74 protein-coding genes and 1 tRNA gene (1 of these 75 cut by a window edge) are annotated in these 52,516 nt (G+C 70.5%); 63 read left to right on the top strand and 12 right to left on the bottom strand.

Annotation, left to right across the window (positions count from 1 at the left end):
* The 3 genes in view from repSA to ACLVWQ_RS17770 are tightly spaced (each overlapping or abutting the next) and all read left to right on the top strand, a layout consistent with a single transcriptional unit that may run on beyond the window.
* A protein-coding gene (gene repSA / locus ACLVWQ_RS17780) for a replication initiator protein RepSA (protein ID WP_414109790.1) crosses the window boundary here: on the top strand, positions 1-1,312 show its 3' portion. 68 nt of this gene lie to the left of the window's left edge; only the last 1,312 of its 1,380 coding nucleotides appear in the window; its start codon lies beyond the left edge, outside the window; the stop codon is at positions 1,310-1,312.
* On the top strand, positions 1,309-1,521 hold the full coding sequence (locus tag ACLVWQ_RS17775; RefSeq protein WP_189779705.1) for a helix-turn-helix domain-containing protein: 213 nt from the start codon (positions 1,309-1,311) through the stop codon (positions 1,519-1,521). Before repSA ends, ACLVWQ_RS17775 begins: the two co-directional genes overlap by 4 nt.
* A complete protein-coding gene (locus ACLVWQ_RS17770; protein ID WP_414109788.1) occupies positions 1,521-2,654 on the top strand; it encodes a tyrosine-type recombinase/integrase in 1,134 nt (377 codons plus the stop codon). Before ACLVWQ_RS17775 ends, ACLVWQ_RS17770 begins: the two co-directional genes overlap by 1 nt.
* Positions 2,655-2,863: 209 nt before the next feature.
* Here ACLVWQ_RS17770 and ACLVWQ_RS17765 read toward each other — a convergent pair whose 3' ends face one another.
* The 3 genes from ACLVWQ_RS17765 to ACLVWQ_RS17755 all read right to left on the bottom strand — a co-directional run bounded on the left by ACLVWQ_RS17765 (position 2,864) and on the right by ACLVWQ_RS17755 (position 5,149).
* The gene (locus tag ACLVWQ_RS17765) at positions 2,864-4,117 is read right to left on the bottom strand and encodes a hypothetical protein (protein ID WP_414109787.1); all 1,254 of its coding nucleotides are present in this window, start codon (positions 4,115-4,117) and stop codon (positions 2,864-2,866) included.
* 25 nt (positions 4,118-4,142) lie between these two features.
* Positions 4,143-4,559, bottom strand: a complete 417-nt coding sequence (locus ACLVWQ_RS17760; protein ID WP_414109786.1) for a hypothetical protein — start codon at positions 4,557-4,559, stop codon at positions 4,143-4,145.
* Between the two features lie 98 nt (positions 4,560-4,657).
* Entirely contained in the window at positions 4,658-5,149 is a 492-nt protein-coding gene (locus tag ACLVWQ_RS17755) for a helix-turn-helix transcriptional regulator (protein ID WP_414109785.1), read from the bottom strand.
* Positions 5,150-5,356: 207 nt separating this feature from the next.
* On the opposite strand from ACLVWQ_RS17755, the gene ACLVWQ_RS17750 reads away from it, so the two are divergent.
* The 53 genes from ACLVWQ_RS17750 (at position 5,357) to ACLVWQ_RS17490 (ending at position 38,763) form a co-directional block, all read left to right on the top strand.
* Positions 5,357-5,572: a helix-turn-helix domain-containing protein gene (locus ACLVWQ_RS17750; RefSeq protein ID WP_414109784.1), complete on the top strand. Its 216-nt coding sequence runs from the start codon at positions 5,357-5,359 to the stop codon at positions 5,570-5,572.
* Complete coding sequence (locus ACLVWQ_RS17745) at positions 5,569-5,847, top strand: hypothetical protein (protein WP_414109783.1); 279 nt, start codon at positions 5,569-5,571, stop codon at positions 5,845-5,847. The genes ACLVWQ_RS17750 and ACLVWQ_RS17745 overlap by 4 nt, the downstream gene beginning before the upstream one ends.
* A gap of 95 nt (positions 5,848-5,942) precedes the next feature.
* A complete protein-coding gene (locus ACLVWQ_RS17740) occupies positions 5,943-6,689 on the top strand; it encodes a DUF2786 domain-containing protein (RefSeq protein ID WP_414109782.1) in 747 nt (248 codons plus the stop codon).
* The gene (locus ACLVWQ_RS17735; protein ID WP_414109781.1) at positions 6,686-7,267 is read left to right on the top strand and encodes a hypothetical protein; all 582 of its coding nucleotides are present in this window, start codon (positions 6,686-6,688) and stop codon (positions 7,265-7,267) included. The genes ACLVWQ_RS17740 and ACLVWQ_RS17735 overlap by 4 nt, the downstream gene beginning before the upstream one ends.
* The gene (locus tag ACLVWQ_RS17730) at positions 7,264-7,470 is read left to right on the top strand and encodes a hypothetical protein (RefSeq protein ID WP_414109780.1); all 207 of its coding nucleotides are present in this window, start codon (positions 7,264-7,266) and stop codon (positions 7,468-7,470) included. Before ACLVWQ_RS17735 ends, ACLVWQ_RS17730 begins: the two co-directional genes overlap by 4 nt.
* Positions 7,467-8,057, top strand: a complete 591-nt coding sequence (locus tag ACLVWQ_RS17725; protein ID WP_414109779.1) for a hypothetical protein — start codon at positions 7,467-7,469, stop codon at positions 8,055-8,057. The genes ACLVWQ_RS17730 and ACLVWQ_RS17725 overlap by 4 nt, the downstream gene beginning before the upstream one ends.
* On the top strand, positions 8,054-8,422 hold the full coding sequence (locus ACLVWQ_RS17720) for a hypothetical protein (protein WP_414109778.1): 369 nt from the start codon (positions 8,054-8,056) through the stop codon (positions 8,420-8,422). The genes ACLVWQ_RS17725 and ACLVWQ_RS17720 overlap by 4 nt, the downstream gene beginning before the upstream one ends.
* Positions 8,419-8,739, top strand: a complete 321-nt coding sequence (locus ACLVWQ_RS17715; RefSeq protein ID WP_414109776.1) for a hypothetical protein — start codon at positions 8,419-8,421, stop codon at positions 8,737-8,739. Before ACLVWQ_RS17720 ends, ACLVWQ_RS17715 begins: the two co-directional genes overlap by 4 nt.
* 17 nt (positions 8,740-8,756) lie before the next feature.
* A complete protein-coding gene (locus ACLVWQ_RS17710; RefSeq protein WP_414109793.1) occupies positions 8,757-8,987 on the top strand; it encodes a WhiB family transcriptional regulator in 231 nt (76 codons plus the stop codon).
* Positions 8,984-10,033 carry a DNA cytosine methyltransferase gene (locus ACLVWQ_RS17705; protein WP_414109775.1) on the top strand — a complete coding sequence of 350 codons (1,050 nt, stop codon included), beginning with the start codon at positions 8,984-8,986 and terminating at the stop codon, positions 10,031-10,033. The genes ACLVWQ_RS17710 and ACLVWQ_RS17705 overlap by 4 nt, the downstream gene beginning before the upstream one ends.
* Positions 10,034-10,066: 33 nt before the next feature.
* Positions 10,067-11,086 carry a hypothetical protein gene (locus ACLVWQ_RS17700; RefSeq protein ID WP_414109774.1) on the top strand — a complete coding sequence of 340 codons (1,020 nt, stop codon included), beginning with the start codon at positions 10,067-10,069 and terminating at the stop codon, positions 11,084-11,086.
* Positions 11,083-11,736, top strand: coding sequence for a hypothetical protein (locus ACLVWQ_RS17695; protein ID WP_414109773.1), 654 nt, complete (start codon positions 11,083-11,085; stop codon positions 11,734-11,736). The genes ACLVWQ_RS17700 and ACLVWQ_RS17695 overlap by 4 nt, the downstream gene beginning before the upstream one ends.
* The gene (locus ACLVWQ_RS17690; RefSeq protein WP_414109772.1) at positions 11,733-11,894 is read left to right on the top strand and encodes a hypothetical protein; all 162 of its coding nucleotides are present in this window, start codon (positions 11,733-11,735) and stop codon (positions 11,892-11,894) included. The genes ACLVWQ_RS17695 and ACLVWQ_RS17690 overlap by 4 nt, the downstream gene beginning before the upstream one ends.
* Before the next feature lie 48 nt (positions 11,895-11,942).
* Positions 11,943-12,392 carry a hypothetical protein gene (locus ACLVWQ_RS17685; RefSeq protein ID WP_414109771.1) on the top strand — a complete coding sequence of 150 codons (450 nt, stop codon included), beginning with the start codon at positions 11,943-11,945 and terminating at the stop codon, positions 12,390-12,392.
* An 86-nt stretch (positions 12,393-12,478) separates the two neighbouring features.
* Positions 12,479-12,790, top strand: a complete 312-nt coding sequence (locus ACLVWQ_RS17680; RefSeq protein ID WP_414109770.1) for a hypothetical protein — start codon at positions 12,479-12,481, stop codon at positions 12,788-12,790.
* A complete protein-coding gene (locus tag ACLVWQ_RS17675) occupies positions 12,787-12,972 on the top strand; it encodes a hypothetical protein (protein WP_414109768.1) in 186 nt (61 codons plus the stop codon). Before ACLVWQ_RS17680 ends, ACLVWQ_RS17675 begins: the two co-directional genes overlap by 4 nt.
* Positions 12,969-13,595 carry a hypothetical protein gene (locus ACLVWQ_RS17670; protein ID WP_414109767.1) on the top strand — a complete coding sequence of 209 codons (627 nt, stop codon included), beginning with the start codon at positions 12,969-12,971 and terminating at the stop codon, positions 13,593-13,595. The genes ACLVWQ_RS17675 and ACLVWQ_RS17670 overlap by 4 nt, the downstream gene beginning before the upstream one ends.
* 80 nt (positions 13,596-13,675) lie before the next feature.
* Complete coding sequence (locus ACLVWQ_RS17665; protein WP_414109765.1) at positions 13,676-13,891, top strand: hypothetical protein; 216 nt, start codon at positions 13,676-13,678, stop codon at positions 13,889-13,891.
* A gap of 99 nt (positions 13,892-13,990) precedes the next feature.
* Complete coding sequence (locus ACLVWQ_RS17660) at positions 13,991-14,263, top strand: hypothetical protein (RefSeq protein ID WP_414109764.1); 273 nt, start codon at positions 13,991-13,993, stop codon at positions 14,261-14,263.
* Complete coding sequence (locus tag ACLVWQ_RS17655; RefSeq protein WP_414109763.1) at positions 14,260-14,478, top strand: hypothetical protein; 219 nt, start codon at positions 14,260-14,262, stop codon at positions 14,476-14,478. The genes ACLVWQ_RS17660 and ACLVWQ_RS17655 overlap by 4 nt, the downstream gene beginning before the upstream one ends.
* On the top strand, positions 14,475-14,609 hold the full coding sequence (locus ACLVWQ_RS17650) for a hypothetical protein (protein WP_414109762.1): 135 nt from the start codon (positions 14,475-14,477) through the stop codon (positions 14,607-14,609). Before ACLVWQ_RS17655 ends, ACLVWQ_RS17650 begins: the two co-directional genes overlap by 4 nt.
* Positions 14,606-15,811, top strand: a complete 1,206-nt coding sequence (locus ACLVWQ_RS17645) for a hypothetical protein (protein WP_414109760.1) — start codon at positions 14,606-14,608, stop codon at positions 15,809-15,811. Before ACLVWQ_RS17650 ends, ACLVWQ_RS17645 begins: the two co-directional genes overlap by 4 nt.
* Positions 15,808-15,984 (top strand): hypothetical protein, encoded by a 177-nt coding sequence (locus ACLVWQ_RS17640; RefSeq protein ID WP_414109759.1) that lies wholly within the window; start codon positions 15,808-15,810, stop codon positions 15,982-15,984. The genes ACLVWQ_RS17645 and ACLVWQ_RS17640 overlap by 4 nt, the downstream gene beginning before the upstream one ends.
* Entirely contained in the window at positions 15,981-16,322 is a 342-nt protein-coding gene (locus ACLVWQ_RS17635) for a hypothetical protein (RefSeq protein WP_414109758.1), read from the top strand. The genes ACLVWQ_RS17640 and ACLVWQ_RS17635 overlap by 4 nt, the downstream gene beginning before the upstream one ends.
* Positions 16,323-16,324: 2 nt before the next feature.
* A complete protein-coding gene (locus tag ACLVWQ_RS17630; RefSeq protein ID WP_414109756.1) occupies positions 16,325-16,534 on the top strand; it encodes a hypothetical protein in 210 nt (69 codons plus the stop codon).
* An 83-nt stretch (positions 16,535-16,617) separates the two neighbouring features.
* Positions 16,618-16,794 (top strand): hypothetical protein, encoded by a 177-nt coding sequence (locus tag ACLVWQ_RS17625; RefSeq protein WP_414109755.1) that lies wholly within the window; start codon positions 16,618-16,620, stop codon positions 16,792-16,794.
* 44 nt (positions 16,795-16,838) lie between these two features.
* On the top strand, positions 16,839-17,261 hold the full coding sequence (locus ACLVWQ_RS17620; protein ID WP_414109754.1) for a transcriptional regulator: 423 nt from the start codon (positions 16,839-16,841) through the stop codon (positions 17,259-17,261).
* A 14-nt stretch (positions 17,262-17,275) separates the two neighbouring features.
* Positions 17,276-17,509, top strand: a complete 234-nt coding sequence (locus ACLVWQ_RS17615) for a hypothetical protein (protein ID WP_414109753.1) — start codon at positions 17,276-17,278, stop codon at positions 17,507-17,509.
* Positions 17,510-17,512: 3 nt separating this feature from the next.
* On the top strand, positions 17,513-17,677 hold the full coding sequence (locus ACLVWQ_RS17610) for a DUF6257 family protein (protein ID WP_414109752.1): 165 nt from the start codon (positions 17,513-17,515) through the stop codon (positions 17,675-17,677).
* A gap of 86 nt (positions 17,678-17,763) precedes the next feature.
* A complete protein-coding gene (locus ACLVWQ_RS17605) occupies positions 17,764-19,857 on the top strand; it encodes a cell division protein FtsK (RefSeq protein WP_414109751.1) in 2,094 nt (697 codons plus the stop codon).
* Between the two features lie 154 nt (positions 19,858-20,011).
* A complete protein-coding gene (locus tag ACLVWQ_RS17600; RefSeq protein WP_414109749.1) occupies positions 20,012-20,236 on the top strand; it encodes a hypothetical protein in 225 nt (74 codons plus the stop codon).
* 14 nt (positions 20,237-20,250) lie between these two features.
* The gene (locus tag ACLVWQ_RS17595; RefSeq protein ID WP_414109747.1) at positions 20,251-20,451 is read left to right on the top strand and encodes a hypothetical protein; all 201 of its coding nucleotides are present in this window, start codon (positions 20,251-20,253) and stop codon (positions 20,449-20,451) included.
* A gap of 123 nt (positions 20,452-20,574) precedes the next feature.
* Positions 20,575-20,862, top strand: coding sequence for an HNH endonuclease (locus tag ACLVWQ_RS17590; protein ID WP_414109746.1), 288 nt, complete (start codon positions 20,575-20,577; stop codon positions 20,860-20,862).
* Complete coding sequence (locus ACLVWQ_RS17585) at positions 20,862-21,305, top strand: AAA family ATPase (protein WP_414109745.1); 444 nt, start codon at positions 20,862-20,864, stop codon at positions 21,303-21,305. The genes ACLVWQ_RS17590 and ACLVWQ_RS17585 overlap by 1 nt, the downstream gene beginning before the upstream one ends.
* Positions 21,306-21,517: 212 nt before the next feature.
* On the top strand, positions 21,518-21,793 hold the full coding sequence (locus ACLVWQ_RS17580) for a hypothetical protein (protein ID WP_414109744.1): 276 nt from the start codon (positions 21,518-21,520) through the stop codon (positions 21,791-21,793).
* 10 nt (positions 21,794-21,803) lie between these two features.
* The gene (locus ACLVWQ_RS17575; RefSeq protein ID WP_414109743.1) at positions 21,804-23,258 is read left to right on the top strand and encodes a terminase; all 1,455 of its coding nucleotides are present in this window, start codon (positions 21,804-21,806) and stop codon (positions 23,256-23,258) included.
* A 13-nt stretch (positions 23,259-23,271) separates the two neighbouring features.
* Positions 23,272-24,414 carry a phage portal protein gene (locus ACLVWQ_RS17570; protein ID WP_414109742.1) on the top strand — a complete coding sequence of 381 codons (1,143 nt, stop codon included), beginning with the start codon at positions 23,272-23,274 and terminating at the stop codon, positions 24,412-24,414.
* A gap of 1 nt (position 24,415) precedes the next feature.
* Complete coding sequence (locus tag ACLVWQ_RS17565) at positions 24,416-25,090, top strand: HK97 family phage prohead protease (protein ID WP_414109741.1); 675 nt, start codon at positions 24,416-24,418, stop codon at positions 25,088-25,090.
* An 86-nt stretch (positions 25,091-25,176) separates the two neighbouring features.
* Positions 25,177-26,397, top strand: a complete 1,221-nt coding sequence (locus tag ACLVWQ_RS17560; RefSeq protein WP_414109740.1) for a phage major capsid protein — start codon at positions 25,177-25,179, stop codon at positions 26,395-26,397.
* 64 nt (positions 26,398-26,461) lie between these two features.
* Complete coding sequence (locus ACLVWQ_RS17555; RefSeq protein WP_414109739.1) at positions 26,462-26,707, top strand: hypothetical protein; 246 nt, start codon at positions 26,462-26,464, stop codon at positions 26,705-26,707.
* Positions 26,708-26,719: 12 nt separating this feature from the next.
* Positions 26,720-27,274: a head-tail connector protein gene (locus ACLVWQ_RS17550; RefSeq protein ID WP_414109738.1), complete on the top strand. Its 555-nt coding sequence runs from the start codon at positions 26,720-26,722 to the stop codon at positions 27,272-27,274.
* Positions 27,274-27,738, top strand: coding sequence for a hypothetical protein (locus tag ACLVWQ_RS17545; RefSeq protein ID WP_414109737.1), 465 nt, complete (start codon positions 27,274-27,276; stop codon positions 27,736-27,738). Before ACLVWQ_RS17550 ends, ACLVWQ_RS17545 begins: the two co-directional genes overlap by 1 nt.
* Before the next feature lie 27 nt (positions 27,739-27,765).
* Positions 27,766-27,984 carry a hypothetical protein gene (locus ACLVWQ_RS17540; protein WP_414109735.1) on the top strand — a complete coding sequence of 73 codons (219 nt, stop codon included), beginning with the start codon at positions 27,766-27,768 and terminating at the stop codon, positions 27,982-27,984.
* 3 nt (positions 27,985-27,987) lie between these two features.
* Entirely contained in the window at positions 27,988-28,974 is a 987-nt protein-coding gene (locus ACLVWQ_RS17535; RefSeq protein WP_414109734.1) for a phage tail tube protein, read from the top strand.
* A 7-nt stretch (positions 28,975-28,981) separates the two neighbouring features.
* Entirely contained in the window at positions 28,982-29,497 is a 516-nt protein-coding gene (locus ACLVWQ_RS17530; RefSeq protein ID WP_414109733.1) for a hypothetical protein, read from the top strand.
* A gap of 9 nt (positions 29,498-29,506) precedes the next feature.
* Positions 29,507-30,094: a hypothetical protein gene (locus ACLVWQ_RS17525; RefSeq protein WP_414109732.1), complete on the top strand. Its 588-nt coding sequence runs from the start codon at positions 29,507-29,509 to the stop codon at positions 30,092-30,094.
* Positions 30,095-30,164: 70 nt separating this feature from the next.
* Positions 30,165-33,974 (top strand): hypothetical protein, encoded by a 3,810-nt coding sequence (locus ACLVWQ_RS17520; protein WP_414109731.1) that lies wholly within the window; start codon positions 30,165-30,167, stop codon positions 33,972-33,974.
* 4 nt (positions 33,975-33,978) lie between these two features.
* Positions 33,979-36,459 carry a LamG-like jellyroll fold domain-containing protein gene (locus ACLVWQ_RS17515; protein ID WP_414109730.1) on the top strand — a complete coding sequence of 827 codons (2,481 nt, stop codon included), beginning with the start codon at positions 33,979-33,981 and terminating at the stop codon, positions 36,457-36,459.
* A gap of 10 nt (positions 36,460-36,469) precedes the next feature.
* On the top strand, positions 36,470-36,904 hold the full coding sequence (locus tag ACLVWQ_RS17510; RefSeq protein WP_414109728.1) for a hypothetical protein: 435 nt from the start codon (positions 36,470-36,472) through the stop codon (positions 36,902-36,904).
* The gene (locus tag ACLVWQ_RS17505; RefSeq protein ID WP_414109726.1) at positions 36,901-37,416 is read left to right on the top strand and encodes a hypothetical protein; all 516 of its coding nucleotides are present in this window, start codon (positions 36,901-36,903) and stop codon (positions 37,414-37,416) included. The genes ACLVWQ_RS17510 and ACLVWQ_RS17505 overlap by 4 nt, the downstream gene beginning before the upstream one ends.
* Positions 37,417-37,477: 61 nt before the next feature.
* Positions 37,478-38,224 carry an N-acetylmuramoyl-L-alanine amidase gene (locus ACLVWQ_RS17500; protein ID WP_414109725.1) on the top strand — a complete coding sequence of 249 codons (747 nt, stop codon included), beginning with the start codon at positions 37,478-37,480 and terminating at the stop codon, positions 38,222-38,224.
* Positions 38,225-38,233: 9 nt separating this feature from the next.
* Positions 38,234-38,503 (top strand): hypothetical protein, encoded by a 270-nt coding sequence (locus tag ACLVWQ_RS17495; RefSeq protein WP_414109724.1) that lies wholly within the window; start codon positions 38,234-38,236, stop codon positions 38,501-38,503.
* On the top strand, positions 38,503-38,763 hold the full coding sequence (locus ACLVWQ_RS17490) for a hypothetical protein (RefSeq protein ID WP_414109722.1): 261 nt from the start codon (positions 38,503-38,505) through the stop codon (positions 38,761-38,763). Before ACLVWQ_RS17495 ends, ACLVWQ_RS17490 begins: the two co-directional genes overlap by 1 nt.
* A 308-nt stretch (positions 38,764-39,071) precedes the next feature.
* Here the strand turns inward: ACLVWQ_RS17490 and ACLVWQ_RS17485 are convergent, their stop codons facing one another.
* Positions 39,072-39,332 carry a GntR family transcriptional regulator gene (locus tag ACLVWQ_RS17485; protein WP_414109721.1) on the bottom strand — a complete coding sequence of 87 codons (261 nt, stop codon included), beginning with the start codon at positions 39,330-39,332 and terminating at the stop codon, positions 39,072-39,074.
* Positions 39,333-39,476: 144 nt separating this feature from the next.
* Between ACLVWQ_RS17485 and ACLVWQ_RS17480 the strand changes: the two genes are divergently transcribed.
* Both ACLVWQ_RS17480 and ACLVWQ_RS17475 read left to right on the top strand, forming a co-directional pair.
* Positions 39,477-39,683 carry a hypothetical protein gene (locus ACLVWQ_RS17480; RefSeq protein WP_414109719.1) on the top strand — a complete coding sequence of 69 codons (207 nt, stop codon included), beginning with the start codon at positions 39,477-39,479 and terminating at the stop codon, positions 39,681-39,683.
* Positions 39,680-39,886, top strand: coding sequence for a hypothetical protein (locus ACLVWQ_RS17475; RefSeq protein WP_414109717.1), 207 nt, complete (start codon positions 39,680-39,682; stop codon positions 39,884-39,886). Before ACLVWQ_RS17480 ends, ACLVWQ_RS17475 begins: the two co-directional genes overlap by 4 nt.
* 90 nt (positions 39,887-39,976) lie before the next feature.
* Here the strand turns inward: ACLVWQ_RS17475 and ACLVWQ_RS17470 are convergent, their stop codons facing one another.
* Together ACLVWQ_RS17470 and ACLVWQ_RS17465 are read right to left on the bottom strand one after the other, a co-directional pair.
* Entirely contained in the window at positions 39,977-40,210 is a 234-nt protein-coding gene (locus tag ACLVWQ_RS17470; protein WP_414109715.1) for a helix-turn-helix domain-containing protein, read from the bottom strand.
* A gap of 553 nt (positions 40,211-40,763) precedes the next feature.
* Positions 40,764-40,838 (bottom strand) — tRNA-Val (locus tag ACLVWQ_RS17465).
* Positions 40,839-41,096: 258 nt separating this feature from the next.
* On the opposite strand from ACLVWQ_RS17465, the gene ACLVWQ_RS17460 reads away from it, so the two are divergent.
* Complete coding sequence (locus ACLVWQ_RS17460; protein WP_414109714.1) at positions 41,097-41,807, top strand: DUF4097 family beta strand repeat-containing protein; 711 nt, start codon at positions 41,097-41,099, stop codon at positions 41,805-41,807.
* Between the two features lie 83 nt (positions 41,808-41,890).
* Positions 41,891-43,372 carry a hypothetical protein gene (locus tag ACLVWQ_RS17455; protein WP_414109713.1) on the top strand — a complete coding sequence of 494 codons (1,482 nt, stop codon included), beginning with the start codon at positions 41,891-41,893 and terminating at the stop codon, positions 43,370-43,372.
* A gap of 129 nt (positions 43,373-43,501) precedes the next feature.
* Here the strand turns inward: ACLVWQ_RS17455 and ACLVWQ_RS17450 are convergent, their stop codons facing one another.
* Complete coding sequence (locus ACLVWQ_RS17450) at positions 43,502-43,873, bottom strand: hypothetical protein (protein WP_414109712.1); 372 nt, start codon at positions 43,871-43,873, stop codon at positions 43,502-43,504.
* 130 nt (positions 43,874-44,003) lie between these two features.
* Between ACLVWQ_RS17450 and ACLVWQ_RS17445 the strand changes: the two genes are divergently transcribed.
* The gene (locus ACLVWQ_RS17445) at positions 44,004-44,240 is read left to right on the top strand and encodes a DUF2277 domain-containing protein (protein WP_414109711.1); all 237 of its coding nucleotides are present in this window, start codon (positions 44,004-44,006) and stop codon (positions 44,238-44,240) included.
* Between the two features lie 157 nt (positions 44,241-44,397).
* Here the strand turns inward: ACLVWQ_RS17445 and ACLVWQ_RS17440 are convergent, their stop codons facing one another.
* Positions 44,398-45,054, bottom strand: a complete 657-nt coding sequence (locus tag ACLVWQ_RS17440; protein ID WP_414109710.1) for a DedA family protein — start codon at positions 45,052-45,054, stop codon at positions 44,398-44,400.
* Positions 45,055-45,410: 356 nt separating this feature from the next.
* On the opposite strand from ACLVWQ_RS17440, the gene ACLVWQ_RS17435 reads away from it, so the two are divergent.
* Positions 45,411-45,983 carry a superoxide dismutase family protein gene (locus ACLVWQ_RS17435; protein ID WP_414109709.1) on the top strand — a complete coding sequence of 191 codons (573 nt, stop codon included), beginning with the start codon at positions 45,411-45,413 and terminating at the stop codon, positions 45,981-45,983.
* Positions 45,984-46,069: 86 nt separating this feature from the next.
* Here the strand turns inward: ACLVWQ_RS17435 and ACLVWQ_RS17430 are convergent, their stop codons facing one another.
* The 4 genes from ACLVWQ_RS17430 to ACLVWQ_RS17415 all read right to left on the bottom strand — a co-directional run bounded on the left by ACLVWQ_RS17430 (position 46,070) and on the right by ACLVWQ_RS17415 (position 51,482).
* On the bottom strand, positions 46,070-46,528 hold the full coding sequence (locus ACLVWQ_RS17430; RefSeq protein WP_414109708.1) for a DoxX family protein: 459 nt from the start codon (positions 46,526-46,528) through the stop codon (positions 46,070-46,072).
* 81 nt (positions 46,529-46,609) lie between these two features.
* Positions 46,610-48,718 carry an FAD/NAD(P)-binding protein gene (locus tag ACLVWQ_RS17425; RefSeq protein WP_414109706.1) on the bottom strand — a complete coding sequence of 703 codons (2,109 nt, stop codon included), beginning with the start codon at positions 48,716-48,718 and terminating at the stop codon, positions 46,610-46,612.
* Between the two features lie 295 nt (positions 48,719-49,013).
* Positions 49,014-50,714, bottom strand: coding sequence for an alkaline phosphatase D family protein (locus ACLVWQ_RS17420; RefSeq protein WP_414109705.1), 1,701 nt, complete (start codon positions 50,712-50,714; stop codon positions 49,014-49,016).
* Between the two features lie 123 nt (positions 50,715-50,837).
* Positions 50,838-51,482, bottom strand: coding sequence for an HNH endonuclease family protein (locus ACLVWQ_RS17415; protein ID WP_414109703.1), 645 nt, complete (start codon positions 51,480-51,482; stop codon positions 50,838-50,840).
* 496 nt (positions 51,483-51,978) lie between these two features.
* On the opposite strand from ACLVWQ_RS17415, the gene ACLVWQ_RS17410 reads away from it, so the two are divergent.
* Positions 51,979-52,516, top strand: a 538-nt coding sequence (locus tag ACLVWQ_RS17410; protein WP_414109701.1) for an HAD-IA family hydrolase, incomplete at its 3' end; no start/stop codon positions are given.

Here is a 52,516-nt window from a genome sequence, read left to right as displayed (position 1 = left end):
CGACCGCTGGCAGGACCAGATCCGCCGCACCGGCGGCTGCGCCGACCCCATCCACCTCACCGGCTGGACCCTCGCCAAGGACAAGACGACCGGCGAGACCCTGCACCGCTACTCCACCGAGAACGAGCCTGGCGGGCGCCTCCGCGTCGCCTGCGGAAACCGCCGCGCCTCCCGCTGCCCCTCCTGCGCCTGGACGTACGCCGGAGACACCTACCACCTCATCCGCGCGGGCTTGGCCGGAGACGACCGCCGAGACATCCCCGCCACCGTTCGCGACCACCCCCGCGTCTTCGCCACCCTCACCGCTCCGTCTTTCGGACCGGTCCACAACCGTCCCGACCGGGGCACCTGCCGCTGCGGCACCCGCCACGCGTCCGATGCCCCCGCGCTCGGCACGGCACTCGATCCGAAGACGTACGACTACGCGGGTGCCGTCCTGTTCAACAACTACGCCGGACAACTGTGGCAGCGCTTCACCAACCGACTGCGCCGCGAGATCGCTGTCCGTGCCGGCCTCACCCAACGCGAGCTCAAGGAGGTCGCCCGGCTCTCGTACGGAAAGGTCGCCGAGTTCCAAAAGCGCGGCGCCCTGCACTTCCACGCCGTGATCCGCATCGACGGCCCGGACGGACCTGACACCCCGCCCCCGTCCTGGGCCTCGGCGGGCCTGCTCTCGGATGCCATCGAGGCCGCCGCGGCGCACTCCTACACCTCTGTCTCCGTGCCTGCCATCGAGGACGAGCCCGCCCGCACCTTCCGGTGGGGCACTCAGCTCGACGTACGGCCCGTTAAGGCGTTCGGCGACGGCTCCGACATCACCGAACAGGCTGTGGCCTCGTACGTTGCCAAGTACGCCACCAAGGCCGCCGAGAACACCGGCTCCATCGACCGCCGCATCGGCGAACTCTCCGAACTTGACCGCCACGACGTGCCTGACCACACCCGCAGCCTGATCGAAGCGTGCAAGCGACTCGATCCGTTGTATCCGGACCGTCGCCTCTGGGCTTGGGCCCACATGCTCGGCTTCCGCGGCCACTTCTCCTCCAAGTCCCGGAGCTACTCGACCACCCTCGGGGAGCTCCGGCAGGCCCGTGCCGACTTCCGTGCCAAGCAGGAACGCCAAGCACTCGGCCTCGACGACATCGAGCCGGACACCGTCCTCGTCCTGGCCGATTGGCAGTACGCCGGACACGGCCACACCCCCGGCGAATCCGCACTCGCCGCCACCATCGCCCGCGACCTGCAACTCAACCGTGAAACCGCACGCGAAGCCCTACGCGACCAACGCGCCACGGAAGGAGCCGCAATATGAGAGACCGCTACCTCAGCGTCGACCAGGTCGCCGAGCTGCTTGGTACGACGGCCCGCTTCCCTCGACGCCTGATCGCCGAGCGGCGCATCACCTTCGTCAAGGTCGGCCGTCATGTCCGCATCCCCGAAAGTGCTGTGGACGCCTTCGTGGCGGCGCACACCGTGGAGCCGATCACCGGTCGTACCTCGCATCTCAAGGCGGTGGCCTGATGCCCAACGCCAAAGGGCGCCGTCGCCGCTTCGGATCCGTACGCAAGCTGCCCTCGGGGCGCTTCCAGGCCCGCTACCGGGGCCCGGACGGTCTGATGCGCACCGCGGACAAGACGTTCGCCACGCAGACCGACGCGGACCGCTGGCTCGTGAAGCAAGAGGCCGAGATCCTCGACGGCAACTGGCAGAACCCTGACGTCACGGTGATCTTCGGTGACTTCGCGGAGTCCTGGTTCAAAGATCGCGACTACGCCGCCACCACTCGGGAGCGCAACGCGGGCGTGCTCAAGCTGCACATCCTGCCGACCTTCCGCGCGGTTCCGCTGCGGGAGATCACTACGCCGCAGGTACGGCGCTGGCGTACCGATCTCCTCGCTTCCGGGGTCGGCGCGGCCACCGTGTCCAAGTCGTACCAAGTGCTCCGCGCCATCATGAATACGGCGGTGGATGACGGGCTGATCCAGCGCAACCCGTGCCGGATCAAGGGCGCTGGGGCGGTCACGCACACCGAGCGGCCGTTCTTGTCCGTGCCCGAGGTCTACCGACTCGCCGAAGCTGTTCCGCCGCACTGCCGTGTCCTGATCCTCCTGGCCGCGTTCACGGGGCTCCGCTTCGGTGAGCTGGCCGCTCTCCAGCGCCGTGACATCGACCTGGAGGCTCGTACCGTCTCCGTTCGCCGCGCGTACGCCGAGACGCGTACCGACGGCCTCACGGTCAAGGCTCCGAAGAGCGCGGCCGGTGTCCGTACCGTGGCGTTCCCGGCCTCGCTCGTCGAAGAGCTGGCTCACCACCTCGCCGAGCACGCGAGTGCCGGCCGGACCGGGCTCGTCTTCGTCGGGGCCCGTGGCGGTGTCCTGCGCCGGAACAACTTCAGACGGATCTGGCTTCGGGCGCTCGACTCGACCGGCCTTGGTGACGTCCACTTCCACGATCTCCGGCACACAGGGAACACGCTTGCCGCGACCGGTGGGGCGACTACGCGAGAGCTGATGCATCGCATGGGGCACTCGTCGGTGCGGGCTGCCCTGATCTATCAGCACCTCGTCAACGGGCGTGATCATCAGATCGCTGACTACGTCGACGGTCAGATCCGGAAGGTCAAGCGGCCCTCGCAGGATCCTTCTGGCACGTAAGTGGCACGGCGGCGAAAACGCGCTGACAAAGATCAAGGCCCAGGCATCCGGCGTCACACCGGTTGACCTGGGCCTTGATTGCGTCCTGGGACTGGTGGGCGCGGACGGTTTCGAACCGCCGACATCCGCCTTGTAAGAGTGGATGTCGATTGACCGGTGACCTGTCCTGACGGTGCTTCACGTAGATCATTTAGGCGAGATTTGGGAGATCAACTTTCCCAGATGCGTTCCCACCCGAGATGCCCCATGGCCCGCTCGTAGATCTGCTGCAGCCCCTCCAGCCTATCCCTGCGCATCGCCGGTGTGGGGTGCTGGTACACGGCCTTGATGCCCGGCCGCTTGTGCCCGGCCTGCTCGAAGGCCAGCGACGGCTTCACCCCGATCTGCTCCTGGTACGTGTCGTGCGTGTGCCGCAGCGCGCGCATCGTCACCCCCCGCATGATCGGCTCCCACTCGCTGCGGGGCGCGTGCCCCTTCGTGGCCTTGAGAGCCTCCCGCCCGTCGAACACCGGCCGCGTCACCTGCCGGCCGAAGTTGTTCCGGCGCCAGTGCTTCCCGCCCGCCGTACAGAACAGCCACTCGTACCGGTGCCGCTCGGCGTGCGCGGCCAGCAGCTCGGAGAGGAACGGCGGCAGGTCGATGTCCCGCTTCGACTCCCGTGTCTTGACCGGTTCGAGGATCAGGACCTGACCGAGCTTCTTCCCGTCCTTGTCCCGCGGCTGGTACTCGGCTACCTCCTGGACGACGGCCAGCGTCGGGCACACGAACTCGCCGCCGTCCGCAGTCTCCTTGCGCTCCGTCAGCGACCCGGCCCGCAGCGCCAGGCTCTCGCCCCACCGGACCCCCGCGAACGCGGTGACCACCATGTGGAGTCCGTTGACCGGCCCGGCCCGGCGAGCCGCCCGCAGCACCGCCTCGGGCGGCGCCCACAGATCGGCCGTCGACTTCTCGCTCTGCTTCTCCTTAGCGTCCGCCGTCCGGCTACGCCTGCGGTTGGCGAGCGGGTTGACGAGCAGGTGCTGAGCGTCGACCGCGCCGGTGAGGATCATCGACATGATGGTCAGGCACTGCGTCGCCGTGCTGTCGTCGCAGTCCAGGCCGTTCGCCCAGTTCTCGGCGTCGAACCAGGTGATGCCGTTCAGCGCGGTGTGATCCCAGCGCGGCAGGATGATCCGGTCGAGGCGATCCCAGCGCGTCTCACTGGTGCGGCCGCGCGGTGACTTGGCCGCCATCCACTCGCGTGCCCACTTCCCGAACGGCTTCCGCATCAGGTCCGGGTCCATCCACCGGCCGGCCCGGATCGCCGCTTCCTGCTCCTCGCCCCACCGCTCGGCAAGGTTCTTCGTCGGGAACCCCGGCTCGGATCCCCAGGTCCCGTCGGGCTTCTTGTACCTCGCGCGCCAGGTGAACGCCTTGGTCTGGCGCCCGTTCCTGACCTTGTAGACCTTCTCTGCATAGGCCATGCCTGTCCCCCTGTCTCCGGACCGGCTACACGCGGCTCTGCCCGTGGATCACGTAGCAGGCCGCTTGCCTCTCCCACCACGGGGAGCGCTCGCTCTGGTGGCGTGTGAGGTGGCCTGCCGCGCGCTCGCTGATGAGATCGGCGCGCACCGTGTAGGCGATGTACCCGGGATGGTCGTCGACCGCCACGGCGGCGTCGTCATCCATGATGGCCCGTCGCTCCATCGTGATGGGGATACGCGGACCGAGAGGCGCCCCTGTCGGGCGCGGGTGCCAGCGTCGTGCCTGCTGCATGAACAGCTCGGCGAAGACCACGGTGCCTTCGTCGCTGACGTCGTCGTAGTGGAAGTGAAACAGACAGCCGGAGCCGTCCGCGAAGTCTTCGATCCAGGGCGCGAAGTAGCGCTCGCCCTGAGAGTGTCTGACCACCTGAATCGTGAGCATGACTGCCCCCGTTCCGCCGATCGGTGGCCCCCTCTCGGTGACGGTCTGTGCATGCAACCACACCGAACGGCGTAATGCACGTACCTCGGGTGGATCAGTCAGGAGTCTGCAACCTCGTCGCTTTCACCGGCCAGGCCTTGCAGCATTCGGCGGGGCTTGCGGTACCGCGCGGCGATGCGTTCCAGCTCCTCCGGGGTGGCCCCCTTGCGGCCCTGGAGGATGACGATGATGTGGCCGTCGTCCTCGTCCGGACCCAGCGGGATGACCCCGGCCTCAAGCGTCGTGCTCGCGCGCAGTTCGTACTCAACTGCCGGCGGGAGAGGGAGATGCTCTGACTCGGCGCTGTGCCCACCTGCGGCCGCGTGCTCGCCTCTGGCGATCTGGTCTGCCTCGCCGTCCGAGAACCCGAGGTAGGTGGCGTACTTGCGCACGTTCTTGGAGACCTCGGCGAAGTCGCCCGCCTCGATCTTCTGGATGGTCCCTCGGCTCACGCCGATGGCCTTCGCCGCTTCTGGCTGGGTGAGCTTCGGCCGATGTGCCTGCCGTGCTACTTGGAGCAGGCTGCCCAGCTTCTTGGTTCCCTCGTCCATAAATCCTCATCTTGGCACACCACGGTTGCATGCCGACAGCCGAGTTTCGGCGCTTTGACCTGGGCAGTATTCGTCACTTTACGCCCCGGCGGTTGCATGACGTCCCGCGCGCTCCCGGCGCACCACCGCCCGCCGAACGAGTGGCTGCCTATAAAAAGTAGGCAGGATGGTTGCGATGTGTAGGCAGAGTGTGGTGAGAATAGCGGCGTGAAGCCCAACGGATCCATGATCAGAAGCATCCGAGTAGGCAGAAAGCTCACCCTTCCTGGGCTTGAAGCCTTGACCGGCCTGAACCGCGGTTACCTCTCCCGACTGGAGAGGGACCTCATCCAGGACGTCGGCTCTGAGCAGGTCCGCCGGGTCGCCGAGGGGCTCCGAGTTCCGGAGGACCTCCTGATCGCCACAGAGGAGTCGACGCCGTGACCGCTCAGGCCACGAGGACGCGCCGGGCCCCCGCAAAGGGCCCCAAGACGCCCAAGTCCCGCACCCCGCAGGGCAGTTCGGCCGAGGCCGAATTCCGACGGTGGTCGCCGGACGAGGTCGCCGCCCTGAAGTTGCTGCCGTACACGGCGCGGATGATCCGCGAGAAGTGCTACCGGCGAGAGCTGTTCTGCCACCGCGACGGCGGCCGTATCACCTTCACCGCCGAGGACCTCCGCCGCAACGCCGAGCTCGGCGCGCAGGCGCCGGCCGCCTGACCCACCCCTGAACGCGCCGAAGGGCCGCTCTCAGCTTCCCGGCCCGAGCAGCCCCCGACCGGCGCCTCAACCCATCACAGAAAGCAGAGGTCACCGTGTCTACGGAGACTACCGCCCAGCCGAACGAGTCGTTGCTCGCCAAGGTCCGCGCCCTCTTGGCGAAGGCTGAAGACCCCGGCTGCACCGAAGCCGAGGCCGAGGCGTTCACTGCGAAAGCCACCGAGCTGATGGCCAAGTACGGCATCGAGCAGGCCATGCTGGCCAGCACCGGTGCCAAGACCGACGCGCCCGCCGACCGCATCGTGACCATGACCGACCCCTGGGCGCGAGAGAAGCAGTCCCTGGTGTCCGGCATCGTGACGGCGCTGCGCGGCCAGGCAGTCCTGCGCTCCGGACCGATGGGCCACCGCGTCCACATGTTCGGCTACGAGTCCGACCTTGAGCGGGCCGAGATGCTGTACACCTCGCTCCTGCTGCAGATGACCCACCAGCTCGCACACGTAGAGGTCCCGTACTACGAGAACACGCGGGCCTACCGGCGGTCCTGGATCATCGGCTTCCGCAGTGAAGTGGTGCGCCGGATCAAAGAGGCCGAGGCCCGCGCGGTCGCGGAAGCCACCCGGCCCGGACAGGAAGTCTCCGGCCCGAGCACGGCCCTGGTACTGGCCGATCGCACGGCCGTCATCGAGCAGCGCGTGACCGCCGAGTACGGCAAGTTGAAGAAGCGCCGCACCACCTTCCGCGGTGGCGGCTACCAGGACGGACGCGCCGCCGGCCGCACGGCGAACATCGGGCAGACCGGCATCGCGGGCGGACGCCGCGCGCTGGGCGGTGGCAAATGAAGTGCGGCGAGCCGAACCCCAGCAAGACCTTCGCGGACTGCGACCTGGAACTGAAGCACCGCGACGATCACAGCTACCTGGGTCAGCGGTGGCCGCGCGTTCAGCCGAGCGAGCCCGACTGGGACGTGCAGGAACTGCTGGACGATCAGACGCCGCGCAACGCGTGGGGCGTGATGGAGCGCAGCTTCCCGATCATCGTCACGGAGACCGTCACCCGGGTCGTTTTCGTGACGGCGGAGACCGAGGATCAGGCGCTCGCCTACTGGGGTGATGACCCCACCGACCTGTCGCTCGACGGCTCCGAGGTACTGGACGGGTCCCTGGAGTTTGAGCGCCCGGACCGGTGGCAGCGGCAGGACGCTTTCAGGGCCAAGCGCTTTGAGTCGAAGATCGGCCCGCTCGTCGTCTGCCCCGGCTGTGGAGCTGAAGCCTTCCGCCGCGAGTGGATGCACAACCCGATGAGGAAGTGCCACGGCCCCATCGAGTGGCGCGAGAACCCGTCGGCGAAGCCCCGGTACCGGTGGCGCCGCGAGCACCGGTCGACGCCCGCGTTCGACGCCTCGGACGCTGACGAGTGACCGGGATCGAGTGGCTGCTGTGGGCCGCCACCGTGTGGGCCGCCTGGCTGGCCTTCGTCGTCACCGACGTCCCGGCCCTGGTCGCCCGTGCGGCCGACCGTCTCCGGCAGCAGCACACCCCGCACTGGGCCCGCCACGGCCACACCCCGCCCGATGATCACCCCGCCCCGCAGCACCACCGCCACACACGGAGGGCACGGTGACCGTCGCCCTGTTCCCGCCCACGACGAGCAGCCCTGTCAGCCTGGACATTGAGGCGCTGACCGAGGGCCCGCGGTTCGTCCGCACCCGCGAGATGAGCCGCTGGCACCGGCCCCGCTCCGGGAGTCGGTACCCGCAGGACCGTGTCGTCTACGGCGCATGGTGCGGCTACGGCATCGGAGGCAGCGAGAGGGCCGGCGCCTTCCTCGCTGCCGACGAGCCGCCCGCCGGAGAGCCCGTCTGCGGCACCTGCGAGGGACGCGCCGCCGGGGCAGGCCAGGATGCCAGCCCCACCGGGCGGCTCCTGCTCTTCTCCCCGCGCGACATCGACCCACCGAAGAACTGCCCCGCCTCTCGCACCTCTATGTACGAGGCGCTGCCCGGCGGTCGCGTCGGGCAGTGCCGCGCCTGCGGTGACCACCAGCCGCTGCGCGCCATGGGCGGCCCGTACAACCCCCGCTACGCCATCGTCCAGCACCCGACCGGGGCCGCACTCGTACCGCCGTGCCCCTTCCACCGCTGGCGCCAACTCACCACCGCCGAGGACGGACACGTCCTGTGTGCCTGTGGACGGGAGATCAACCAGTGACCCAGCAGCTCCAGTTTCCCGAGCCCGTCCAGGGCGTCATCAGCCCGGCCGCCGGGGAGAACGCGAAGGCCAACGGCATGGCCCTCGCCCAGGCCAACACCACCATCGAGTGGGCGGACGCCTGCGCCGCCGCCATCGCCCTGATGGCGCGCCGCGGCACCGAGTTCCAGGCCGCCGACCTCATCGCCGAGGGCCTGGTCGACGAGCCCGACAGCCCGAACCGGTGGGGGCCCGCCTTCCAGGCCGCCGCCGCGGCGGGCGTCATCGAGGCCCGCAGCTACGCCAAGTCGAAGCGGGCCACCGTGCACTCCTCGATCTGCCGCACCTGGCAGGGCACCGCCGAGTACCGCCGGAGCGCAGCATGAGCGCCGACCGGCTCGTCACCGTCATCTGCGTGGTCGGCGCCACGTTCTGCGCCTGGCGGGTACGCAGTGCTCTCCGTGGGCCGTTGGAGCGCGCCCGGCTCATCGCCGATGCCACGGCCCGTACTGCGGACGACGGACACGACGTCGGCCCCGACGCGCTGCGTCTTCTCGAGGACCTCGACGCACACCTCGACGGCTACTTCGCCCGCGTGTCGCACCTGTTCGAAGAACTCGGGTCGCCGCCCGTCGACCCCGCCGGCCTGGACCGGCTGCGCGCCGCCGTGCGCGACGACCAGCCGAAGGGGGACCGACTGTGAGCCGCGACCTTTCCTGGATGGACGCCGCCCTGTGCGCGCAGACCGACCCGGATCTTTTCCACCCCGAGGGCAAGGGCTGTAGCTACCGCGACGCCCGCAGTGTGTGCGGCCGGTGCCCGGTCCGCCCGCAGTGCGAGGCCCACGCTCGTGCGCTTGAGGGCGACCTGTGCGAGACCTCCCGTCACGGCATGTGGGGCGCTCAGGTCCCCAAGAAGCGTGCCAAGACCACGAAGGAGCAGGCGGCATGACGATCCGCATCGGTTCCCTCTGCTCCGGCTACCGCGGCTTGGACCAGGCCGTGGAAGACGTCTTCGGCGGCACCACTGCATGGGTGTCCGACATCGACCCCGGGGCGAACCGGATCCTCGCCCACCGCTGGCCCACCACCCCGAACATCGGCGACCTGCGCTTTGCCCACTGGGGCCGCGTCCTGCGGCAGTACGGCCCGGTCGACGTGGTGTGCGGCGGCTACCCCTGCCAGCCGTTCTCGACCGCCGGCCAACGAAAAGGAACCGACGATGCCCGCCACATCTGGCCGTTCATTGCCCGTGCCCTTGGGGTTCTTCGACCCCGAGTCGCGATCTTTGAGAACGTCGCGGGGCACCTTCGGCTCGGATTCGACGTCGTCCTCGCTGACCTTGCCCGCCTCGGGTTCGATGTTGAGTGGTGCCTTGTACGCGCGGACGAGGTCGGCGCTCCGCACCAGCGCAAGCGCCTCTTCATCGTCGCCACTGCTGCCGACGCCGCGAACCTCGGACACGAACGGGACGGGAGCGCACGGGGATGGCGGCCTGGACCTACGGACCACGGTCAGTCTCCTGCCGACACCGATCGTGGCGGACTCCCGGGACACAGCGAACTTCCGGCCGGACGGAACCCCCTACGGCAGCGGGAACGGAATGACGCTCACGGACGCCACACGGCTACTGCTGCCCACTCCTCGCGCATCGGACGGAGAGAAGGGCGGCCCGAATCAGCGAGGCAGCAAGGGCGACCTGGCCTTGCCAGCCGTAGCCCACAGGATTGGGGCCAATTCACCCCAGCCATCGCGCGCTGGGAAGAAGCGACGGGCCGCCCCGCCCCCTGGGCAACTGACGATCGGCGACGGCTGAGCCCCGCGTTCGTCGAATGGATGATGGGCCTCCCCGCCGGCCACGTCACCGACGTCCCCGGCCTGACCCGCACCCAGCAGCTCAAAGCGCTCGGCAACGGGGTCGTCCCGCAACAGGCCGCCGCCGCACTCCGGGTTCTTTACGCCCGCGCTGCCCCAGGCACCTTCACGTCCGCCGCCTGACCAGCCCCATCCGAACCACCGAGAGAAGCTCTCATGCCCTGGGTCCGCTTGGACGACCGGTTCCCCTCGAACCGCAAGGTCGACCTGCTGTCCGACCGCGCCTTCCGGCTGTACGTCTCGGCGCTCTGCTGGTCCGCCGAGAACCTCACCGAGGGCATGATCCTCGATCGTGAACTCCCCATCGTCGCCCGCGTCCGCGGCATCAAGGCCGCGGCGCGGGAGCTGGTGGAGGCCCGGCTGTGGGACCGCGTCGACGGCGGCTGGGAGATCCACGACTACCTGGAGTACCAGCGCGACCGCGAGCAAGTGCAGGCGGAGCGTGCCGCGAACGCCGCCCGGCAGAAGGCGTGGCGTGAGCGGAAGCGAGCCAGCAAGGACGGCTCGTCGAAGGGGGCAGCTAACGCCCCTCGTAACACCCCGAGTAACGGCGTTACGCGTGACGCCGAGAACGCCCCGAACGACACGACGACGACAGCAACGCGACACGACGACGACACGACGGCGCGAGAAACAGGCGCCGAAGAAAGCGAAGAGTCGCAGGTCACAGCGATTCGTAACGCCGTTAGTAACGGCACCCCGTCCCGTCCTAACCCTCCTTCTCCTTCAGAGAAGGAGAAGGAGGAAAGACAGCTAGCTACGCGAGCGGGCTCCGACGAGCCTCCCCGCATCGGAGACAGGCCCCGAATTCCCGCCGCGTCCGTGCCTCTCGTCGACGCGCTCACCGCCGCCGGCCTGATCGGTGTCGGCTGGGACCTCCAGCCCGGAGAGTGGGTCCTCATCGAGGTCCTCATTCAGCGCTGCGGACTGCCCGCCCTGGTCGCCTCAGCGACGGCCAGCGCGGAAGGCGCCCGCTCCCGGCCCCGCTCCGGCCGCTACTTCCTCCCCGGCTGGCGCTCCCTCCCGGACGCACCCGCCCCCGGCACCGACGTCCTCACCGCCCAGCAAGGCGGACACGTCGTCGCCCTCGGCAAGTCCCGCCAGCAGCAAGACACCGACGACTGGGCCGACCGCGCCATGGCCCGAGCCCGAGCCCGCATGCAGGAGCCCTCATGACACCCGACGAGACCGTGGTCCTGGCCCGCTACGTGCGAGCCCTGTGCCCGCAGCAGAAGTTCGACGAGTACACCCCCGACGCGTGGCACGACGTCATCGGCGACTACCCGCTCGCCGCCGCCCGTGCTGCTGCGGCTGCGGTCGCCCGCCGTCAGCCGTTCGTCAGCCCCGCCGAGATCATCGACGAGATCACCGCGCAGCGCTCCGACGCCGCCGTCGATATCCACGGTCCCGGCCTGCCCGCCGAGATCCCCGACGCCGACCCCGACGACGTGCCCGCCTACCTCGCCGCGGTGCGGCAGCAGCGGACCAGGGCCGCCGACGGGCAGCACCTGAAGCGTCGGCCCGTCGCAGCGCTGATCGCCTCCGTGAAGGCCGCCCTGCCGTCCGTTGACGGCTCCGTGGCCGCTGTCCGTCGGCCCGGCCCGCTCGGCATCGACTGCCCCCAGTGCAAGGCCGCCATCGGCCGCCCGTGCAAAACCCCCGCCGTCGGCGGGCGGGCGCCCCGCGAACGCGAGCCGCACGTCGCACGCCGGACCGCCGCCACCGGCGGGCCCGTCGCCGACCGGGCCACCACCCGCGCCGACGAGGAGCACCGCCGCGCCCACTACCTCCAGCAGTTGGCGCAGATGCAGGAGCCCGCCACGTGAAACGCCGCGACCGCCCCGGCTGCGACGTCCCCACCCCGCCGCACTCCCTGCGCCGCCCCCGCCTCTACCCGTGCGGCTGGCGCTGCCCCCGACACACACCCGCCGCCACGGCCGGCAGGCCCGAGCCCGGCGATCCGCAGCCCGCCGTGTCCGTCTGAGCGGCGTCAGCACCACACCCAACCCGACCAGCCGAAAGGCCACAAACCATGACCGTGCAGACCGCTCCGCTCCCGCACGACCCGTACATCACCGCTGTCGTCGACGCGCTCACCGCCGCAGGCATGGAGCCCTACACCTATTGGACGTCCGACGCGGAGATCGACCCCTACGCCACCGGCGACGACGCGGGCTGCACCACGATGCTCAACGCCGTCATCGCCTGGGACGACGACACCGACGACGAAACCGGCGGCCTGTTCCTGTTCTGGGACCACCCCGCTGAGCAGTGGCAGTACGCCCGTCCCCGCTCCGAAGGCGGCAACACCGAGCCGGAGTTCCTGCCGAGCCTCGGCCTCTGGTCTCACCCGGAGGTGGTGGCAGCCACCGCCCGCGCGCTCCTCAACGGAACCCCGGCGCCCGAGGGCCACGCCCCGTACTGGCACCCGGCTGACGCGGTGCGCGTCGCGATCAAGGCGTGGGAGTCCGACGAGTCCTGATGCACCCCACCCACCCAGCCGGCCGCCGCTGCCGCTCGAACCGGCAGCGGCGGCCGGTGTCCCGACCCTCTCACCCAGGAGTAGCGATGAGCGTCCGCCCCGGGGCCCCGATGCCCGCCTCCCTGCGCCACGGCCTCCGCGCCCGCGCACACCCCGCCCGCTCCGTGCCCTGCCCACACGAGCCCTGCCACGCCCGCCCTCACCAGTCCTGCATCGTCCGCGTCAACGGCCGCGTCCTCGAAAAGCCCCACGCCTCCCGCGTCACCGCGTGGACCGTCCTCACCGCCTGCTGCCCGACCTGCCAGGTCGAACCCGGCATCCCGTGCCACGACGACGGCCGCGCCCTCACCGACGCCCACCCCCGCCGCATCCAGGAAGCGAAGGAGATCCTCGCGTGACACCCCTTGAGCGACTCCTCCTCGAGGAGATCCCCACCCGACCGTCGCCCGGCGTCCACAGCGTGTGGACGAAGCAAGACCAAGACCGGCACTGGGCAGACCTGGCGGCCTCCGTCGGCGTGCCCAACGCGAAGCGGCCCACCCCGGTGCACATGAGCGACGTCAGCGAGGCAGCAGCGTGACCCTCTGCGGACTCTGCGGCGCCGAGGCGAGCGGCCGCTACCTCTGCCAGCACGACACGATCAGGCTCGCCGAGCGCCTGGCCGACCTCCCCACGCTGCACGACGAACTCGTGCAGTGCCTCGTGCCGCGGGCCCGCGGCTTCGGCGAGATCGTGTCGACGCGTAGCGCGGCCGGCCCCCGCTCGCCGCTGAACGAGTCCGTGCTGGACGAGATGACCAGCGGCAGCATGCTGCTGGTCGTGCACTCGTGGCGGGTCGACGTCCAGTACGTCCGGTGGCCGCAGCACTCCCCGCCGCCCTTCGACACGCTGGCCGCCGACTGCCGCTGGCTCGCGATGGAGCTGGAGTGGATCGCTGAGAACTACCCGGCCGCCGGAGACTTGGCCCGCGAGGTGAGCGACCTCGAGCGCCAGGCTCGCGCCGTCACCGGCGACCCCGTGCCGCGGCGCAAGGTCGTCGGCCAGTGCATCGCCGTCACCGACGACCGCGGCACGGTGTGCGGGGCCGACATCACCCACCGCGCGGGCGAGAGCAATCTCCGCTGCCGGGCCTGCCATTGCGTGTACGCCGGGCAGCAGGACCTCTTGCTGCTGCTGCACTACCAGCCGAAGCAGCCGGCGTGACGTAACCAGGGGTGTTGACATGTGTCGCCACCCCTGGTTACAGTTGCGGAGCACCCACCGCTCCCGGTACTAGGAGGGACGTGACTACGTGGAAAGAGCGCCATGACGCAGCAGTCCGGAACCAGGAAGCCGCACAGAAGGCATACCAAGAGGCCACCGACGAACGGGCACAAGCCCTCCTCGACGGTGAAGCCGAACTCGGTACCCAAGCAGCAGTAGCCCGAGAGCTCGGGGTCACCCGAGCAGGCATCAACCGGGCCATCACCGCCTTCAAGGCCAAGCAGCCGAAGGCGTAGCTCCACCCACAACTGAAGACGGCCCAAGGCCGGCGCGCCAACGCCAGCCAAGGGCCTGACCGAACCGCCTACCTGACTAGACCAGGAGGAGAACCGGCTATGGCCGATCTTTCCATGCCCACCGCCGTGCCCGAAACGGGCCGTCGCCTCATCGCTGCGGGATTCGTCCGCCGCCTGCCCGGCCGCACCCTCACGGTGCGCGCCACGCTGGCTGGCGTCACCGGCACCATCACCCCGACCGCCGGTCTCACCCCCGCCACGGCGCAGAAGATCGACGACGACAGTGACGACGCCTGCCCCGTCTGCGGCTACTGGACGTGCCAGTGCGCCAACCCCCGCAACGCGGTCGCCGAGGCGGTGGCCGCACGATGAGCACCGCCCACGAGCCGCTGCGCGAACCCGGCTACACGCCGCCGGCGCCCTGCTCCCTGGACGTAGAGATCGCCGCCACCCGCCGGATCATCGCCGAGACCGCGCCCCTCAACATCCACAACCACATGGACATGGTGAAGGCCGCCGTCGCCCTCGACTGCCGCGTCCGCGCCCTGCTCGCCGCATACGACGCCGAGCGGGGTGAGGCGAAGTGAACGCCCACGACCCGCGCACCTGCCGCCTCTGCGCCGCCCTCCGGCACCCCGGCACCGCCCGCCAGGCCCGCGAACTCAAAGCCCACCTCGCCAAGCAGCCGCTCCCCACCCAGAAGGGAGCCGGCCGATGAACGCGCTCACCTGGATCGCGGCCCACTCCCTGCACGTCGCGGCCGTCGCCGTGACCATCGCCCTGATGGTCCCCATCGTCACCGTGTGGGTGAAGCGCAGCCGTACCAGCGGCACCCGCACCCCGGCCGCCGTGGTCGTCGCCTCGCTCGCCGCGATGGCCTGCACCGCCTACAGCGCCGACACATCCTGGAACTTCGCCGCCCACCAGCTCGGCATGACATCCGAAGCCGAGCGCGGCGCGATGTTCGCCGCCGCCGAGCTCGCCCTTTTCTCCTGCGCCCTCATGGCCCGGCAGAACCTGCGCACCCAGGACACCCCAGGAGCGCCCGGCGTCATCGTCTGGCTCATCACCGGCGTGCAGGTCATCCCCGCCTACTCCGAGTCCGGGCTCATCGGCGGCACGGTCCGCGCCGTCGTCGGCCCCGTCCTCGCCGCCCTGCTCTGGCACCTGGCCATGGGCATCGAACTGCGGCACGCCAAGCCCGGCACCGGCTCGCAGTCCCTGCCGGCGGTCATCGGACGGGAGCTGCGCGAGCGGCTCCTCTCCCGCCTCGGCCTCGCCACCCGCGACCGTAGCGCCGAGCAGATCACCCGCGACCGGGCGACCGCCCGCGCCGTTGCCCTCGCCTCCCGGCCCGCCCTCGGCCGCTGGGGACGCGCCCGCCTCGCCGCCGCCGTGGCCCGTGCCGGTGTCGGTACGGACCCCGCACAGCGGGACGTGATGATGCAGATGCTCGCCGCCCGCCGCGGCGCCCAGTCGCTGTCCAAGGTGGAACTGCGGTCGCCGTTCGAGGACGCCCAGGACGCCCCCGAGGACGCTCAGGACGCCGACGCGTCCCCCGCCGTCCTGAGCGTCCTGCCGCGTCCGGCCGTCGTCCCGGCCGGGGTCCGGCTCCTGCCGGTCGTCGCCCGCCCGACGCCCACCGTGACCCTCGAACGCGAGGACGCACAGGACGGCGACAAGACGCGCGAGCTTCCGCCCGGGACGGGCCAGGACGACCAGGACGCTGACGACGGCCCGCCGCCCACCCCGCCCCTCATGACGTCCGCCCAAGTCGCCGACCACTACGGCATCAAGCCGTCCACCGTCCGCAACTGGGTCGCCATGGAACGCATCCCCGTCCACTCCAAGGACGCCGCCGGACGCAACCTGTTCCACCCCGACCAGCTGCCCAAGTTCCACGTGGGGGTGCTCGCATGATGCGCCTCGCCTTCGGAGCCGTCCTCGGCCTGCTCGTCGCCTACCCGGCACTCCTCGCGATCGTCTGCGGCATCATCGCCGCCGTCATCACCGAGCCCGTCATGCTCACCGCCGCCGCCGGATACGCCCTCTACCCCGCGTTCGCCCGCCTCGTGAAGGGGTGGACAGCATGAGCGAGCCCGTACAGCGGCAGCAGATCGGCTACGACCTGGCCGGGAACCCCATGTACGCCCCGCCCGTCCCCTACGGACCGGCGCACTACGCAGCCCCGCCCAACGCAGTCGCGGCCCCGACCGTTCCGCTGCAGCCGATCGTCGCCCGCCCGTGGGGCGCGTACCTCGCCGGCGGATGCCTCGGCCTCCTCGCCCTCACCGTGGTCGTCGTCCTGGTCGCGTTCCTCGTGTTCGGCTTCGCGATCCTCGCCGCCGTCCTCGCCCTGTCCGTCGTCGCCCTCACGATCAGCCTGCTCGTCCTGCGCAGCATGGTCCGCGACTTCCAGAGGGGGCGCTGACCATGGCCCTCCGCCGCCGCGAGACCCAGGCCGATGATCAGGCCCGCACCGGGCGCCTCCTCGACGGCCTCGACGCCGCCTACCTCACCCGCACCGGCGACCTCATGGGCGACGCGGACCTCGACGACTTCGAGACCGTCATCGCCGCCGCCGTCCACCCGCACGACGGGGTCACCTACCCGCCTGCCGGACACGGCTACCCCCGCCGCTGACCCTGCCCTTCCGTCCCCCGCGGATCGTCCGTGGGGGTGCGGTGGGGCCGGACAGCCCGGCCTACGACCAGGAGGAACCCGCCATGTGGGACCACAGCCGCAACGAACCCGTCACCACCGCCAACACGCAGGACGAACTGGCCAAGCTGTCCGCCGCCGCCCAGCGCGCCGAGCTCTCCGGCGACACGCAGTACGCCGAAATCCTGCACGCCGGAATGAACCGGGAGCTCGACGTCCTCGACGGGCTCAACCAGGACTGACCGAGCCCTGACCAGCAACGCCAGCCACATCTGAGAGGAACCCTGTGAACCGCAGCACCACCTACCCCGCCGTCTACGCCCTGCTCCGCGTCGCCGCCGACGTCGCAGACCACTGGGTACAGAGCGACCACCAGGCCCAGCACAAGGCCAAGCCCGGCACCGAAGGCCACAAGGCCCTCGCCGGACACGTCGCCACGTACACCGCGACCCAGGCCGCCGCGCTCCTCGTCGGGAACCACGCCCTCCGCCTCGGCCTGCGCCCCCGGAACATGGCCGCCGCGCTCGCCCTGTCCGCGAGCACGCACTACCTGATCGACCGCCGCTGGCCGGTCCGCAAGGCCGCCGAAGCCACCGGCAAGGCCGCGTTCTACAACCTCGGCGGGCCGCTCGGCGGCGCGTACCTCCTCGACCAGGCCACCCACCACGCAGCCGAAGCCGTGGCCGCGTTCCTCGCCGTCCGCAACTGACCAGGGAGCACCGCATGCAGACCGACCGTCAGCAGTACATCGACGAGGCCAAGGCCGCAGCACGCAAGGCCGGACGACTGGCCACCCTCACGGAAAACGCCGCCCGCCAGGCCGGACGCCAGGACCAGGTCGCCCCGCTCGCCGCGGCCGGCGCCCTGTGGGCCGATGCCGCCCGCTGCTACGCCGCCATCGCCGCCGTCCTCCCGGACACCGACGAGACCCCGGCCGACACCACCCCGGAGGCCTGACCCATGGCGAAGGAACCGAAGCTCACCGTCTGGGAGAAGGCCCGCATCGTCGCCATCGAGGCGCAGGGCGTGAAGCGGGCCGCGGCCGGCCTCACCGTCCAGCCCGACATCGACCGCCGCATCAAGCGCATCAAGGACCGCGCCGCGAAGCGCGCCAACCGCACGTAGCTACACCCCGGGGACGGCGTCCCACCGCCAAGCAAGTCGCCGTCCCCGGGCCCCGGACCGCCCAACAGAACGACCGGAAGGCCAGCATGACCGACACCCTGATCAAGACGCCACAGGACGCCCCCGAGGACGCCGTCCCGCAGACCCAGGACGCCCAGGACGCCCCCGCCGCCCCGAGCGTCCCCGTCGACAACCCGAAGCTCCCCGACCCGGGCGTGACGACCGAGAAGCGGCGGCCGATCATCGCCCCGTGGATGCGCTCCAAGCGCGACTTCCTCGCCACCGTGGAACGCGCCGCCGGACACGCCGGATACGCCACGACGTACCACGGCCTCCGGCTCCCCTGGTACAGCGTGCAGCTGACGATGATGTCCCCGCGCGGCACCGCCCGCTTCGTCCACGCGACCTCGCGGTGGATCTGGGACCGGGAGGCCGCGCCCCTGCGCGACTGGGCCGTCCGTACCGAGGACGTCGACGAGTACATGCGCCTGTCCCGCCTGCGCTCCGGGCGCGTCCGCCTGCGCGGCTTCGTCACCGTCGTCGCCGCCGTGTTCGGCCTCGGCTTCGCCCTCTGGCTGTACGTCATGGCTCCCGAGTTCCTCTACGTGTTCGCGGCCGGCGGTGTCCTGTCCCTCGGCTACGCCGGACAGCAGCCCGACGCCCCCGTCATCGGCCCCGCGGTCATGCGCACCGAGCTGCAGAAGATGACGGGCACGATCGTGCTGCGCGCCCTCGACGCGATCGGCAACGCGAAGATCTCCGCCGCCGTCAAGAAGGGCGGCGACATGAACGGCATGCGCTTCACCTCGGAGATCACCCGCGACGGACCCGGCTACCGCGCCGACCTCGATCTGCCCTACGGCGTCGTCCCCGAGGACGTCATGGAGCAGCGCCAGGCCCTCGCCTCCGGGCTGCGCCGCAAGCTCGGCTGCGTGTGGCCCTCCGGCGACCCCGACGAACACGAGGGCCGCCTGATCCTGTGGGTGGGCGACAAGCCGATGAACGAGACGACCAAGCCCGCGTGGCCGCTCCTGAAGGCCGGACAGGTCGACCTCTTCAAGCCGGTCGTGTTCGGCAACGACCAGCGCATGCGCGACATGGCCGTCACCCTGATGTTCGCCTCGATCGTCATCGGCTCCATCCCCCGCATGGGCAAGACCTTCCTCCTGCGCCTGCTGCTGCTCATCGCCGCCCTCGATCCGCGCGCCGAGCTGTACGGCTTCGACTTCAAGGGCACCGGCGACCTGGGCCCGCTGGAGCCCGTCATGCACCGCTACCGGACCGGCGAGGACGACGACGACCTCCTGTACGTCCTGCACGCCATGCGCGAGCTCAAGGAGGAGCTCCGCCGGCGGGCGAAGGTGATCCGCAACCTGCCCAAAGCGCGCTGCCCCGAGTCGAAGGTCACCCCGGCCCTGGCCGACGACAAGAGCCTCGGGCTGCACCCGATCGTCGTCGGCTTCGACGAGTGCCAGATCCCCTTCGAGCACGAGAAGTACGGCGCCGAGCTGGAATCCATCTGCACCGATGTCGCCAAGCGCGGCCCCGCCCTCGGCATCGTCGGCATGTTCGCCACCCAGCGCCCCGACGCCAAGAGCCTCCCGCCCGGCATCTCCGCCAACGCCGTGCTCCGCTTCTGCCTCAAGGTCATGGGCCACACCGCCAACGACATGGTCCTGGGCACCGGCGCCTACAAGTCCGGCATCCGCGCCACCATGTTCTCCCGCTCCGACCGCGGCATCTGCTGGATGTCCGGCGAGGGCGACGACCCGGCCATCGTCGCGTCCGTGTTCGTCGACGGCCCCGCCGCCGAGGCCGTCGTCGCCCGCGCCCGCCAGCTGCGCGACGACTACGGCAACGTCACCGGACACGCCCTCGGACAGGGCCCGTCCGCCTCGCGCGGCATGGACGTCCTCGGCGACGTCCTCAAGGCGTTCGGCGCGGACGAGGACCAGCTGTGGTGCGAGCGGATCGCCGCCCGGCTCAAGGCCACGCTGCCGGACGTCTACGGCGAGTGGACGACCGCGTCCGTCGCCCCCGCGCTGAAGCCGTGGGGCGTCGCCACGGCGGACGTGTGGGCCACCGGAGAGGACGGCAAGGGCACCACGAAGCGCGGCATCAAGCGCGCCGACGTGGCCGCCGCAGCAGCCCGCCGGGCCGCCGACCGAGTGGCCACGTAGCCCTCACAACGGCCGCTAGACCTAGCACCCGCCCCCGCTAGGTCTAGCACCTCCACTAGCACCCGAAACAGCCCCTGAGCAGGCACCTAGCGCCTAGCAGGGGCCCCGCCCAGCCCCCCGAAACCGCCCAGAACAGGGAGAGGACACCCGCCCCATGCTGCTCGCTATGACCGCCCTGCTCGCCGCGCTCCTCGGCTACGCCGCACTCTGCCTGGCCCGACCGTTCGGCCCCTGCCGCAGGTGCAAGGGCACCGGCGAGACCACCCGCTTCAGCAAGCCCCGGACGTGCCCGCGCTGCCACGGCCGGAAGGTCCGGCTACGCGTCGGCCGGCGAGCCCACAACGCCTGGCGACGCACCCACGAGGCCGGGATCCGCTGACGCATCATGGGGTCATGGAGTCACAGATCATCCGCCCCGGCTTCCTGACCGCACACCAGACCGCGGGCACCCTCGGCATCACCCTCGGGGGCGTCCGCAAGCTCGTCCAACGCGGCCAGCTGACCCGCTCCGGCGGCACCCCGCGACAGCCCTGGTACACCGTCCAGGACGTCGGCGCCCTCGCCGCGAAACGCTCTACACGCACAGCCGCTTGACCGCAGGTCAGAGCAGTGTCACGATCTCGGAGAACAACTGTGTCCCGAAACGGGGCACCACAGACGCACACGAAGCCCCGGCGGCCCCGAGCCCCGGGGCTTCGTCGTGCCACGGAGGTGACCGTGGCCGGCATCCGCAACGGCAGGCCCTACCGCCGCCTCGTCGCCGCAGTGAAAGCCCTCGGCGCCCCCTGCTGGATCTGCGGCCACAACATCCCCGCCAACGTCGACGGCCGCACCCACCCCCTCGCCTTCACCCTCGACCACGCCGAGCCCGTGTCGAAGCGCCCCGACCTCCTGCTCGACCCCGCCAACGCCCGCTCAGCGCACCGACGGTGCAACAGCAGCCGCGGCAACCGCACCACCGCGCGGCCCAAGGCCGCGCCGCAGCGAGCCTCACGAAGGTGGTGATGCGCGTGCTGATCGTGGTCACCGGTCCGCCGGCCTCCGGCAAGTCCACCTGGATCGACGCGCACGCCAAGCCCACCGACGTGGTCATCGACCTCGACCGCATCACCCAAGCGCTCACCGGACCCGGCGCCCCCGCCTGGAACCAGAACCCCATCCAGCTCCGCGTCGCACACCGCGCCCGCTACGCAGCCATGGACGAGGCGTTCACCCTGCGCGACAAGACCGACGTGTACCTCATCCACACCATGCCCAGCGCCAAGGCACGCGCCAAGTACAGGCGGCTCGAAGCCCGCATCGTCACCGTCGACCCCGGGCGCGACGTGGTGATGCAGCGCATCGAGGCCATGCGGGACCCGGAGATGAAACGGGTCGCCGCCCGCTGGTACAACGCCCGGCGCGGACAGTCACGGGCTGCGATGCCGCAGGCGTCCCGCGCCTGGTGACCTTGATCGATCCGGGGTGCCGGCCCACTTTTTGAGGGCAGGACCGGGCGACCCAAACGCCCTTCTCGCCCGATTTTTTGCGCGGTCAAAATCGCCTCGCTATTCGCGCGAACTCGGTTCGAGTGTTTTAGCGGCGTCACTTTCTGTGACGTCACGTTGTGTCACCTCGCTAATTCCGCGAACCGGGTTCGAGTGAATTAGTGGAGGTGGCCGTGGACGTCACCGACAAGATCGCCCAGGAGCTTGGCGATCTTCACGCCGATGAGACGTCGCCCGGCATGGCTGCCGTCGCCCTTGACCTGGCCCGGGGCATCGACGGCACGGACGTGCCCGGGGTGAAGGCGAAGGCCGCCCACGAACTGCGCTCGATCATGGCCGATCTGCGGCGTCTGGCCCCCGTCGAATCGAAGGGGGACACGGTCGATGACATTGCTGAGCAGCGAAAGAAGCGCCGGGCAGCTGCCCGCGAGCAGGCCGCCGGAGGCTGACGAGGGCCGCGTGTACGGCTGGCAGACTCCGCCGATCCAGATCGCGCCGCCGTTCGCGTCCACTGCGGGGCAGGAGGCGATCGACCTGGCGGCGCGGGCGGGCCTCAAGCTCGATCCGTGGCAGCAGCACATCCTTCGTGTCGGCATGGGCGAGAAGCCGGACGGGTCGTGGGCGTCGTTCGAGGTCGCGGTGAACGTGCCGAGGCAGAACGGCAAGGGCGGTGTGATCGAGGCCCGCGAGCTGTGGGGCCTGTTCATCGGCGGCGAGGAGCTGATCCTCCACTCGGCGCACGAGTTCAAGACGGCGAAGGCCGCGTTCAAACGGATCGAGCGTCTGATCCGTAGCACTCCTGACCTGCACAAACGAGTGAAGACGTACCGGCAGACGGTCGGTGAGGAAGGCATCGAGCTGTACTCCGGGCAGCTGCTGCGGTTCATCGCCAGGAGCAAGGGCTCCGGGCGAGGGTTCACCGGGCACTGCAACGTCATGGACGAGGACATGATCCTTGGCGATCCGGAGATGGACGCGCTGCTGCCGACGATGGCCGCGGTCGAGGATCCGCAGATCTGGTACCTGGGCAGCGCCGGTATCGGTGGCCCGTCCGTGCAGCTGGGCCGTCTGCGCCGGCGGGCTCTGGCCGCGCTGGAGGCCGGGGTGCCGGACCTGTCGCTGTCGTACATGGAGTGGTCGGTGGATCCGCACGTGGACGAGTGCCCGGCGGACTGCACGGCGCACGACGATGTCGGCTCGGACGAGGCGGTGCTGAAGTCGAACCCGGGGGTCGGGTACCGGCTCACGCTGGAGAAGGTCGCCAACGAGCGGGCCACGCTCAGTGCGGCCGGGTATGCGCGTGAGCGGCTCGGGGTGGGCGAGTATCCGGCGGACGGTACGGACACGTGGCAGGTCATCGGTGAGGACGTGTGGCGGGCGCTGGCGGACGCGTCGTCGGCGCCTGAGGGTTCGGTGGTCTTCGCGATCGACATGACGCCGGAGCGCTCGCACGCCGCGATCGGTGTGGCGGGGCGGTGGCGGGGCGGCACGCATGTCGAGGTGGTTGAGCACCGGCCGGGTACCGGCTGGATCCTGGACCGCGCGGCGGAGCTCCACACGAAGTGGGCGCCGCGCTGCTGGGTGGTGGATGCGGGAGGGCCGGCCGGGTCGCTGATCGCGGACCTGGTTGAGCGGCTCGGTGTGGAGGTCGTCTCTCCGAAGGCGCGGGAGGTGGCCGCGGCGTGCGGCCAGTTCTACGACGCGGTGACCGAGCAGGCGCTGTCCCACCTTGATGAGCCGCCGTTGGCGTCGGCTCTGGCGGGCGCGCAGCAGCGTCCGCTGGGGGATGCGTGGGCGTGGGCCCGCCGTGGCGTGGGCGTGGACATCAGTCCGCTGGTCGCGGTGACCCTCGCGAAGTGGGGGCTCGGCGCCGAGGTGGAAGAGCCCAAGGACATTCTGGCGAGCGTGTGGTGAGAAGGGTGATGACATGAGGTGGTGGCCCTTCCGCCGCACGGCGTTGAAGCGTGCGATCACGTATCAGGACGTGTGGGGTTCGGGCTCGGACCCGGCGGTCCTGCGGGGCGGGAGCCAGGAGCGGGCCCTGCGCCTGGGGCCCGTGTACGCGGCCACGCGGCTGCTCGCGGACTCGGTGGCGTCCCTGCCGCTGAAGAGCTTTCGGACGGATGGGGAGGACCGGCTGCGGGCTCCGGTGCCGCCGCTGTTCCGCCGGCCTGCCGCGGTCGGTACCCGGTACGACTGGCTGCACCGGTGCATGACGTCGCTGACCCTGCGTGGCAACGCCTACGGGCTGATCGTGGCGTGGGGGCCGGACGGCTGGCCGTCCCAGATCGAGTGGCTGCACCCGGACGACGTGCACGTCCAGGACAACCTTGCGCCCGTGCCGGTCTGGTACTACAAGGGCCGCCGCCTGGAGGACGGGCAGCTGTTCCATATCCCGGCGTACACGGTGCCGGGGCAGATCCTGGGGCTGTCGCCGATCGCGTACTTCGCGACGACGACGGAGGCCGGCCTGCTGGCCAACCAGTTCGGGCGGGACTGGTTCGCCAACGGCTCCACTCCGTCGGCTGTCCTGGAGACGGACATGGTCGTCGACCGGGACGCGGCGACGATCCTGAAGGCGCGGTTCAAGGAGGCCGCGTCGGGGCGGGATGTGGTGGCGCTGGGCAACGGCGTGAAGTACCGGGCCATCTCCGTACCGGCGAACGAGTCGCAGTTCCTGGAGACCATCAAGGCGACCGCGAACCAGATCGCCGCGATCTACGGGGTGCCGCCGGAGAAGGTGGGCGGCGAGACCGGCGGCTCGCTGACCTACGCCACGGTCGAGCAGAACAGCATCGACCTGCTCACGTGGACGCTGCGGCCGTGGCTGGCACGCCTGGAGGACGCGTTCTCCTGGCTGCGCCCGCCGACCGAGGAGGCGAAGTTCAACGTGGACGCGATGCTGCGTACCGACACGCTGACCCGCTACCGCACGCACCGCATCGCCCGCGCGATCGGCCTGAACAACATCGACGAGCTGCGCAGGCTGGAAGACGAACCACCGCTGCCCGGCGGCCAGGGCAAGGACTACGCGCCGCTGGCGCTGTCGTCGGACGACAAGGAGGGATGACGTGAACAGCGACACTGAGCGTCGGTTCACGCGCGGCCTCGTGGAGGTCCGGGCGGCCGGAGACAGCAGGACGATCGGCGGGTACGCGGCGAAGTTCAACACGCTGTCCCGCAACCTCGGCGGGTTCGTCGAGCGCATCGACCCCGGGTTCTTCGCGAAGAGCGAGGGCGACGGCTGGCCGCGCGTGATGGCCCGCTACAACCACGACAACAACATGCTGCTGGGCACGACCCGCGGGAAGACGCTGCGGCTGCAGACGGACGGCACGGGCCTGGACTACAGCGTCGATGTGCCGGCCGCGCGCGGGGACGTGTACGAGCTGGTTCAGCGCGGCGACGTCTCCGAGTCGAGCTTCGCGTTCTTCACGTTCGAGGACGACTGGGCGATGACCGACGACGGGTTCCCGGTGCGGACGCTGCTGTCCGGGCAGCTGGTCGACGTGGCCCCGGTCAACGACCCGGCTTACCTGGACACGTCCACGGGCCTGCGCTCGCTGGCGGCCAAGGTCGGCGCGGACCTGGCCGAGGTGCGGGCGGCGGCCGAGGCCGACGAGCTGAAGCGGTTCCTCGGGGCTCCGGACCCCACGATCATTCCGCCGGCCGGGCAGGGCGACACCCACCCGGTCATGGCGGTACGGCAGCGGCGCGCCGAGCTCAACCGGCGCCGCACCTTCTGAGGCAGGGCGAACCCCACCTCGACACCCCATCCACCTGACGTCCCGGCCAACGCCGTGGGCGTCGTCGTCATGCCCAGGAGGGCGAGATGAGTGCGTTCATCAAGGCGCTGCAGGCCAAGCGCGCCAACGTGTGGGAGCAGACCAAGGAGCTGCTCGACACGGCGGAGAAGGAGAAGCGGGACCTCACGGCGGAGGAGGAGTCGAAGTACCAGGCGTTCAACGCGGACCTCGACAAGATCGACGTCCGGGTGAAGGACCTGACCGAGGCGGCTCAGCGGACCAAGGATGCCGAGGCGGCGTTCTCCGACCTGCTCGTCAAGCCGCAGGAGCCGGGCGCCCGCAAGACGGACGACAAGGACTCGGAGCTGCGCCGTTGGGCGCGCGGTGAGCAGCGCAGCTTCGACGTGGCGAAGCCGGAGGGGGTCGCGTTCCGTGACCTCGTCAAGGGCACCGCGACGGCGGGCGGCAACACCGTGCCCACCACGTTCTACGGCCAGCTCATGGCGCACCTCATCGAGGTGTCCGGGATCATGATGGCCGGGCCGACCGTGCTGTCCACGTCGTCCGGCGAGTCCATCGAGATCCCGGTGACGACGGCGCACTCCAGCGCCGCGCTCACCGCCGAGGCCGCAGGGATCACGGAGTCGGACCCGGCGTTCGCCAAGCGCGCCCTGGGTGCGTACAAGTACGCCGTGCTGCTGCAGGCGTCCACCGAGCTCCTCAACGACACCGGCGTGGACCTTGAGGGCTACCTGGCCATGCAGGCCGGCCGGGCGCTGGGCAACGCGTTCGGCGTCCACGCCATCACCGGTGACGGCTCGTCCAAGCCGTCGGGTGTCATCACCCTGGCGTCGGCGGGCGTGACCGGCGGCACGGGCGTGGTGGGTGCGTTCACCGCGGACAACCTGATCGACCTGTACTACTCGGTCATCGCCCCGTACAGGAACAGCACGTCGGCGGGCTGGCTGATGCGGGACTCCACGCTGGGGGCCGCGCGCAAGCTGAAGGACGGCCAGGGCCAGTACCTGTGGCAGCCGTCCCTGCAGCTCGGCGCCCCGGACACCCTGCTCAGCAAGCCGGTGCACACCGACCCGAACGTGGCGGCCCCCGCGCTGTCGGCGAAGTCTGTGGCGTTCGGGGACTTCTCGCAGTACTTCGTCCGCATGGCGGGCGGGGTGCGGTTCGAGCGCTCGGACGACTACGCGTTCAACTCCGACCTGGTGACCTTCCGCGGGATCATCCGCGCGGACGGCCTCCTCGTCGACCAGACCGGCGCGGTGAAGGTGTTCGCCGGCGGGGCGTCCTGATCCATCCGCACCCCAGGGCGGCCGCCGTCCGGTGGCCGCCCGTCGCACCCCTGAGAGGAACGACATGCGTGTCCGTATGAAGGTGACCATCTCCGGCACCCGCAACGGCGAGCCGTGGCCCGAGCGCGGCGAGATCAAGGACCTGCCCGACGGTGAGGCCAAGTACATGATCGGCGTCGGTCTGGCGGAAGAGCTTGCCGACGAGGACGGCGGCGAGGCGGCTGAGGAGAACGCGGCAGACCCGGGCGAGCCGGAGAAGGCCGCCGGCCGCCGCAAGCCGATGACGAAGTCCTCGCTCGACGGAAAGTAGCCGGAGGTCCTGGTGGCGCTGCTCACCCTCGAAGAGGCGAAGGCCCAGCTCGACATCGACGGCACCGGCGACGACACCGAGCTGGCGGTGTACGTCGAAGCTCTCACTGCCGCGATCGAGCGGCACGTGGGCCCGGTCGAGACGCGGGAGTTCACCGAGACGATCGAGGGCCGCGGCGCCTCCCTGTGTCTCTCCCACGTTCCGGCGGTGGCCCTGGTGTCGGTGACTCCGGCCGTGGAGGTGGGCGACGCCCTGGACCTGGCCGCGCTCGTCCTGGACGGCGGGCCCGGCATCGTCCGCTACCGGGGCGGCTCGTTCGCCGGAACCTTGTGGCGCGTCGTCTACACGGCCGGCCGCGGCAGCGTGCCGCCCACCATCAACCTGGCCGCGCGGATCCTGCTGCAGCATCTGTGGCGTACCCAGTACGGGGCGTCGCGCGGCCTGTCCAGTGTCGGGGGCGGTGACGACTTCTCCGTGACGGAGGCCGTGCCCGGCTGGGGCTACGCGATCCCGAACCGGGTCCTGCAGCTGCTGGAGCCGTACAAGGTTCCGCCGGGGGTGGCGTGATGCAGACCTCCCGGGTGCCGGCCGCCGTCGACGCGCTGCTGGTCATCCTGCGGGCGCGGCCTGCGCTCGCCGAGGTGGCGGTCGTGGACGGGCCGACCGCGGTGAACCTCACCCAGCGGCGCCGGATCCACATCGGCTGGTCGCCGTCCGCAGATTCCGCGGTCGGCCTCGAGCAGGCGTTCAACGCGGCCGGGGCCCGTACCCGCGACGAGTCGTTCACGATCGCCTGCTACGCCGAATCGCGGGGCGGCGACAAGGACATGGCGCTGCGGCGCGGTGACGTCTTCACGCTGGTCGGTGAGGTCGAGCAGGCGCTGCGCGGCTCGGATGCCGCACCGGAGGCGCCGACCCTGAACGGGACCGTCCTGTGGTCGGAGCTCACCGCCGGGGACCTGACGCAGTCGCACAACGAGGGCGCCATCTGCGGTCTCGCGTTCACGGTCGCCTGCCGCGCCCGTATCTGATCCACCCCTCATCCAAGGAGTACAGCCATGGCGCGAGTGCGCTACCTGGGACACGAGCAGGTGACCGTGCCCGAGCTCGGCAGGACGGTCGAGCCGGACGAAGTTGTCGAGGTCCCCGCCGACCGGTTCGAGGGCTACGTGTGCCAGCCCGGTACGTGGGAGTCCGTGGAGGAACCGAAGGACGCGGCGCCCCCGGCGCCGCTGAAGAAGATGACCGCGGCCAAGCCGCAGAAGACGGAGGGCTGATCCATGGCGATCGGATCCGGTCTCGGCGCCCAGCTGGGCATCGCACCCGAGGTGACCTACGGCACCTACGTGGCGCCGACGAAGTTCATCGAGTTCACCAAGGAATCGCTGGCGCTGAAGAAGACCACCGCGCAGTCGGCGGGCATCGCGGCGGGGCGTCTGCTGCCGCTGTCCTCGCGGCGGGTCCTCACCCGCAAGGAGGGCCAGGGCTCCATCGAGCTGGAGGTCACCAACAAGGGCATGGGGCTGCTCCTCCAGTCCCTGATGGGGACGTCGGTCACGCCTGTTCAGCAGGCGGCGACGGCGGCCTACCTGCAGACCCACACTCTGGCGTCCGTGGCGGGGAAGTCGCTCACGGTGCAGAAGGGCGTGCCGCTGACGACCGGCACGGTGACGAAGAAGAACTTCCTGGGCTGCAAGGTCATCTCGGCCGAGTTCTCGTGCGAGGTCGGCGGCATGCTGGACGCCGCGTTCGAGATCGACGCCCGGGATGTCGAAGAGTCGTCGTCGCTGGCCGCCGCGTCGTACAGCGCCATGAGCCCGTACCACTTCGGGCAGATGGCGGTGAAGACCGGCACGTACAGCTCGGAGACCGCGCTCGACGGAATCCGCAAGATGAGCTGCAAGATCGAGCGGCCGCAGGATGTCGAGCGGTTCTACGCCGGGCAGGCCGGGCTGAAGAAGGAACCGGTCGAGAACGACCAGATCAAGATCTCCGGGACGTTCGAGACGGACTACACCCACACGACCCTGGACGACCTGCACACCTCGGACGGCGCGACGAGCCTGGTGTGGGAGTTCGTCGGTCCCGTGATCGAGGACACGCACTTCGAGACGTTCCGGGTGATCCTGCCCGCGATCCGGCTGGACGAGGGCCCGCCGGTCGTCGACGGGTTCGGTGTCGTCAAGCCCAGCTTCAACTACGTGGGCCTGTTCGACGGAACCAACCAGCCGAAGATCGAGTACATGTCGACCGACATCACCCTGTGAGATCGGGGTGGTCGGGCAGATCCGTGTAACCGGTACCGGCCAGCTCCTCGAGCTGGCGGCGAAGCTGCGCCGGGCCGGTCACGAGAACATCCGCCAGTCGTACATCCGCCGTATCCGCCGTGCAGCGGAGCCGCTGCGCAGTGATCTGCAGGACGCTGTCCGGCGCCAGTCGCTGCAGTCCGCGGGCCGGGGCGCGGGGAAGCGGGGCGGGCCCTCGCCCACCACGCGCCCGTTCCGAGAGAGCATCGCGCAGGCCATCCGGATCAGCGTGCGGACCACGGGGAATCCCGGCGCGAAGGTCTGGCTCGACAAGAGCCTCCTGCCCTCGGACATCCCGGTCGGCGCGGTGAACCAGATGAACGACCTGGGCCGCCTCAGGCATCCGGTGTTCGGCAACAAGAAGCGCTGGTCCCAGCAGAGCGCCACACAGGGCTTCTGGGACAAGACCATCCGCGCGCATCAGCCGCGCATCACCCGTGAAGTCGAGCGCGTCGCCGACGACGTGCGCCGTCGCCTCGAATAGGAGCAACCCGTGATCGTCGTCTACACGCCCGGTGGTGGCGAACCCCAGCACTACGACGCCAGCAGCCTGAAGGTCTCCGAGGCGGCCATCGTGCAGCGCACCGTCGACATGAAATGGCAGGAGATCCTCGGCGGTCTCCAGGAGGACGACCTCGAGGCGATGCGCGGCATCGTCTGGGTGATCCGCAAGCGCAGCGAACCCTCCCTGCGGTGGGGCGACTTCGACCCCGGTGTCCTGGAGCTGACGTCCCGCATGGACAACGGGGAGATCGAGCGGTGGATCGCCACGGCCCTGGCGGCCGCCGATGAGGAAGTGCCCTGGGACACCGTCGAAGAGATCATCGGCAGTCGGCTGGACGAGGTGGCCGTCGATCCGGAACGGGCGCGTGCCTTCCTGGCCGCGCAGGCGCCGGGCCCAAAAGAGCCGACCCCCGAGGCGGACGGCCGGCCGGTACCGGAGGAGACGCCGGGCGAGGAGACGAGCCCGAGCCCGACATCGAACGCGCCCGAGCCGCCTACCTCGCACTCTTCGGACACCTCCTCTCCACGCCGCCGAAAGACGTCGACAACCTCACGGTCGTCGACTTCTACAACCTGATCGCCTGGCTCGACCGGCACCAGGCCGCCCAGCAGACACAAGCGGGGGAGGGCAGTACCTGATGCCGTCGATGAACTTCATCCTGACCGGCCGTGACCACCTGTCGCGGGTCCTGGACGGGGCAGGCAACGCGAGCGACCGGCTCGGCCGGCGCCTGCTCACGATGTCCATCAACGGCGACGCGGCCGTGCGGCGCTTCACCACCAACACGACCCGCAACATGGCCGGGCTGCAGCGTGACACCGACGCCGGCGGCAAAGCCCTGGGGGAGCTGAAGAAGGCGGCGATGCTGCTGGCGCCGGCGGCGATCCCGGCCGCGGCAGCGCTGGCGCCGATCGCGGCCGGAGCGGGCACGGTCGCGGTCGCCACGCTGGCGATGACCGCGGCCCTCGTGCCGCAGATCGGCGCTCTCTCCGAGGCGGCCGATGCGGAGAAGAAGTACGAGGACGCGGTCGACAAGAGCGGCGCCCGTTCGAAGGAAGCCGTCGCCGCCCACAGCGCGTATGTCGAGTCGGTGTCCAAGCTCCCGCCCGAGACGAGGGAAGCGGCGGCGGCCCTCGGCATCCTGAAGGACACCTACAAGGAGTGGTCCGACTCGCTGGCCGGGGACACCATGGCCCCGGTCACCAAGGGCATCGCCATCCTCGACGGCCTGCTGCCCAAGACCACCGGCCTGGTCAAGGCGACGTCGGCTGAGACCGACCGGTTCATGACGATCGTCGGCGGGGGCATGGAGTCCCCGGGCCTCGACCGCCTCAACTCGAAGTTCACGACGTTCGCGCAGAAGACCCTGCGGACGGTGAACGACCAGCTCGTGCACCTGCTGCGCGTGGGCGACAGTGGCGAGGTCGGCGGCAAGGCGGCCCAGTTCATGGCGTGGGCGCGGGCCCAGGGGCCGACGGTGGCCAGCGTCCTCAACTCGGTCGCCGAATCGCTCATCCACGTCCTGGACGGGGCGAGCGGGGTCGGGGTGAGCCTGCTGCAGATCATCGACGTGGCGGCGGGCCTGGTGTCCGCTGTGCCCGCCGGGGCGATCGCGATGTTCCTGCAGCTGGCTCTCGCACTGAAGGTCACCAAGGCCGCCGCGCTCGGGTTCGCTGCCGCCCGTACCGGGCTGGCGATGTTCGCCGCGCAGCTGCTCGCGATGAACTCGGCGGCGGCGGCGACGCCCGGCCGGATGGCCGCGGCCCGTGCCTCGATCGCCGCGCTGTCCCGCACGACGAAGCTGGCCGTGGCGGGTACGGGTATCGGTCTCCTGGTCATCGCGCTGGGTGAGCTGTCGCAGCGGGGCAAGGCGGCGCCGCCGGACGTGGACCGCCTCACGTCGTCCCTGCGTGAACTGGGGTCGACCGGCCGGGTGACCGGTGAGGCGTCGAAGCACTTCGGTGCCGATCTCGACGGACTGCACGGCAAGGTCAAGGCCCTCACCGACCCGTCCACCACGGACAAGGTCCAGCAGTTCCTGGTGGGCTGGACCGGCTGGGACTCGACACCGGTCAAGGAAGCCAAGGACAACATCGGCGCGGTCGACGACGCTCTCGCCTCTCTCGTCAAGGGCGGCCAGTCGGATCTCGCAGCGTCGGCCCTGAAGCGGCTGACCGCCGAGTACGGCAAGGGCGGCCGGGACACCAAGGAGTTCACGAGCCAGCTCGGCGACTACAAGAGCGCCCTGGCGGATGCCAAGTTCGAGCAGGAGCTCGCCGCGCAGTCGATGGGTCTGTTCGGCGCGCAGGCCGTGGCCACCGAGCAGAAGCTCGCCGCGCAGAAGAAGTCCGCGGACGGGCTGAGGCAGTCGCTGCAGGCGCTCAACGATGTGCAGCGTGCGGGCCTCGGCGGGATGATCGGGTTCGAGTCCGCGATCGACGCGGCGGCGAAGGCCGCCAGGGACAACGCCGGCGCGCTGGACATGTCCGGCGGGAAGCTCAACCTCAACAGCGAGAAGGCCCGCACCGCGGCGACCGCGCTGAACGACCTGGCCGCCAGGACCGACGAAGCCACGGCTGCGGCCCGGGAGTCGGGGGCGAGCTGGGAGACCGTCAACGGGATCTACAGCCGTGGCCGTGACGCGTTCCTCAGGAGCGCTCAGGCCATGGGCCTCAGCCGTGCCGAGGCGGCCCAGCTCGCCGACCAGATCATCAGGATCCCGAACAAGTCGGCGAAGGTGTCGATGGACATCGAGGACGCCAGGCGTGACCTCGGCGCCTTCATCGCGAAGGTCAAGGCGTCACCGGGCTCCAAGAGCGTCACGATGAAGGCGCTGACCAAGACCGCCGAGCAGACCCTGGAAGGTCTCGGCTACAAGGTCAAGCACATGCCGGACGGCTCGGTCCGGATCACGGCGGCGGCCGGGTCTGCGCTGTCGGGTATCCGTGCGGTGCAGCGGGCCCGCGACAACCTGCACGACAAGAGCATCACGCTCACCTCGTACAGCCGTTTCGTGTCCGTCGGCCCGAACCCGGGCAAGCAGTTCGGGCAGCTCGCCCGCGGCGGTCTGGTGCCCGGCTACGCGGGCGGCGGCAACGTGCAGTCGTTCCCCGGCGGCGGCTACGTCGACGGGCCCGGCACCGCGACCAGCGACAGCATCCTGGCCCTGTTCGGATCGGGTGCGATCGGGCGCGTCGCCAACACCGAGTTCGTCATGCGCGGGGCCGCCGTCAAGAAGTACGGCGTCGCGTTCATGAACGCTCTCAACGAGGGCCGCCTGAATCTCCAGGCTCTCGCGTCCGGCGGCATGACCGGCGCCGGCGCGGACACCGCCCGCGGCCTGGCCGTCGGCATGGGCGCGAGCACGGGCCTGGTCGACACGGCCGCACGCCAGATGGCGGCCGCGGTCGTGACGGGGATCAAGACAGAGCTGCAGATCTCCTCCCCGTCGAAGAAGACGAAGGCGCTCGCCGCGGATGTCGGCAAGGGCCTGATCTCCGGCATGACCGGATCCAAGGACAAGATCAAGGCCACGTCGAAGGATCTGGCCAAGGACATCTGGAGCGCTTTCTCTGGCAGCAAGGACAACCGGCTGGTCGCCTACGTCAACCGGCAGACCAAGACGCTGCTCACCCTGGCCGGGAAGCGCGACAGCATCGCGGCGACGATCAAGCGGGCGAAGGACTTCGCGGAATCCACCCGAGTCGGAGCCAAGCAGTCCGCCTCACTGGGCGGGATGTTCGAGGGCGAGGAGCAGGTCACCGCCTCGGGGATCGGCGTGAAGCTGCAGCAGCGCCTCGCGAAGATGAAGACCTTCACCAGCTACATCTACAGCCTGAAGAAGCGCGGCCTCAACAAGACGATGCTGCGCGAGATCCTGGAGATGGGGCCGGAGCAGGGCTACGCCTACGCGTCCGCGCTGGCCGGGGCGAACGCGAAACTCTTCGCGTCGATCAACTCCACCCAGTACAAGATCAACGACCAGGCTGACACCCTGGGACGCGCCGGGGCGGACGCCCTGTACGACTCGGGCAAGCAGGCGGGCAAGGGCTACCTCAAGGGCCTCGACTCGCAGCAGGACGCCATCGAGAAGCAGATGGTGAAGATCGCCAAGGGGATGGACAAGGCCATCCGCAAAGCCCTCGGCATCAAGAGCCCGTCGACGGTGATGGCGCAGCTGGGCGCGTACTCCACGCAGGGGCTCGCGCGCGGCCTGGTCGACGGCATGCCCGCCCTGGACCAGGCGCTCGGCGACGTGTCCGGCCGGGTCGCCGCCACCACCCCGGTCCTCGGCCGGGCGGCCGTCTCGGGCGGCCGCGGCGGGACCGTCATCAACGTGCAGGTCGACGTCCACGAAGCGATGGACCCGGTGGCGGTCGGCCGCGAACTACAGAAGGTCCTCGTCCAGTTCGGCCGCGTCCAGGGCGCGACCGTCGTCCTGTCCCCGGGGAGGTGACCCCATGGCCTACCTGATCGAGATGGGCTGGGGCGGGCTGATCCAGTATCCGTTCAGCATCACGTGGACGGACATCAGCCGCTACGTCGACATGGTGCAGGGCATCACCATCACCAGGGGCGGCTCGGACGAGCTCTCCGAGACGCAGCCCGGTACCGCCTCGCTGCGCCTGGACAACCAGGACGGCCGCTTCACCCCCGGCTACAGCGGTTCGCCGTACTTCCCGTTCGTGCGGCGCAACGCACCGATCCGAATCTCGGTCGCCCTCATCCCCCAGCGGACCGGGGCGGCCCCGTACCCGGTGGCGATGCTCGGCGACGACTTCGACGACGACCAGGTCGGCCCGCTGTGGCCGGCCAGCTACGGCGGCGTCACGGAGACCGGCGGCCGGGCGCGGGTGCCGACCACCCCGGGCGTCTTCTCGGGCCTGCAGACGGCCCGGCAGTGGACGCTGCCGGGGTCGCAGCTGACGGCCAAGCTCGCGGCCGTCCCCGCCCTCAACGGCAGCAGCGCCGCGGACGGCGGGATGTGGCTGAACGGGGTCACGGCCGGCACCCGGCTGGGCTGGATGTACGACGCTGTCACCGGTCAGATCTCCTGCCAGTCCCAGACCGGCTACTACGACGCGGGCGCCGTGGCCGCCCCGTACAACGCATTGGACTACGCGTGGCTGAGGGTGCGTGAGACGGCCGGCACCACGTACTGGGAGCTGTCCGGGGACGGCGTCTACTGGACCGTCGTCCGCTCGCTGGCGACGCCGGGATGGGTGTCGAGCCAGACACTCGTCGTCGATTTCACCGGGACCCGTACCGGCGGCACCGCCGGCTTCTTCGAGTGGGACCTCGTCGGCGCGACGGTCCGCCCCCGCTTCTGGGGCACGGTCAACGAGTTCCCCGTCGACTTCACGGGCCTGGCCTCGCACGTCAGCATCTCGGCGACCGACCTGTTCAAACGGCTCAACAAGCATCCGTCGCTGCGGTCGATGCTCTCCGAGGAGATCCTCTCGGTCACTGCCCCGTTCACGAACGAACTGATCACGACCGGGCCGATGGTGTACTACCCGCTCACCGAGGAGTCGGGCACCATCAGCGCCGGTGACATCGGCGGCCTCGGCGCCCCGGCCCTGGCCATTGCGCAGGCCGGGAGCGGCGGCACGATCGACATGTCGGCTGTGGCCGGGCCTCCCGAGACGGGCGACCAGGCGCCCACGTTCACGCCCGTGTCGGCGACCGTCGGCAAGTGGCTGTCCGCGGACCTGGGCCCGCAGTTCGAGGACCCGCTCATGACGCAGTACCTCACTGTTGAGGCGTGGTTCCGGACCACCACCACAGGGCGCGCGATCTTCGCCATGCAGACCCCCGACCGCACGGCTCAGCACGTCCTGAGTATCGCTGCCGGCGGCGGGCTGCAGATCGAGTTCACCGTGGAGGGTGCCGCTCTCGTCGCCGTTCCCATCCCCGGCACGTCCGCTCTCGCGGACGGTGCCTGGCACCACCTCGTCTACGACCAGCGCGAGGTCTCGGTCTGGATCGACGGCGTCCTCAAGTCCACCGGCTTTCCCGTCTACCGCTGGTTCAACGAACGGATCATCCACATCGGCGGCTACCGCTCCACCCGCCTGTGGTCGGGCAGCATCGCCCACGTCGCGATCTACTCCTCCGTGTACTGGTCCGTCGGCCCGGTCATCGCCGCGTCGCACTACCAGGCCGGCGCCACCGGCTACGCGGGCGAAGCGGCCGACGTGCGGGTGGAGCGTCTGGCCCGGTACGCGGGCGTGCGGTCGGTGACGGTCTGGGGATCCACCCACGATCCGATCGCCTCGCAGGGGCCGGGCGGCAGCCAGGTCATGGCCCGGCTGCGCGAGGTGGAGAGCACGGAGTCCGCCCGGCTGTTCGCCGAGCGCGACTGGTACGGGCTCGCCTACCAGTCTCGCGATGTCCGCTACAACCCCGACCCGGCCAGCGAGACGTTCACGATCGCCTACGCGGACACGGAGACCGGCGACTTCTCACTGGCCGACGACGATCAGAAACTCGTCAACGTCATCGAGGCGAGCAGGCCGGGCGGGGCGACGCAGCGGGTCACCGCCCCGCAGTCCATCTACGCCTTCGGGGTCTACGACCCGGGCGCACTGCAGATCCTCAAGACCAACGACAACTCGGTGTTGGACGCCGCGTACTGGCGGGTCTCCCGCTACGCCAACCCGGACCCGGAGCTGCGCGAGGTGGGCATCGAGGCGGCCACCCTGCCCGGTTACCTCGACATCCTCGACGCCGACATCAGCTCGTACTTCTCCGTCACCGGCCTGCCCGCACAGGCCCCCTCTGCTACGGCCCGGGTCACGGTCGAGGGCTACACCGAGACGCTGAAAGAGCAGTCGCACCTGATCCGCTTCCACACCTCGGCGTCCATCACCGACTCCGTCTGGGTCCTGGACGACCCCGTGTATTCGGTGCTGGACGTCAGCACCCGCCTCGCCTACTGAAGGAGCCCGTATGCCGATCGCTGTGGTGCGTGCCGAGACGTACTACATTCCGCCGCCCCGCCTGCCCCGCGACATCTGGGCGACCGTGCCCGGGGCGGAGCTGGTCTACCGGTGGATCGAGGAACGCATGGGCCGCCGCGTCCCCCTCCCGGACGGGACGCTGGACGGGGAGCCGCCCGTGTACGCGCGGGTGAACCAGAACCGGTGGCTGGCGGACTGCGTGTGCGGGTCCGCGGCGATCGTCTCGCCGGTCGACCCCCGCTGGGGCTGCACCGAGTGCGGCTACGGCTGGGTCGCCATGGTCGTGCCCACCGTTGAGGAACTCGCCGCCATCGAGGCGGAGCTCCTCACCATCGCGAAGCCGCACCTGCGGAACTGGTGGCACCCCCTGGATCCGGCGAACCCCGCACCGCCGGCCGAACCCGAGCCGGAGGTGACGCCGTGACGTTCACGCCCCGCACCTGGGCGGTCGGAGAGGTCGTCCCCGCGGCGACCATGAACACCGAGATCCGCGACCAGTTCAACAGCTTCTTCGGCGCGTGGACCGCCTACACCCCCACCTGGACCACCGTCACCACCCCGCCGTCCCTGGGCAACGGCACCCTGGTCGGCCAGTACATGAAGATCGGCCGGACCTGCCACGTCGTCATCATGCTCACCATCGGATCCACCACCACGGCCGGCACCGGAGGCTGGCGGTTCGCCCTGCCCGCCACGGCGGCGACCATCGCGTCCGGGTCCCCGGGCGTCCTGAACTGGTCGTACTCCACCAGCGCGTCCAGCAACTTCATGATCGGCGCATCGCCGCTCCCGAACGGCGCGAACACCAGCGACAACATCTGGATGCCCAACCAGGTGACAGCAGGCGACTGGAACGTCATGAACGAGTCCTCGCCGATGGTCCCGGCCGCGACCTACGTCCTGCGCGGATGGGGCACCTACCAGACCGCCGCCTGACCCCACCCCCACCCGCAGCCCCGCCCGCCAGGCCGGGGCTTTCCTTATGTCTGGAGTCCGTATGGCCACACCTCTGTCCGCCGAGAAGTTCCTTGCCGCGCTGAAAGCCGAGGGCGTCAAGGTCGTCGAAGTCGGCAACTGGCGCACCCACAACAGGGCCGGTCACGGCGCCTGGGGGCCCGTGAACGGCGTGATGATCCACCACACCGTCACCAAGGGCACCTCCGCCACGGTCGCGATATGCCGGGACGGGTACGCCGGGCTGCCGGGCCCGCTGTGCCACGGCGTCATAGCGAAGGACGGGCGGGTGCACCTGGTTGGCTACGGCCGCGCCAACCACGCCGGCCTGGGTGACGACGACGTCCTGCACGCGGTCGTCGCAGAGACGTCGCTCCCCGCGGCGAACGAGGCGAACACCGACGGCAACGCCCGGTTCTACGGCTTCGAGTGCGAGAACCTCGGCGACGGCAAGGACCCCTGGCCCGCCGAGCAGCTGCTCGCGATCGAGCGCGTGGCGGCCGCGATCTGCCGCGCGCACGGCTGGAACGAGCGCTCGGTGATCGGCCACCTTGAGTGGCAGCCGGGGAAGGTCGACCCGCGCGGCTTCACCATGGGCGGCATGCGGGCCCGGGTGAAGGCCCGTCTCGCGCCGGTCGTCACGTACACCGTCCGCTCCGGCGACACCCTCTGGTCGATCGCCGTGGCCAAGCTCGGAGCGGGCTCCCGCTACACCGAGATCAAGTCCCTCAACGGGCTCAAGAGCGATGCGCTCACGCCCGGCCAGACCCTGAAGCTCCCCAAGAAGTGAGGACCTGCCATGCCTGAGTTCACCCTGCCCGGCGACGCCGAGACCGTCGTCAAGACCGCCGCCTCCTACGGTCGCGACCTCGCCGAACGGACCCTCGCCACGTTTGTCGTCGCCGCGTCCGGCGTCGGTATCGCGGCGGGCCCCGCCGACATGTTCCACGCCAGCTTCTGGCAGACCGTCGGTGCCGCGGGCATCGCCGCCTCCGGCTCCCTCCTGAAGGGGATGCTGGCCAGAGCGTTCGGCGCGAAGAACAGCGCGTCCCTCGCCAAGGGGGTGTGATGGCCACGCCCGATCCGGGCGTGTACATCAGCCCGGCGCAGACCTACCAAGAGGTGAGGGATCTGGCCCGGACGGTCGACCGCATCGAGTCCAAGCTCGACGGCATCCTCGACGACACGAAGGAGATCCGGGCAGATCTCCAGGATCACGAGACGCGGCTCCGCACTCTCGAGCGCGCCCGCTGGCCGATGCCCACGATCGGCGTCCTGGCCGGCGTCGCGGGGGCGGCCACGGGGGCCATCGCCCTGTTCGCCAGATGACCGCGGCCCCGTCCTCCGGGAGGGCGGGAAGCCGTCTCGGCACGTCAGCCGAATTCCGACATACTGACGGGACGCAAGACCGTGGGCCGGCCGGAGTGGCCGTGCACCTAGTCCTCCCGAAGGGGAAGGCGGTCTCAAGTCCCCGGAACCCTGGACTGCGTTCCCACCCGCATGACCCTTCTCTGCTAGCGAGACGGTCACGGCAGGGTGGGCGGCGCTTGGCCGGGGACGCCTGACCGAGCGCCTCCACCACCGACGACGGCCCCGCTCTCCTCCGGGAGGGCGGGGCCGCTTCGTCATGTCCGGGGTCAGGCGGACCCGTCGTCGCTTTCCTCCGGCGGCCCTGCGACGTAGGAGCCCTTGCCCCGCGCGGTCACGACCAGGCCCCGTTCGACGAGCAGCTGGATCGCTGACCGTGCTGTCGGCCGTGACACTCCGAACTCGTCGACGATCCCGGCCTCGGAGGGGATGCGGCGTCGCGGCGGGTACGTGCCGTCGGCGATGCGGGCGGCGAGGACGTCGGCGATCTGCTGGTACAGGGGTTCTGGTCCGTCCAGGTCAACGGTCATATATCGACCGTAGGACGCATACGACGATGCTTCTCGTCAGGTGACGTCAGGTGACAGCACCTGACAAGTGGGCGTAGCGTCGGCGCATAGAGAATCCCCGCGGCCTGGCAGGGCCCGGGGCTTGGCCGACTGGCTGGAGTCGACGTGACAGAGCCTACGCATAGCCCGCTCGCGAGCACAGACGAGGTCGTGAAGACCGTCCGCTGGTGCCACTGGCACGACGACGCAGTCACCGACGCCGTACTGATCGACGCAGTGGAGAAGGCGAGCGGTCCGCCGTACCCGCTGTACGCCTGCGGCCGCTGCCGCGAGAGGAACAACCTGGTCCCTCTGGCGAACCAGCCGCGATGAGGCGCCTGCCCGCCCCGCCTCCGGCTGCGGAGCTGGGTGGTGAGCAGTACGCGGGGCGCGCCTGCTGCTACTGCCGGACGAAGCTGACGAGTGGCGCGATGTCCGCGGGGATATCCCGGGGTCGGCTCGGTGTCCACGTCCTCGACATCGAGGTGTACGCCTGCCCCGACTGTGTACGCCGGTCCCTGCGGGTCAAGACCTGACAAGCTCCCGCCCGCCCTCATCCCCGTGCATTCCGGAGGGCGGCCGGGATCAGGCCCCGGCCAGCTGTCGACTTCGCTGGCCGGGGCTTGTCACCTCACGAGGTCGGCGAGCGGGACCCCGACGGCGTCGGCCAGCAGCAGAAGGTCGACGAGGTCCGGCGAGGTGGCCGCGCTCTCCCACCGGTGGATCGTCTTGTGGTCCCGGCCGACGGCTTCTCCGAGCGTGACCTGGGACAGCCCGGCGGCGCGGCGGGCGATACGGATTTGGTCTCCGATCTCCCGGCGCCGGGCGGGCACCCAGTCGGGCATCGGATCGAGGGGCACCCGCTCACGCTCGGATGATCAAGCTGGTAAGTCTTTACCACCGGTGGTAAATTTTGGGATCTTGTGGGTAGGACCCCTGCGTCTGGGGGATGTCCCCAGGACACTCCCGGAGAGTGGTGATCCCGCAGCCTTCAGCCGTGCAGCCCTGGCACTCGCCGCACGGCCCCAGGTAGTGTCAGGGAATCGAACGTGCGTTCACACTTATGGGTGATCATACGTCCTGACCAGCAGCGATGAGCGCGCCGTGGGGTAACTTCGAAGGACCCCCACACCTTGATCGTGCCGGGCATCACAGGGGACGGTGGCCCCCTCTCCGTGATGGCCCGGCACACGTGACCCCCGCCTCCCTTCATGGGAGTGCGGGGGTTGCTTGCGTCCGGCCCCACCTGCGGAAACGCCTTGATCATTTAGGGGAGATTTAGGGGACGAGCCCCGGTACTAGGGCTGTACTCAGGGTGTAGGCAGAGTGTGCTCAGAATGGATGTCGGGCGCATGAGAAAGGCCCCGGACCGTCCCTGACCTGGGAACTCCGGGGCCTATCTGCTGGTCATCCTGGTGGGCGCGGACGGTTTCGAACCGCCGACATCCGCCTTGTAAGGGCGGCGCTCTACCACTGAGCTACGCGCCCGGGATGAGTGAACAGCCTACATTGCCTGGGGCCGTGCCCTGCAAACCAGTTCGTGTCGGGTCGGCATGCGGGGGTTTTCCCCACCCCGGATGCGGGAGCCGGCCGGATCCTCCTGTGCGGCGCCGGTCCGTACGGTCGGAGTGTGTTCCGGCAGGGCTCGGGGCCGTGGGTGTTCGAGTGTGGGGGAGTTCCGTGATGAGTGGTCGTCGTGGGCGGCGGGGGTTGTTCCTCGTCGCCGTCTCTGTGGGTGTCGTTGCCTTGGGGGGACTTGCCAGTGGGTGTGGGGGCAGTGCCGATGACGACGCCGAACCGGAGAAGCGGGCCTTCGCGCTCGACGGGCGGACGCTGACCGTCGACTCCGACGACTCGGCGCTGGAGCTGGTCGTGGGGGACGTCGACGAGGTTCAGGTCACCCGGTGGTTCAAGGCCAGTGTCGTGTTCGGGGAGGGGCCCGAGGCGACCTGGCGGATGACGGACGACACCCTCAAGCTCCGGGTGCACTGTGCGGGCGTGGTCGCCAGCTGTTCCGCCAAGCACCGGATCGTCGTGCCGCGTGGCGTAGCCCTCACCGTGAAGGACCAGGACGGCAGCGTACGGGCCAGTGGTTTCAAGGAGGGGCTCGACATCAAGGCCAGTGACGGATCCGTGCGCGTCGAGGGCGTCTCCGGGCCCCTGACCCTGCGTACCGCGGACGGTTCCGTCCACGCGACCGGTATCGACTCCCGGCGGGTCGAGGTGAACACCCAGGACGGTTCCGCCCGGCTCGAATTCGCCTCCGTTCCGGACCGGGTCTCGGCGCGCGGGCAGGACGGTTCGCTGACCATCGGGCTGCCGGACGCCGCGTACCGGGTCACGACCGGGGCTGAGGACGGCCACGTGAAGGTGTCGGTGCCCCGTGACGAGGACAGCTCACATGTGGTGTCCGCGCACACCCAGGACGGGGAAGTCACCGTGCGCACCGCGAACTAACCGGGCCGTGTGTTCGTCCTTACCTGGTGGGAGAATGAAACGGGGCCACCGGGGCAGGACGGATCACAGCACGGGAGAGGGAAGTGACGGCGACACCTTCGCAGCCGTACACGCCGTCTGTGCCATGCGCACAGCAAGTACCTCGTCACCGTGCCGGGTTCAGGGGCGCAGAGGGTACCGAGGGTGCTGAGGATGCAGTGGGCACGGCGACGGGTCGGGTGAGCGGGGCGGGGCCTCGTCGCACCGGCGGTCGTGATCTGCTTCTCCTCCTTCTGCTGCCTCTTCCCCTGCTCGCGCTCACGCTGCCCGCCGCCTTCGCGGGCGGCGGCACCCGGCGCTGGTTCGGCGGGCGCTCCGAGAGCCAGCGGGCCGAGGCGCAGGCCGCGAAGGACGCCGCCGCGGCCGCCTTCTACGAACTCGACACCGCGCAGCGCGATCTGCGGATCTCCATCGAGACCATCACCGCCGTGGACGACACCCCGGCCGCCCGGCGCGTGGTCGCCGACTTCGAGGCCCTCGGCCGGCGTATCGACGAGGTCAGCCACACCTACATCGACGCCGTGGACGCCCACGACCTCGACCGCGACGACCTGGAGGCCTCCGTCGCCGCCCACGCGCGTACGGAGCTGACCCGGGCGAAGGACGAGCTGGCCGGGGTCAAGCGGGAGCTGGACCGGTTCGAACAGGGCCTGGGCCCGCTCCTCGGCAAGGCCGAGACCCAGCTCGCCCGGCTCGCCCCCGCCGTCGAGCGCGCCCGCCAGTCCCTGCTCGCCGCGTCGAACGCGCTGGACGCCGTACGGGGGACAGGGCTCAAGGCCGACGACCTCGCCGCCCGGCTCGCCGCGCTCGCCCCCGAGCTGACCAAGCTCAACCAGGGCGCCGGGCAGCACGGCGTGCCCGAGACCCTGGAGCGGGCCGACCGGGTCGCCCGGGACGCCGGAGCCGTCCGGGCGGAGGCCGAGCGGCTGCCGGAGCGCGCCACCGAGATCGACCGCCGTCTCGTCTCCCTGCGTACGCGCGCACAGGCGCTCACCACTCGGACCGGCCAGGTGGATCCGGTGCTCAGCGAGTTGCGGCGACGGTTCGTGGCCGCCTGCTGGCAGGACCTCCAGCATGTGCCCGACCAGTCCGCGGACGCCGTCCGGCAGGCGGAGCTGAAGCTGGCGGAGGCGCGGACCGCCCGCGAGGAGCAGCGCTGGGCGGACGCGACCTCCCTGCTGTCCACGGTGCGCGCGCTGCTCAACACGACCGACGAGGCGGTGTCCGCGGCCGGCGACCGGCTGCGGCGGCTGAACGAGGTCTCGAAGGACCCGCAGCAGGAGATCGAGCGGACCCGGTTCGCGATCCGGGACGCGCAGCGCCTCGCCATGGCCGGCCGCAACACCCCCGATCCCCGGCACGCGCGCCCGCTCGACGAGTCGGTGGCGCGTGTGGACCGTGCGATCGGGACGTTGGAGGGGCGGCACCCGGACTACTGGCACTTCCTGACCGAGCTGGAGGCCGTGCGCGGGACGGTGTCCGGCGTGGTCTCACAGATCCGGGAAGAGCGTGGGGCCGGCGCCTGACCGAGTGGCGCTGGCGAGGATCTGGCCCTGCCCCTGCCCCTGCCCCTGCCCCTGGCCCTTGCCCTGAGGCTGCGCGTCGCCGCTCTCGCTGCCGGTTCCGGATCGGTTCCGGATTCGGATTCGGTGGCCTTAGAGGAGTGGCTGACCGGCCTCTCGCTCCCGCTCCTGCGTCTCCTCCGATTCCCTTACGTGCTTGAGGGTCGCCCGAGCGTTCACCTTCTCGGCGGCCGTGACCTCCGACCAGAAGCGATGGCAGGTCACGAAGACCGCCAGTTCGCGCTCACGCTCCCGGAGCTTCTCCACCTCGGCCTGTTCGTCGGGCGTCCAGCCGGGGGACGCGGGGCGCTCCACCTTGCGCCAGCCGTGGTCGTCGCTGAAGCCGTCCAGGGGTTCGACCGACCAGGGGAGCCGCTTCAGCAGGGCCAGCAGCTCGGCCCGGACCTGATGCAGCTCCTCCTGACCGGCCAGGAGATCGCTTGGGAAGTCATAGGTCGCAGCCACTCGACAATGATACGTCTGTTCGATTTTGAGATGCGAGTTCCTTGAGGGACTTCACCGAGGGACTTCACTCGAAGTCGGGTGCCCGGCGGTCGGAGGTCGCGTTGTCAGTGCCGCGCGCGAGACTGGACGTATGTGCCGCAGCATCAAGACTCTCCGACCGCCCGTCCTTCCCGAAGAGGCCACGGAGGAGGACATCCACGCCGCCGCTCTCCAGTACGTCCGCAAGGTCTCGGGTTTCCGCGCCCCGGCCGCCCACAACCGCGAGGTCTTCGACCGCGCGGTCGACGCGGTCACCCGGGCCACGGCCGAGTTGCTGGCCGACCTGGAGGTGCGCGGGCAGACCGGCCCGGCCCGCCGGGCGGGCTGACCGGCCGGCCAGCCGTTCCTACTGGGCTGACGGGCCGTCCCTGGCGCCCACGCACGCGGGGACCGGGGGCCGCCTGGGGCCCAGGGCGGCCCGCGCGTGGCTCATGCAGCCCGTGAGTGGCGTCCCGGCCGCGGACAGCTCCGCCCGGCCGTCTCACTCAGACGCTCGGGCCCGCCTCCGGGACCGCTACCGGCAGCGGCGTCGGTGACGGTCGGCGCATCAGGAAGGCCGCCCCCGCCCCGGCCCCGAACAGCGCCACCAGCGAGATGCCCGAGGCGAGCCAGCTCGCCCCCAGCCACTGGCCGCCGAAGTAACCCAGGGCGACGCTGTACGCCGCCCACGCGAGGCCCGCGAGGATCGACCAGGGCAGGAACTCGCGGACTCGCCGGTGCGCGGCGCCCGCGCCGAGGGAGACGATCGAGCGGCCGGCCGGTGCGAAGCGGGCGAGGACGACCAGGGCGCCGCCGCCGCGCGCCAGAGCCGCGCCGAGACGTTCCTGCGCGCCGCTCAATCGGCGGGAGCGGGCGATGGCGCGGTCCAGGCGTGCGCCGCCGCGCCAGGCCAGGCGGTACGCCACGAGGTCGCCGAGGACCGACGCGGTCGCGGCCGAGAGGATCAGGGGGAGGATGTCCGGCACGTGCTCGGTCGCGGCTCCGGTGCCGGCCGCGGCCGCCGTCGCCGCCGTGATGACCAGGACACCGCTCGGCAGCACCGGCAGGAAGACGTCGAACAGGACCGACAGCGCCACGAAGGCATAGATCCATTGGCTGTAGATCCAAGGGGTGCCGGACAGCGACCCCACACTCTCAAGCACCGAAACTCCCCTGTGTCTCCCCCGTAGGCCACCGACCGTGCCGTGTGCCGCGTTGTCGCGGGGGAGCGGCAGGAGCGGCCTGTGACAGCCATACAGCGTACGCCTCGCATGGGGCAGGAGATCCACAGGGGGCCCGTGGGTTCGCCACATCATGTTCACTCCGCTGCCACTTCCCTGCGGCGGGCGGCCCGTACGTCCCGTACCAACGAAGTTGGGGCGATCCCCGGAGTAGGCCACGGAGCACGACGGAGTACCGACGCAGTGAGGAGCGGGACCCACCGATGACAGCAGAAGCAGCAGAAGCAGCAGAAGCAGGAACAGCGGGAACAGCAGAAACAGCAAGGGCAGGGCGAGCCGTGCGAGTCGCGGTCTGCGGGGCTCTCGCCTCCGTCGCCCTCGTGGCGGGCGCGGCGGGCGCGGCGGACACCGCGGCCGCGGCGGTCGCCGGTGACGACGGCGCCGCGTCCGGCTACCGGATGCGGGCCGACGCCCGCTTCGTACCGCCCGACGCGTTCGTCCCGTCCGGCGCGGTCACGTACGACACCGGGCTCGTGCCCGCCGCCTCGTCGATCGAGGTGGCGCAGCGCAGCGAGGAGGGCGGGCGTACGACGGTGACGCTGCGCGTGGCGGGGCTGAAGCCGGGGCGCGCGTACGGGGTGCATGTGCACCGGAACCCCTGCGGCGCCGACCCGGCCGCGGCGGGCGGCCACTACCAGCACCGGCCGTCCGCGGACCCCGCCGACGTGAACCCCGAGAACGAGGTGTGGCTCGACTTCACCGCCGACGAGCACGGCGGGGGCGCGGCGAGCGCGCGCCACGACTGGAACTTCCGGCGCGGCGAGGCGTCCTCCGTCGTGCTGCACGGCGAGCAGGGCGGCGCGGGCGCGCGGCTGGCCTGCTTCACCGTGCCCTTCGGGTGGACCGCCTGACGGCAGCCGGCCCGACCGCCCTGTGACGCGCGACGGCGCCCGCCCCCTCGGAAAGGGGCGGGCGCCGATGACGTACGGGGAGCCGGTCAGGCCGTGACCACCGGTTCCGACGGGCGGTTCTGCTCCGCGGGTGCGGCCGGCCGGCCGGAAGGAAGGAACCGGTCGAGACCGAACGCGCCCGAGCCGGTGAAGACGAGCAGCAGCATCGACCAGCAGTACATGGCCGCGCCCTCACCGCTGTTCTCGATCGGCCACAGTGCCTCGGGCTGGTGGACCTTGAAGTACGCGTAGGCCATCGAGCCCGAGGCGATGAACGCCGCTATGCGGGTGCCGAGGCCGAGCAGTACCAGGGTGCCGCCGACGAGTTCGATGGTGGCCGCGTACCAGTTGGGCCAGGCGCCGGTCTCGACGGTGGCGCCCTTGCCGTCCAGGCCGCCGAGGACGCCGAGGAGCGATACGGCGCCGTGGCAGGCGAAGAGCAGGCCGATGACGATGCGGAACAGGCCTATGGCGTATGGCTGGGCGCTGTTGAGGCGTCCGGTCATGTGGGGAACTCCTTCGGTCGAGTACGGTCCCGGGGGACCGGTGGGGGACGTAACCGAGTGAGTGCTCTACGTTAGGTCTGACTATTCAATGCTTGCAAGTTCAACTTTTGGCCACGGGTTTTGCGTCGTGGCGGGTTCCGGTTCCGGCTCCGCGCCTTGTCCCACCTGGGCGGCGACCGTCCGCAGCACGGCCCGTGCCACCGCGTCGGAGTCCGACAGCGTGACCGAGTCCACACCCGGCCGGACCCCGGCGGCTGTCACCCAGTGCACCCCCTCCGTGGGCACACCGATCGCGAACCGCCGTGCGTGCGCGTGACCTTGACGGTCGATCAGATGGTAGGGGCGCTGTGTTACGTCCAGCCCTCCGGTTTCGTAACCGTCCACGGTGTGCGGGCGGCACTGGCCCGTCTTCAGCAGCCGGGCGAGCAGCGGGTCGGCGGTCCGCCGCAGGTCCGGCTCCGGGAGGCGGGCCTCCACGAGAGTGGTCGCCGTCACGGTCGAGCCCGGCACGTCGGGGGAGTGCGCCACCCACGCCCCGTCCTCGGCCCGCACCTCCAGGCGGGGGCCGAGCACCTCCAGTACGCCCGCCTCGATGAGCGCCACCATCTCCTCGACGCGGCGCCGCGGCGGACCGATGGACAGGAACGCGTTCAGCGGGGTGTACCAGCGGTCCAGGTGCTCCCGGCGCGAGGGGCCGGTCAGCCCGCCGTGGTCGACGATCTGCCGCAACTCGTTGCGCAGGTCGCGCAGTACGTCGAGAGCCGCCTTGAGGGGGCCGTCGACGTTGCCGAGCGCGGCCTGCTCGGCGTCCTCGCGGAGGTGGCCGAGCAGCCAGCCCCGGAAGTCCTCGGGACCGGTGAAGACGCGTCCCGCGTGCGGACGTGAAACCCGGTCCCAGGACCAGCGGTCGGCCTCCGGTATCCCGAACTCGTCGAGCACCGCCGCCTCTTGAGGGTCCCGGTGGGGCACGTCGAGGAAACACGCACGAAATCCGCGTACGGCCGGCGTGCCGTGCCCATCTGTGGTGCCGCGTCCGTCCGTGGTGGCGCGGCGGCGGGTCAACAGCGTCTCGTAGTAGACGGTTTCGACCTCCTTCGCCACCAGCGGCCATATCTCGGCAAGGAAGTCGGGCGCGTCCCCCGAGTCCGCCCGCTTGCGGAAGGCGGCGATCGTCTCCGGGGTCAGCAGGAGCGGGACGTGACGGCCGTACGGGCCCTTCGCGTTGTCGCCGCGTGCCTGGTACGGGATACCGCGGCGGGAGCCGGCCACCAGGCGTGGCTCGCGGCCCGACGGGAGGTAGCGCGGACCGGCCGGGGTACGCAGGAAGCGGCCGCCGCGAGCCGTCGTCAACAGGGCCATGTGGTCGAAGAAGTTGAGGCCGAGGCCGCGCAGCAGGACCGTCTCGCCGGGGGCCACGCAGGAGAGGTCGAGGTCCGCCGGGTTGGCGGGCGGGACATGGCGCAGGCCGTGCCGCTCGGCGTCCGCGGACAACCGCTCCTGTGTCTGGTCCGCCAGGGCAGGCAGATGGCCCTGGGCGAGGACCACCGCCGTCAGGTCCGTCAGAACGTGGCCGTCGTCGAGTACGAGGGTCTGGTGGCCGTCGGCCGTGCCGTCGAGGCGGGTCGCGCGCGCCCGGTGCGTCTCGATCCGCAGCGCGGGCGGCGCCCCGTGGACCACTTCGCCGAAGACCCACTCCAGGTACTGGCCGTACTGGGAACGGGTCGGGTACTCGTCCGGGTGCAGCCGTCCGCCGGCCCAGGTGTGCAGGCTGGGGCCGGGGCGTATCGGGCCCGAGCAGTCCACGCTGTCGTCGGTGAAGAGGGTGACCTGGGAGGCCACGGTGTTCATCAGCAGCTCGGCCGGCTGGGCGGTGCGCCAGACGCGGCCGGGGCCCGGCGGTGACGGGTCGACGACGTGGACCGTCAGGCGTGTTCCGGGGGTGAGGAGCTCGGGTGCGGACGCGCAGAGGCGTTCCAGCACGCTGGTGCCGCGCGGGCCGGCGCCGACGAGGGCCACGGAGAGGTGTTCTCCCGGTTCGGTGACCCCGGTGACCCCGGTGACCCCGGTGACCCCGGTGACCCCGGCGGCCCTGGTGGACTTCGTGGGCTCCTTCGGCTCCTTCGCCTCCGTCGGTTCCTTCGGTTCCGTGGGGTCCGTCGGTTCCATCGGCTCCGCGGTCGCTGCAGACAAGGGTGTGACTCCCGGACAGGTGGGGCATGCGCGGCACACCGCCCACTGGAAGCGGACGGTCCGCATCATCATGCCGTCGCGCACCACGGGAACCGACCCCTGGGGCGGATCAACGGTACCGGTTGTGGGATGCCTCACGTGACTCACGGGCACCAAGCACCAGCATCACGGGCAACCCGGCTCTACATGGGCGACGTACGCAATAAACGTATGCAACCGGGGGATTGGGATCCGGGCCTCGTCGACGCCCGGCTTGGGCCTGGGGCTGGGGCTGGGTCTCGGTTTGGGCCTGGGGCTAACTGAGTTCGGATTCGGCGATCGTCCGCAGCCGGGATCCACCGCCGCGCTCCTCGCGCGCGTGGTCCAGCCGGAGCCGGGCCGAACGGCCGCTCAGGGTCAGCGTCATCAACTGGTTGCCGAACCAGGGGCCGCCGGTCTTCCGCCAGTCGACCGGCGGCGGCGTGACCCTGCCGTGCCGGGTGAAACGCCGGCCGATGGCGCGGCCCACGCCGCTCCAGCCGAAACGGAAACCGACCTTTATGTACGCCGGGATGGAGTTGTGGACGGGGGAGCAGGTCAGCTGGAGCACGCGGGCGTCGGGTCCCGGCAGGCCGTCGCGCCAGACCGGCTCGGCGATGTACGCGTGGTGCACGTCCCCGGACAGCACGCACACCGTCGCCGGTGCCTGGGGGCCCGAACCGGCCTCGGCGATCAGCTCCGCCAGCGCGTCGAACGACGACGGGAACGCCGCCCAGTGCTCCAGGTCGGCCGCCCGCCGCAGATTCTCGCCGCGCCGCGCCCAGCCCTCGCCGCGCTCGCCCCGGCACATGGCGGCGTTCCACGCCTCCGCGTCGTGCACCAGGTGGGGGAGCAGCCAGGGCAGTGAGGTGCCGATGAGGAGGTGGTCGTACGCACCGGGCGCACCGGGTGCATCGGGCGCACCGGGCTCGTCCTCCGCCCGCCCGTCCTGTGGCTGCCCCTCCGCTATCTGTTCGCGCAGCCACTCCCATTCCGCCTGGCCGAGCATCGAGCGGTTCTTCTCGTCGAGGACGCGGGCGGCGCGGCTGTCGACCATCAGGAGGCGGGTGCGGCCGAAGTCGCGGCGGTAGCTCCAGCGGACCGAGGCCGGCTCCGCGTCGGCGCGGGCGGCGAACGTGCGCAGGGCGTCCGTGCCGTCGGGGGTGGCCCGGACCGCCTCGTACAGGGGGTCCTCGGCCAGGCGGTCGGGGGAGAGGTTGCCGAGGTGCTGGTGGACCCAGTACGACATCAGGCCGCTGAGCACGCGCTCACGCCACCAGGGGGTGTCCCGCATGTCGGCGACCCACGCCTCGCTGGTGTTCCAGTCGTCGATGACGTCGTGGTCGTCGAAGATCATGCAGCTGGGCACGGTGGAGAGCAGCCAGCGGACCTCGGGGTCGAGCCACGATTCGTAGTAGAGGTGCGTGTACTCCTCGTAGTCCGCGACCTCGGCGCCGGGCGGCTCCGCCAGGCTGCGGCGGGCCGCCAGCCACTGGCGGGTCGGCTTGGACACCTCGTCCGCGTACACCTGGTCGCCGAGCAGCAGCAGGACGTCCGGGCGCTCGCCCCGCGGGTCACCGGCGATCCGGGCCGCGAGGGTGTCCAGGGCGTCCGGGCCGACCGGGTCCTTCTCACCGGCGGGCGGTGAGGCCCAGCGGCAGGAGCCGAAGGTGACACGGACGGTCTCGTGGTCGTCCAAGGGGGCGTGGATGACGGAGGGCGGGAACGGGGAGTCGGGGAGCGGCCAGACCCGCGCCCCGTCGAACAGCACCTCGTACGCGGTGTCCGTGCCCGGTGTCAGTCCGGTCACCGGGACCAGGGCGTAGTGATGGCCCGCGATCTGGAACGTACGGGCCTCGCCCCCCGAGCCGTCCGCGCAGCGCACCTCGGCGGTGGCCGGACGGCTCGCCTCGACCCAGACGGTCGCTGACGAGCCGTCGACGTACCTCAACAATGGACCCAGGCGCAGGCTCGCCACGTGATCACCCTCCTCCGTCGCCCCGTACGGTACGGAACGACGGAGGAGGGTGGGGAGGTTCCGGCGAGAGATCGCCTGCCGGGGTCGTGTGGTACGTGGCGTCGTAGGTCGTGTGCGTCCGGGTCAGCAGCCGCTGAGGACCGAGGTGAGCTTGGTCTTCTCCGCGGAGTCGACGGAGAGGTCGTAGTAGTACTTCACCTGGACCCAGGCACGGACGTACGTGCAGGCGTAGGCGGTGCGGGACGGCATCCACTCGGCCGGGTCCTGGTCGCTCTTCGACTGGTTCACGTTGTCCGTGACGGCGATGAGCTGCGGGCGGGTCAGGTCGTTGGCGAACGCCTGGCGCTGTGACGTGGTCCAGCTGTCGGCGCCGGAGTCCCAGGCCTCGGCCAGCGGTACGAGGTGGTCGATGTCCAGGTCGGAGGCCGCGGTCCAGGTGGCGCCGTCGTAGACGGAGTACCAGGAGCCGCTGGTGGACGCGCAGGCGGAGTCGGTGACGACGTTCGAGCCGTCACGCTTCAGAACGGTCTCGCGGGTGTTGCACGTGCCGCTGATGGTGATCCAGTGCGGGAAGAGGTCACGGTTGTACCCGGTGCGGTCCTCGGTCGCCACGGTGAGCGAGGCGAGGTAGGTGCGGGCGGTGGCGGCGCTGACCGGGGTGGGCAGCGCGGCGGCCGCGGACGGGCCGTTGAACAGCCCGACCAGGGCTGTCAGTCCGACGAAGGCGGCCACTAGACTCAGCCGTCGACGCGCGTAGATCTTGGGCATGCGAACTCCCTTGTAGTGGGGGGAAGTTGACCGGCGGGCAATGAATGGTCCCGGCGGCCGGTTTCTGGGAGATGTGCGTCAGGTGAGAAGTTAATGACGTGGGCATGACACGACAAGGCGTCGGGCGTGATTTCCGAGCCGGGGTGTCTGCTTTGTCAGCTACTCGGGTGGAATGAGTTCCTGTGGCGGCGACGGTCGCGGTGACGGTCGCGGCGGGGGTGGGTAGCGGGAATGCCTCTTCGTTTTGTACCGTGGAGGAACAAAGTGGTCCCCGCTCGCTCTCCCTGACCGGTGGGCGGGGCCACCTTGTCTCTCCGAGGGTTTTCAGGGGGCTGTGTCGGGTGCTGCCTGGTCCTGGCGGGCCTGGCCGGTCCTTGTCCGGTGCTGCCTGGTCCCGTCGGGTCCTGTCAGATCGTCCTGTCAGTCCCGACGGGTGCTGTCAGGTCGTCCTGCTTCTTGGAGGGCCTTCCGCTTTCACGTTTTTTGGAGTCTGCCGATGACGGCCACGACCGTGCTGACCGCCCGCGCCCTGCTGCTGGACATGGACGGCACCCTCGTCAACTCGGATGCCGTCGTCGAGCGGGTCTGGCGCCGCTGGGCCGACCGGCACGGGCTCGACGGGGACGAGGTCATGAAGGTGGTCCACGGACGGCAGGGGTACGCGTCGATGGCTGTGCTGCTGCCGAGTCGGCCCATGGAGCAGAACTACGCGGACAATGCGCGCATGCTCGCCGAGGAGACGGCCGACATGGACGGGGTCGTCGCGGTGGAGGGGGCGGAGGAGTTTCTCGCCTCCCTGCGTGAGGTGCCGCACGCGTTGGTGACGTCCGCGGATGTGGCGTTGTCCACGGCGCGGATGGGGGCCGCGGGGCTTTCGCTGCCCGAGTTGCGGATCACTGCGGAGTCCGTGGGGGCGAGCAAGCCCGACCCGGAAGGGTTTTTGAAGGGGGCGGCCGAGTTGGGGGTCGCGCCTGAGGAGTGTGTGGTGTTTGAGGACTCGGGGGCGGGGATCTCGGCGGGGCGCTCCGCTGGGA

The sequence above is a fragment of the Streptomyces sp. CWNU-52B genome, from assembly GCF_047444975.1.
Lineage (GTDB): Bacteria > Actinomycetota > Actinomycetes > Streptomycetales > Streptomycetaceae > Streptomyces.
The sequence above is the reverse complement of the archived record's forward strand: the minus strand, read 5'-3'. Positions and strand labels throughout refer to the sequence as shown.

Coding starts and splice junctions, on each gene's coding strand:
- ACLVWQ_RS17775 (WP_189779705.1), top strand. CDS start 1,309: ATGAGAGACCGCTACCTCAGCGTCGACCAGGTCGCCGAGCTGCTTGGT.
- ACLVWQ_RS17770 (WP_414109788.1), top strand. CDS start 1,521: ATGCCCAACGCCAAAGGGCGCCGTCGCCGCTTCGGATCCGTACGCAAG.
- ACLVWQ_RS17765 (WP_414109787.1), bottom strand. CDS start 4,117: ATGGCCTATGCAGAGAAGGTCTACAAGGTCAGGAACGGGCGCCAGACC.
- ACLVWQ_RS17760 (WP_414109786.1), bottom strand. CDS start 4,559: ATGCTCACGATTCAGGTGGTCAGACACTCTCAGGGCGAGCGCTACTTC.
- ACLVWQ_RS17755 (WP_414109785.1), bottom strand. CDS start 5,149: ATGGACGAGGGAACCAAGAAGCTGGGCAGCCTGCTCCAAGTAGCACGG.
- ACLVWQ_RS17735 (WP_414109781.1), top strand. CDS start 6,686: ATGAAGTGCGGCGAGCCGAACCCCAGCAAGACCTTCGCGGACTGCGAC.
- ACLVWQ_RS17715 (WP_414109776.1), top strand. CDS start 8,419: ATGAGCGCCGACCGGCTCGTCACCGTCATCTGCGTGGTCGGCGCCACG.
- ACLVWQ_RS17710 (WP_414109793.1), top strand. CDS start 8,757: ATGGACGCCGCCCTGTGCGCGCAGACCGACCCGGATCTTTTCCACCCC.
- ACLVWQ_RS17705 (WP_414109775.1), top strand. CDS start 8,984: ATGACGATCCGCATCGGTTCCCTCTGCTCCGGCTACCGCGGCTTGGAC.
- ACLVWQ_RS17700 (WP_414109774.1), top strand. CDS start 10,067: ATGCCCTGGGTCCGCTTGGACGACCGGTTCCCCTCGAACCGCAAGGTC.
- ACLVWQ_RS17695 (WP_414109773.1), top strand. CDS start 11,083: ATGACACCCGACGAGACCGTGGTCCTGGCCCGCTACGTGCGAGCCCTG.
- ACLVWQ_RS17685 (WP_414109771.1), top strand. CDS start 11,943: ATGACCGTGCAGACCGCTCCGCTCCCGCACGACCCGTACATCACCGCT.
- ACLVWQ_RS17680 (WP_414109770.1), top strand. CDS start 12,479: ATGAGCGTCCGCCCCGGGGCCCCGATGCCCGCCTCCCTGCGCCACGGC.
- ACLVWQ_RS17660 (WP_414109764.1), top strand. CDS start 13,991: ATGGCCGATCTTTCCATGCCCACCGCCGTGCCCGAAACGGGCCGTCGC.
- ACLVWQ_RS17655 (WP_414109763.1), top strand. CDS start 14,260: ATGAGCACCGCCCACGAGCCGCTGCGCGAACCCGGCTACACGCCGCCG.
- ACLVWQ_RS17645 (WP_414109760.1), top strand. CDS start 14,606: ATGAACGCGCTCACCTGGATCGCGGCCCACTCCCTGCACGTCGCGGCC.
- ACLVWQ_RS17640 (WP_414109759.1), top strand. CDS start 15,808: ATGATGCGCCTCGCCTTCGGAGCCGTCCTCGGCCTGCTCGTCGCCTAC.
- ACLVWQ_RS17635 (WP_414109758.1), top strand. CDS start 15,981: ATGAGCGAGCCCGTACAGCGGCAGCAGATCGGCTACGACCTGGCCGGG.
- ACLVWQ_RS17630 (WP_414109756.1), top strand. CDS start 16,325: ATGGCCCTCCGCCGCCGCGAGACCCAGGCCGATGATCAGGCCCGCACC.
- ACLVWQ_RS17625 (WP_414109755.1), top strand. CDS start 16,618: ATGTGGGACCACAGCCGCAACGAACCCGTCACCACCGCCAACACGCAG.
- ACLVWQ_RS17615 (WP_414109753.1), top strand. CDS start 17,276: ATGCAGACCGACCGTCAGCAGTACATCGACGAGGCCAAGGCCGCAGCA.
- ACLVWQ_RS17610 (WP_414109752.1), top strand. CDS start 17,513: ATGGCGAAGGAACCGAAGCTCACCGTCTGGGAGAAGGCCCGCATCGTC.
- ACLVWQ_RS17605 (WP_414109751.1), top strand. CDS start 17,764: ATGACCGACACCCTGATCAAGACGCCACAGGACGCCCCCGAGGACGCC.
- ACLVWQ_RS17600 (WP_414109749.1), top strand. CDS start 20,012: ATGCTGCTCGCTATGACCGCCCTGCTCGCCGCGCTCCTCGGCTACGCC.
- ACLVWQ_RS17595 (WP_414109747.1), top strand. CDS start 20,251: ATGGAGTCACAGATCATCCGCCCCGGCTTCCTGACCGCACACCAGACC.
- ACLVWQ_RS17585 (WP_414109745.1), top strand. CDS start 20,862: ATGCGCGTGCTGATCGTGGTCACCGGTCCGCCGGCCTCCGGCAAGTCC.
- ACLVWQ_RS17570 (WP_414109742.1), top strand. CDS start 23,272: ATGAGGTGGTGGCCCTTCCGCCGCACGGCGTTGAAGCGTGCGATCACG.
- ACLVWQ_RS17560 (WP_414109740.1), top strand. CDS start 25,177: ATGAGTGCGTTCATCAAGGCGCTGCAGGCCAAGCGCGCCAACGTGTGG.
- ACLVWQ_RS17555 (WP_414109739.1), top strand. CDS start 26,462: ATGCGTGTCCGTATGAAGGTGACCATCTCCGGCACCCGCAACGGCGAG.
- ACLVWQ_RS17545 (WP_414109737.1), top strand. CDS start 27,274: ATGCAGACCTCCCGGGTGCCGGCCGCCGTCGACGCGCTGCTGGTCATC.
- ACLVWQ_RS17540 (WP_414109735.1), top strand. CDS start 27,766: ATGGCGCGAGTGCGCTACCTGGGACACGAGCAGGTGACCGTGCCCGAG.
- ACLVWQ_RS17535 (WP_414109734.1), top strand. CDS start 27,988: ATGGCGATCGGATCCGGTCTCGGCGCCCAGCTGGGCATCGCACCCGAG.
- ACLVWQ_RS17520 (WP_414109731.1), top strand. CDS start 30,165: ATGAACTTCATCCTGACCGGCCGTGACCACCTGTCGCGGGTCCTGGAC.
- ACLVWQ_RS17515 (WP_414109730.1), top strand. CDS start 33,979: ATGGCCTACCTGATCGAGATGGGCTGGGGCGGGCTGATCCAGTATCCG.
- ACLVWQ_RS17510 (WP_414109728.1), top strand. CDS start 36,470: ATGCCGATCGCTGTGGTGCGTGCCGAGACGTACTACATTCCGCCGCCC.
- ACLVWQ_RS17500 (WP_414109725.1), top strand. CDS start 37,478: ATGGCCACACCTCTGTCCGCCGAGAAGTTCCTTGCCGCGCTGAAAGCC.
- ACLVWQ_RS17495 (WP_414109724.1), top strand. CDS start 38,234: ATGCCTGAGTTCACCCTGCCCGGCGACGCCGAGACCGTCGTCAAGACC.
- ACLVWQ_RS17490 (WP_414109722.1), top strand. CDS start 38,503: ATGGCCACGCCCGATCCGGGCGTGTACATCAGCCCGGCGCAGACCTAC.
- ACLVWQ_RS17485 (WP_414109721.1), bottom strand. CDS start 39,332: ATGACCGTTGACCTGGACGGACCAGAACCCCTGTACCAGCAGATCGCC.
- ACLVWQ_RS17475 (WP_414109717.1), top strand. CDS start 39,680: ATGAGGCGCCTGCCCGCCCCGCCTCCGGCTGCGGAGCTGGGTGGTGAG.
- ACLVWQ_RS17445 (WP_414109711.1), top strand. CDS start 44,004: ATGTGCCGCAGCATCAAGACTCTCCGACCGCCCGTCCTTCCCGAAGAG.
- ACLVWQ_RS17430 (WP_414109708.1), bottom strand. CDS start 46,528: ATGACCGGACGCCTCAACAGCGCCCAGCCATACGCCATAGGCCTGTTC.
- ACLVWQ_RS17415 (WP_414109703.1), bottom strand. CDS start 51,482: ATGCCCAAGATCTACGCGCGTCGACGGCTGAGTCTAGTGGCCGCCTTC.